Raw genomic sequence first — 56,638 nt, 5'->3', positions numbered from 1 at the left:
TCGATCGCGCCGCCCTCGCCGACGAAGTCCGCCCGGCTGAATCGCAGCGACTCGTACTCCGCGACGTACCCGGCCACCCGGGCGTCGTTGCCGTGGGTCTGCTTCCTGCCCCAACCGTTGAAGTTGAGCCCGACGGCGTCGAGCCCGCCGAAGCCGTCCTGGCGGAACACCGCGCCGATGTCGCGCATCCACAGGTCGTCGGTGGGGATCTCGCTGGTCACGGTGACCCCGCGACCGCACAGGGCCCGGGCGTCCGCGGCGGCGTAGTCGTCGGCCGCGCACATGATCACCGGCTCGTAGGCCGCGATCGTGCTCGCGATCAGGGCAATGTCGTCCTGCACCCCGCGCAGCCGGCGGCCCCAGATGGACTTGCCGGCCGGCCAGGACATCCAGGTGCGCCGGTGCGGAGTGTCGTCCATGCCGACCCGCCAGCGCTGCGGCGCGGCCTGCGCCGCGGCGGCGCCGGCCGACGAGCCGACGGCCAGGGCGGCCGCGCCGAGGCCGGCGGCACCCAGCAGGCCCCTGCGCGAGGGGCGCTCCCCGAAGAGGCGGCTACCGAGCGAAGGACGGGCGTGGGCGGGTTCGGTCATGGGGACCTCCGGATCGAGTGTCGCTCTGCCGGACCGGCAACGACGAACGGGCGGGGAACGGACGGCGGGATCGCGGCGACGAACGGGCGGCCGCAGCACACCGGGACGGGCGCCGTGGAGAACTCCAGGGCCTGAGCGGCCGGCGACGTCCCGACCACTCTCGCACTGACTGAAATTTCAGTCAACCCCTCGCCCTCGACAAAGGGCACCGGCCGGGCTGGCCGGTGCCCTTCGGGCCCGAGGACCGGGAGGCGGCGCCCGTCCGCTACGAGGTGAGCCGACGCGTCAGGCGCAGGCCCTGCGCGGCGGTCAGGTGCGGGAGGTAGGCCTTGCCGATGGCGCGGGTGATGGCGGCGAGCGCCGCCGGGTCGGGATAGACCATGTACAGCGGCCGGTACTCGGGCTGGAACTTGGCCTTGAACGCGAGCAACGACCGGAACCCGTAGACCGGTTCGAGCACCCGGCCCATCCCGTCCAACATCCGTTGGAGCGCCTTGGGCGGCTCGTCCTGCGCCGACCGGGCGAGCGGGGCGCCGGAGAGGCTGAGGAAGCGGGCGCCCTCCTCCTTGAAGCTGAGGGCGGCGGAGGCGATCAGGAACTCCATGACGCCACGGAACCCCTCGGCCCGGCGGCGCATGAAGTCCAGCGTCCAGCCGACCGGTTCGCCGTTCTCGTAGACGGGCATCCAGCTGGTCAGCCCGTGCACGGTACGGTCCGCGTCCACCGCGACCAGCACCCGCACGGCCGGATCGTCCAGTTCGTCCAGCCCGCCGAGCGTGAAGCCCATCTCCGGCATGCCCTTGTCGGCGACCCACTCCTCCGATATCGACCGGATCTGGTCCCGGATGGCGATCGGCGCGTCGCGGTAGCTCCACCACTCGGCGGTGATCCCGTCCCGGTCCGCCTTGTTGAGCGAGGTGCGGATGTCCTGCCACTTCTTGCCGGTGAAGGCGAGGTCGGGCAACGCGACCACGGTGTCCTCGGCGACCTGGAGGGAGCGCCAGCCGAGTTCCTCGGCCGCGGCCAGGGTGTCCGGGGTGACGCTGTAGAAGCAGGGCGTCCACCCCCGGGCGTCGCAGTACCGGGCGAAGCCCGCCACCGCCCGCTGCCGGGCCTGCGGTTCGCCGAACGGGTCACCGGTGGTCAGCGCGACGGTGGCCAGCCCCAGGCCGGACAGCACCCGGTAGGGGACGGCGGCCCGGCCCTCCTCGTCGAACCAGTAGTGGTTGCCGTCCCAGGTGGCGATGAAGGAGAGCGTCGAGCCGCCGTGGGCGGTGAGCAGCGCGCGGGCCCGGGCCGCGTCCGCCGCGCCGACGTGCACCCGCGGGCGTCGGAAGGCCAGCAGCAGGGCGCAGAGCGTGACGGCCCAGAAGAGCAGCCCGCAGCAGATCTCCAGCCACTGCGCGGTGCCGCCGTCCGCGATCGGGCGATCGGGGAGCAGCTCGCCGTAGGCCGGCGGCAGCAGCTCGGCCGGCAGGCCGGCCACCAGCCGCAGCAGCGTGGTGGTGGGTTCGTACTGGTCGCGGACCAGGGTGCCCACCCCGACGTACGCGCCGCAGGCCAGCAGCAGCGACCCGCCGATCGCGGCGGCCAGCCGGCGGGCGTCCCGGCGCCGCAGCCGCTGGCCGAAGCGCGGCCGGGCGGCCAGCAGCAGGGCCAGGATCAGCACGGGCAACAGCAGCGACTCGCCGATCACCTCGTAGAGGTAGCGGGTGTAGCCGCTGCTGACCGAGTCGCCGTAGGTGAGTTCGAGCACCCTGCCCAGGACGCCCATCCAGAGCAGTTCGGTGACGACGGCGAGCCGCCAGGCCACCCGCAGCCCCCGCCGCAGCCCCTCCGCCAGCACCAGCAGCAGCGCGGGGACGAGGGCGGCCATCAGGCGGCCCGGGGAGGCGTAGAAACGCTGCACGGAGTGCGCGCGGGCGCAGGCCCGCAGCGACTCGTCACAGGCGTCGGCGAGGTCCTGGGCGCTCGGCACGTGCGAGAAGTAGAGGTCTCCGAGGCTGTTGAACGGGCCGCCGGCGCCCTGGTAGAGCGAGGCGACCAGCGGGCCCAGCGCGGTCGCCGCCAGGCAGAGCGCGACCAGCACCCGGGCCTCGGTCTGCGAGACCCGGCGCGGCAGGGCCGGCCCGCGCCGGTACATCAACGCGCCGGCGACCAGCCCGACCAGCACCGCGCCAACCCGCTGCACGCCGGGCAGATGGCCGACGTAGAGCATCATCACCAGCGGGACGAGCACGACCAGCAGTCTCAGCCGGCGCCGCCAGAGCACGCTGAGCCGGAAGCTGAGCACCGCGGCCAGGCCCAGGATCCCGGTCAGTGGACCGACCGTGAGCTGGTCCTGGATGTCCAGCATCCAGTCCAGCTCGGCGAGCGTCCCCAACTGGACGGCGCCGATGCCCAGCAGGCTGCCGAGCACCTGGCAGCCGATCAGCACCGCGGCGCTGCGCCCGGTGCCGAGCCGCTTCTCGGCGGCCGGCCCGACCGCCAGCAGGAGCAGGCTGGTGACCACGTACGAGTTGACGCCCGAGCACCAGAGCAGCGAGGTCGCCGGGCTCCACCAGCAGCCGTCGGCGAGCGTCGGCAGACCGGTGCCGACCTCCTCGACCAACCCCTGCGGCACCTGGTGGCCGATGCTGCCGCTGGCCACGCCGACGGCCCAGAGCACCACCAGGAGGGAGACGGTGAGCGGCGCGGCGCGCAGCCGGGCGGCGAACCGGGCCGCCGTCGGCCGCCAACGCCGGTAGCCGGCCCCGGAGTCGGCGGTCACGGGGACGGCGGTCACGGGGACGGTCTCGGTCCGCGGTATCGCGGGGACGGTCTCGGTCACGGGGTCAGTCCTGTCTGCCGGGCCAGCCAGGGGATGTTCTCGCCCAGTCCGGTGCGGAAGGTGTTCCAGTCGTGGCCGCCGGGGACGGTCGCGTACACGGCCTTCATGCCGGCCTGCACTGCGGCGGCGTACGCCTTCTCCTGCTGCGGCCGGAACTCGCCGTCGCCGGCCCCCGCCACGAAGGAGCCGGCGGTGTCGGGGAAGCTGCGGTGCGCCATCACGTGCAGCGGGTCGACGGCGTCGAAGGCCGCCTCGTCGCCGCCGAACGCCTCGTCGACCGTCCTGGCGTGGCTGCCCAGGGTGGGTTCCTGCTGCCCGGAGATGTCCAGGAAGGAGCCGTAGACCTCCGGCGCGTTGACGGCGAGTTGGAGGGAACAGGTACCGCCCAGCGAGAGCCCGCCGATCGCCCGGGCGGTGCGCCCGGGGGCGGTCTGCAGGTGGGAGGTGATCCAGTCGGGGACGTCCTGGGCCAGGTAGGTCTGCGACTTGGCGATCCTGGAGTCCATGCAGAGCGTGTTGCTCCAGATCGAGCCGGTCTGGTCGACGACCACCACGATCGGGGCCAGGCCCTGGTGGGCCTCGGCGAAGGCGTCCATCTGGTCCTGCAGCGCGCCGGCGCCGATCCAGTCCTCCGGAGAGCCCGGCTGGCCGACCATCAGGACCAGGACGGGCAGCAGCGGGCGCGGGCTGGTCCGGTAGGCGGGCGGGAGGTAGACGTAGGCGTCGCGCGCCTTGAAGCCGGACTTGACGCCCGGGATCGACGCGGTGGAGACGGTGCCCGCGTCCGGCAGGTGGCCGGTCGGGTGCCAGACCTCGGAGAGCGCGCGGCCGGGCGGCGCGGCCACGGTGTTGGGGTCCCGGTTGGTGGGCAGCGCGTCGGTCCTGCCGATCCAGGGGGCGAGCAGCACCCGCGCCGTCGGGTACTGGTCGAAGTGCCGGTTGACCTGCGAGGCGGACATCAGCGTCACCAGCGCGGCGCCGAGGGCGATGGCGGCCCGGCCGCGCCAACGCGCGGGAGGTGTCCGCAGGGCGGCCAGGCAGAGCCCGAGGATGCCGGCGCCCAGCCAGAGGGTGACCCGGTGTGGCAGGTGGTCCGGGAACGGCTGCCACCAGTCGTCCACGGTGAACTGCAGCAGCACGCTGAGCACCGCGGTGAGCGCCAGGGCGAGCGGGAGACGGCGGCTCCACCAGTGGCTGCGCCGCGAGACCGCCAGCGCGAGCAGCGCGGCGAGGCCGCCCGCGAGCACCAGGTGCGGGATCAGCCCGTGCGTCAGTGACCAGTTGAGCGGGTGCACCCCGTGGGTCGGCCGACTCATCGTGCTCCCCCTCGCTGGGCGGCCGTGGCCGCAGCCGCGGCCGTGGCCGGCAGCCGATCCGGGACGGCGCGACCGCGCGGGCGGGGAGGAGTTGCTGGCTTCACCATGGCCCGTACCCTGACACTGACTGAAAAGTCAGTCAAATTCGTCTCCGGTGCCCGCAGGGGACGGGCACCGGAGACGGACCGCCCCGGGCGGCCCCGGGTCACCTCGGCATTCTGCTGGGCGGTACATGAGATTTTGATGAGGTTCGCAGACCGGGGCCCCGGACAGCCCGGCCCGTGCGGTCAGCCGGAACGGTGTCAGACGGCCGGCTGCTGCTGGGTGACGCAGTGGATGCCGCCGCCACCCGCGCCGAGGGCGTCGATGTCGAGCTGTTCGACGACCCGGTCCGGGAAGAGGGCGGACAGGCTGTCGTACGCGGCGTTGTCGGCGTTCGTGTCACCGAACTGGGCCGAGATCACCGCGCCGTTGCAGAGGTAGTAGTTGGCGTACGAGCCGACGAAGTCCGGGTTGGTCGAGCGGATCCGGTTGTAGTCGGGCCCCTGGAGCTGGGTGACCTGCATCGGGACGCCCTGGGCGTCGGTGGCGGCGGACAGCGCCTTGTACTGCTGGCGCTCGTCGTTCGACCAGACGTCGGTGTCCGTCGAGAGCGGCATCTGCACCAGGCCACTCCCGTCGCCGAGGAACCGCGAGGTCGCGTCGACGTGGTCGTCGGTGATGTCCTGGCCGCTGATCCCGGTGAACCAGATGACCTTCGAGGCGCCGTAGGCGGCGCACATCGCGGACTCGATCTGCGCCTGCGTCATCCTGGGGTTGCGGTTGGAGTTGATGATGCTGCTCCGGGTGGCCATCAGCGTGCCGTCGCCGTCGGTCTCGATCGCACCGCCCTCGCTCACCAGGCCCGCCGCCGTGAACGGCACGCCGACGTAGGCCGCGATCCGGCCGGCGACCAGGGCGTCGTTGGCGTGCGTCTGCTTGTTGCCCCAGCCGTTGAAGTTGAGGCCGACCGCGTCGAGACCGCCCGCTCCGTCGGTGCGGAATATCGGGCCCGAGTCGCGCATCCAGCAGTCGTCGACGGGGATCGTCCCGATGACCGTCACATTGCGCGCGTTGCACGCCTTGCGGGCGGCCGCGACGCTGGCCGCGTTGGCGCAGACGAAGACCGGCTCGTATTTCGCGATCGTGTTGGCGATCAGCGCGATGTTCTTCTGAACGGCCGCCAGCGCCCCGCGCCCGGTCCAGATCTTGGCGTTGTCGGGCCAGGCCATCCAGGTCCGGGTGTGCGGGAGGCTGTCGGCCGGGACCACGAGGGCCGACCCGGCCGCGGTGCGGGTCCGCGCGCTCAGCTGGGACACCGCCCGGGGCGTCACCCGGGGCGCCGCCTGGGCGGTGCCGCCGCCGGCCACCGTCCACACCGCGCCGGCCGCGGTCAGCCCGGCGGCGGCCAGCAACTTCCTTCTGCCCAGCAGGTACTGGGGCTCAGTGTGCTCGTTCATGTGCACTCTCCCGTCGACCATCCGTGGAGGTTCCACCGATGCCGGGGACGCTATAACTGACCAAGCGCTCGGTCAATAATCTGCGCACACCTTCTCGATCTGACGCATCGTCAGATCTCTTGTCCCGCCGGGCTCCACGACGAACCGGCGGCGGGCTCGGGGCCACCCGCCCGCCGTGATCGGCCGGTTCGTTAGAGTGGCGCCGTGGCTACCCGTGCGAAGGACACCCGACCCCCCGCTCCCCCGGCGGAGTCGGCGCCGGACACTGCCGAAGCGGGCCGCACCGCCCGGGGCGGCCGCTCGCGCAGCTCCGCGAAGGGCGAGCAGACCCGCGCCCGGCTGATCGCCGCCGCGCGCACCCTGCTGACCGAGGACGGACTGGCCCGCTTCACCACGCGGAACGTCGCCGCGCTCGGCGAGGTGTCGCACGGCATGTGCCACTACCACTTCCAGGACCGGACGGACCTCATCGTCGCGGTGATCGAGGACATCCGGCCGGAGTGGATCACACCCCTGGAGGAGGCCGTCCAGGCTCCCGGGGACTTCGCCCGGCGGGCCGATCGCGTGATCGAGTTGCTGACCCGGCCCGAGGGCGTCGACCTGTCCCGCCTGCACTCCTCCCTGCACTGGTTCGCGCTGAACGACGAGCGGGTCCGCAGCAGCCTGGAGGCCGAGTACCGGCGCTGGCGCGGCTGCTTCGTCGACCTCTTCCAGGTGCTGGCCGACGAGCGCGGCGACGGCCTCGACCCGGTCCCGCTGGGCGAGGCGGTGGCGGCGGCCGCCGACGGGCTGGCCGCCGTCCAGTCGCTGGACGCGCAGGTCGACGCCGAGTCGGTGATGCGCACCCTGGTCCACGCGCTGGCGGCGGGCGCCCGGGGACCACGGGCACCCGGCCGCGCCTGAACGAGCGCCCGACCGGGCCCCTACGGAGTCGCGGCGGCGGTCACCGGCTGCTGCTGGGTCGAGCAGTGGATGCCGCCGCCGCCCGCCGCGATCGCGTCGATCGTCAACTGGACGATCTTCCGCCCGGGGTGGAGCTCCCCCAGCGTGGCGGCCGCCTTCTCGTCGGCCGCCTGGTCGCCGAAGCGCGGCATGATCACCGCGCCGTTGACCACGTAGAAGTTGACGTACGTCGCCAGGAAGTTCTTGCCCTGCCCGCTGATCTTCGTGAAGTCCGGCTCGGTGATTTCCACGACCCGCAGGCTCCTGCCGTCGGCGTCGGTGGCCGTCCGCAGCACCTGCTGCGCCTGGTCCGAGGCGGTGGACCAGATGTCGGGCGGGGTGTCCGGACCGGGCCGGTGCAGGACGACCACGCCGGGCTGGACGAATCTGGCCAGCGCGTCGACGTGGCAGTCGGTGATGTCCTGGCCGGCGACACCCTTGAACCAGATGACCTTCCGCACGCCGAACAGGTCCTGCAGATCGGCCTGGATCTGGTCGCGGGTGCGGCCGGGATTGCGGTTGGGATTGACCAACGAGCTCTCGGTGGCCATCAGGGTGCCCATCCCGTCGACCTCGATCGCACCTCCTTCGCCGGTGATCGGCGCCTGCACCCGGGGGATCCGGTAGGTGTCGAGCAGGCGCCCGGCGACCTGGCTGTCGTTGGCGTGGGTCTGCTTGTTGCCCCAGCCGTTGAAGTTGAGGTCCACACCGGACAGCGCGCCCTGCGGACCGGTGACGAAGGTCGGCCCGGTGTCGCGCGCCCAGAGGTCGTCGACCGGCAGGGGGATGACCTCGACCGAGGAGCCGCACAGCTGCCGCGCCGCTGCGACCTGGTCCGGCGAGGCCATCAGGACGACCGGTTCGAACTGCGCGACCGCCTGCGCCAGATGGGCGATGTCCTGCTGCACGTCCGGGAGTTGGTCGCCCCACACCTCGGTCAGGGCCGGCCAGGCCATGAACGTGCGGGTGTGCGGCAGCCACTCGGCGGGCATCAGCCGGACCGGCCCGGTCGCGCTCGCGGTCGGGCTCGGCGGCGTCGAGTCCTCCGGCCCCGGCGGCGAGGAGGTGCAGCCCTCCAGCGCCGCGAGGGCCGCCAACGCCGAGCCGGCTCGCAGCACCGTCCGGCGGGACGGCGGGAGGTTTCGCATGAAGACCCCGGTTTCGTACTGTTCTGTCACCTAGAGGGCGATTCATGACAGTACAGTCCTCAGGCCTGCCGAAGGGCGCGGCGTGCCGCGGCGATCGCGCGCGGGTCCCAGCCCGGTCGCGGCACGGACTCCAACAGCAGCCGGGTGTAAGGGTGCTGGGGATCGGCGAGGACCCGGGCGGTGGGGCCCGACTCGACGATCCGCCCCTGCCGCATGACGATCACCTGTTCGGTGACACAGCGCACCACGCCGAGGTCGTGGGTGATGAACAGGTAGCCGACGCCGGTCTGTTCGCGGATGTCGGCGAGCAGGTTGAGGATCTGCGCCTGCACCGAGACGTCGAGCGCGGCCACCGCCTCGTCCAGCACCAGGACGGCCGGCTCGACGGCCAACGCCCGTGCTATCGCCACCCGTTGACGCTGGCCGCCGGAGAGCTGGCGGGGCAGCGCATCGGCCGACCGCTCGCCCAGGCCCACCTGGTCCAGCAGCTCGGCGACCCTGCTGGTGTGGTCGGCGCCGGGGAAGTGCAGGCGCAGTGCCTCGCGCAGGACGGCCCCGACCGGGGTGCGCGGGTCCAGCGAGAGGTAGGGGTCCTGGAAGACCAGCTGAACCTCCCGCGCCCGCGCCAGCCGGTGGGCCCGCCCCCGGCCGCGCCCGGTCCGTTCCCGGCCGTTCACCGACACCCGCCCGGTGTCGGCCTGTTCGAGGCCGACGATGATCCGGGCGGTGGTCGTCTTGCCCGAACCGGACTCGCCGACGATGCCGAGCGAGCCGCCGGCCGCCAGCGCGAACGAGACGTCGTCGACCGCGCGGACCGCGCCGTACGTCCGGTGCAGTCCGCTCACCTGGAGCACCGGGGTCGCGCTCGTCGCCCCCACCGACTGATCCACCTCATCCATCGAGGGCACTCCCTTCGAGCCGGTCGCTGTGGTGGCAGGCGACCAGGCGCGCCGGATCCCCCGGAAGGGGACGGGCGGCGGGCGCCTGGTCGCGGCAGAGGTCGGTGGCGTAGCCGCACCGCGGCGCGAACGGGCACCCAGCCAACTCGACCTGGAGGCCGGGTGGTTGGCCGTCGATGGCGACGAGCCTGCCGGGCGGCGCGTCCAGTCGCGGGGTGGAGCCGAGCAGCGCGGCCGTGTAGGGGTGGCGGGGACGGCTGAACAGCGCGTCGGCCGGGCCCGTCTCGGCGATCCGTCCGGCGTACATCACGTACACCCGGTCGCTGATGGCGGCGGCGAGGCCGAGGTCGTGGGTGACGAAGAGCAGCCCGGTGCCGAAGCGCTCGCGCAGGTCGCCGAGCAGGGACACCACCTCGGCCTGGGTGGTGACGTCCAGCGCGGTGGTGGGTTCGTCCGCCAGGAGCAGCGCGGGCTCACCCATCAGCGCCGCCGCGATCATGACGCGTTGCAGCATGCCGCCGGACAGCTGGCCCGGGTAGCGGCGCAGCGCGGCGTCGGTGAGGCCGACGGCTTCGAGCAGCGTGCTCGCGCGCCGGGTGGCCTCGGCCGGTGGCGTGGCGGTGTTCAGGCGCAGGCTCTCGGTGAGGAAGTCGCCGATCCGGCGCAGCGGGTTGATGGCGGCTCGCGGGTCCTGGAAGATCATGGCCGCGGTGCCGGTGCGCAGGTGGCGCAGCTGCTCGGGGTCCATGGCCAGGACGTCGTCGCCGGCGACGCGTACCGTCCCCTCGGTGGCGGCGCCGGTCGGCAGCAGGCGCAGCACGCTGCGGGAGGTGAGCGTCTTGCCCGAGCCCGACTCGCCGACCAGCGCCACGGTCTCGCCCGCGCCGACGGTGAGGTCGACGCCGTCCAGGACCGGTCGGGCCGTGCGGGGCAGCCGCAGCCGCAGCCCCCGGATGTCCAGTGGCGGGGCGGGAGGTCTGTCGGGGGTGTTCATCGGTCCCTCCTGGCGACCTGGTCGGCCCAGCGTTCGCCGACGACGTTGAAGGCGACGACCGTCAGCACGATGGCCGCGCACGGCAGGATCGCCGAGAGCGGGTAGCCGGACTGGATCGCGGACTCGCCGTCGAAGACCATCCGCCCCCAGTCGGGAGTCAGGGCCGGGACCCCGAGACCGAGGAAGGACAGGCCCGCCAGGTCGATCAGGGCGTAGCCGAAGTTGATGGTGGACTGGGCGAGGACCACGGGCGCGATGGCGGGGACCACGTGCCGCAGGCAGATCTGCCAGGCCGAGTGCCCCTGCACCTGGTAGGCCGCCACGTACGGGCGTTCGCGTTCGGCCAGCACCAGCGAGCGGGTGAGCCGGCTGACGTACGGCAGGTAGGCGACGGCGAGGGCCAGGACCGGGGCGGTGAGCCCCTCGCCGTAGAGCGAGACGACCAGGATCGCGAGCAGCATGCCGGGGAAGGCGAAGATCAGCTCGGTGCCGCGGGACAGCACCGAGTCCAGCCAGCCGCCCCGCCAGGCCGACACCACGCCGACGGCCACCCCGGCCAGCGTGGAGAAGACCACCACGCCGAGTGGGCCGAGCAGCGAGGTGCGGGCACCGGTGATCAGCCGGGAGAGGGTGTCGCGCCCGGAGGCGTCCACGCCCAGCAGGTGGTCGGCGGAGGGTCCGCCGAGCGCGTTGCCGAGGTCGACGGCGTTGGGGTCGTGCGGGACGAGCCAGGGGGCGAGGACGGCCAACGCGACGACCAGCGCGACGAAGGCCAGGCAGAGCAGGTTGAGCGGAGCGCGGGAGGTGCGGATCCGGGCGAGGACGCGGCGGCGCGGCAGGGCGGCGGTGCTCATCCGGCGGACCTCCCGGAGCCGAGCGCGATCCGGGGGTCGACCAGCGGGTGGAGCAGGTCGACGACCAGGTTCACGGCCATGAAGAGCCCGACGATGATCAGTGAGATCGCCTGGACCACGGGGAAGTCCTTGGTGGTGGTGGAGAGTTCGAGGAGCTGGCCGATCCCGCCCACGCTGAACGCGGACTCCACCAGGACGGTGCAGATCAGCAGCGTGGAGACGATCAGCCCGCCGGTGGTGAGCACGGTGCCCAGCGCGTTGCGGAACACGTGGCGCTGGATCACCCGGCGCTCGGCCAGGCCCCGGCTGCGGGCGACGGTGACGTGTTCCTGGCCGAGGACGTCGAGCATCGCGGCGCGGGTGACCCGGGCCAGCATCCCGATCAGGTAGAGCGCGAGCGCGACGGCCGGCAGCGTCAGGTGCCAGAGCATCGAGACCGGGCCGCTGCCGGTGCCGTTGGTGGGGAACCAGCCCAGCTTCACCGCGAACAGGCCCTGCAACAGGACCGCCGCGACGAACGACGGGGTGGCGACGGCGAAGGTGGTGCTCACCAGGATCGCGGAGTCGGTGGCACCGCCGCGGACCGCGCCGATCCAGCCGAGCGCGAGGCCGAAGGCGAGGACCAGGACCAGCGCCATCGCGACCAGCAGCAGGGTGCTGGGCAGCCGGGCCGCGAGGAGGCTGGAGACGCTGGTGCGGTACTCGATCGAGCGCCCGAAGTCGCCGTGCAGCACCTGGCCGAGCCAGCGCAGGTACTGCACGGCGAAGGGGTCGTTCAGGTGGTACTGGTCGTTGATCGCCTTCAGTGCCGCCGGGGAGGCCGACCGTCCGGAGAGCAGGAAACTCGCCGGGTTGCCCGGTGCGAGGTACATCGCGCCGAAGATCAGGAAGGAGGCGCCGAACAGGGTGGCGGCCATCTCGACCAGCCGGCGCACGGCGAAGCGCAGCAGTCCCGAGCGCGGGAGGGTCGATCGCAGGGGGCTCACCCGGCGGCCCCCACGTCGGCGGCCCACGGGTAGTAGAGGTAGCTGATGGTGGTGGGCGCGCCGGTGATCCGCTTGTTGAGGAACACGCTGGTGGGCCACTCGGCCACCGGGATCCAGAGCACCTGGTCGGCGGCCTTCTGGTTCAACTTCGCCTCGACAGCCAGCCGCTGGGCCGGGTCGTAGCTCGCGGTGGCCTGCTTGACCAGGTCGTCGTAGCCGGGGTCGCTGTAGCCGGCGTAGTTCTGGTAGGACCCGGTCTGGAAGTTGGTCAGCAGGTCCATCGGGTCGGTGATCGAGAGGTAGTAGGTCTCGGGGAACATGTCGATGCCCTGCCGGGCCTGCGGGTCGGTGAACAGCGCGGAGTACGCGTTCGGGGCGACCGTCTTCAGCTGCACGTTCAGCCCGATCCGGGTGCCGGCCGCCTGCACGGCGGTGGCCAGCAGCGAGACGTCCTGGCCGATCGGGCTGGTCGCGACGGTGACCGTCTTCCCGGTCGCGCCGGCCTGCTGGACCAGCGCCTTGGCCTGCGCGATGTCCTGCGCGGTGGGCGGCAGGCCGTTCAGGGCGGCCTGCCGGGTGTCGGCGGGGGCGGCGTCCCAGGCGGCAGCCGCGGTGAGCGAACCGGTGACGGCACCGCCCCCGGCCAGGCCGGTCCGGACGAAGCCGGAGCGGTCCAGCGCCAGCGACAGCGCCCGGCGCACCCGGACGTCGCCGAGCGGGCCCTGCATGTTGGTGACGTTGACGTTGACGGTGCTCAGGCTCTGGCCGAACGAGAGCGTGCCGGCCTTGCTGCCCCGCAGCCGCTCGTAGCTCTCGGTGGGGATCAGGTAGCCGCCGTCCACCTGCCCGCTGAGCATCGCGTTGGTCCGCGCGGAGGGGTCGGTGAGGAAGTCGAAGACCACCTTGTTCGACTTGGCCGCGGTGCCCCAGTAGCCGTCGAAGCGGTCCAGTTCGAGCGACTGCCCCTTGTTCCAGGCCCCGAGCTGGTACGGGCCGGTGCAGTCCACGCCGCCCGCGGTTCCGTAGTCCTTGCCGGCCTTCGTGACGCCGGCCTCGCTGGCCACCACTCCGGCGGTGGTGGCCATGTACTGGGGGAACTGCGAGTCGGGGGTCTTCAGTTTGACGGTGACCTGCAACGGGCCGGTCGCGGTGACGGAGTCCACGTTCTGGAACACGTTGGACCACGCCGAGGCGAGCGCCGGGTCCATCTGCCGCCGGAGGCTGAACACCACGTCGGCGGAGGTCATCACGCCGCCGCCGTGGAAGTGCACTCCGGGGCGCAGGTCGTAGACCCAGGTGGTCGGGTCGGGGTTGGACGCCTTCTCGGCCAGCCCGGGTACCTCGGTGAGCTGCGGCGTCCACCGCATCAGGCTCTCGCAGACGTTGGAGAGGATCATGTTCGACGGGTAGTCGAAGGCGTTGATGTAGTCGAGCGTCAGCGGCTCGGCGTACAACGCCCAGCTGAACGAGGCGAGTTCACCCTTGGCGGCGGGGGTGCCGGGCACCAGGTGGAACCCGGCCGCGGCACTGGCGCCGGAGCCGGAGGCGGTACCCGGCGGGCCGGCGCAGGAGGCGACCAGGGTGACCGCGGACAGCGCCGCGGCGGCGAGAGCGAGGCGGCGGCGCGAGGATCTGTGTCCGGGCGACGGGGGCGGGGGCGGGGAGGTCGGCATCGGCGTGTCCTTGTCCTGCTCTGTGGGGGGCTTCCGTGATGTACGGGGCGAGCGAGCTGCGGACGGTGCCTACGCCTGGGCGCGCGCGGCCGCCGGGACCTGCTGGGTGATGCAGTGCACCCCGCCGCCGCCGAAGGCGATCACCCGGGTGCGCACGCCGACGACCTTGCGGGTGGGGAAGACGGACGCGATGACGGCGAGCGCCGCCTCGTCCCCCGGCAGGTCGGCGACGGGGACCACGACCCCACCGTTGGCGACGTAGAAGTTCAGGTAGCCCACCTCGGTGCTGGTGCCGTCGACCTCGACGAACGCGCTCTGCGGCAGCTCGACGATCTCCAGCGCCCGCCCCCGCGCGTCGGTGGCGGCGGCCAGGACGGCGTGGTTGGCGCGCATCCGCTCGTAGTCGGGGTGCTCAGGATCGCTCGGCAGCTGGACCAGCACCCGGCCGGGGGCGACGAAGGCGCAGACGCCGTCCACGTGTCCGTCGGTCTCGGTGTCCAGCAGTCCGCCGTACGGCAGCCAGATCACCTTCTCGACCCCGAGCCGGGCGATCAGCTCGGCCTCGATCTGCTCCCGGCTCATCCCGGGGTTGCGGTTGGGGTGCAGCAGGCACTGTTCGGTGGTGATCAGGGTGCCCTCACCGTCGACCGTGATCGCGCCGCCCTCCAGGATCATCTCGGAGACGATCCGCCGCAGGCCGAGCCGCTCCAGGAGCAGCGCACTGATCCGGTCGTCGGCGTCGAAGGGGTGGTGCTTGCCGCCCCAGGCGTTGAACCGGAAGTCCACGCCGGCCCGCTCGCCGTCGGCCCCGAGCAGCACGATCGGACCGGAGTCCCGGAACCACGAGTCGTCGATGGGCAGTTCGACCACCTCGACGCCGCTCCCGCAGCGCTCGCGTGCCTCGTCCCCGTGCCCGGGCGGGGCGACCATGGTCACCGGCTCGAACTGCGCGATGGCGCGGGCGACCTCGGCGTACTCCTGCTTGGCCTCGTCCAGCACCGCGCCCCACAACTCGGACCGGGTCGGCCAGGCCATCAGACAGCCGTCGTGCTCGGACCATTCGGCGGGCATGCGCAAGGTCATCGGACCCTCTTCTCGTCTGAATTTTCAGTCAGCCCAGCACCCGCCAAATCGGGAGGAATGCTCCCAAGAGCTGACACTCGGGGTGCTCGGTGCCCCGATCCTCCTCTGAACTGAAAATTCAGTCAATACTTCCGACGGAGTGATCGCCGCGGTTACTGTGTCTGCATGACTACCCGACGTGCGAAGCTCCTCCAGTCCACCTGCCGCGTGATCGCCCTGCGCGGCGTCCGCGGCCTGCGGGTGGAGGACGTCGCCGCCGAGGCCGGGGTCTCCAAGACCCTGATCTACTACCACTTCCGCGACCGCGCCGGCCTGATCGCCGCCGCCATGGAGTACGTCAACGACCGCGCCGAGGACTATGCGCACGCCGCCGACGGCGCCACCGGCCGTGAGGCCCTACTGCGCCAACTGGTCGGGGAGTTCCAGGACGAGAGCGCCGTGCGGGAGAACTCGGCCGTGTGGGGCGAGTTCCGGGCCGCCGCCACCTTCGACGACACGCTGCGCCCGGTTGTGTCGGCGGCCACCGAACGCTGGATCGTCGACCTGGCCGAGCTGATCGAGGACGGCCGGGAGGACGGCAGCATCGTCGGGCGGTCCGATCCGCGGGCCGCGGCCGTCCGGCTGACCGCCCTGGTCGAGGGCCTCAGCGGCCGCTGGCTGTCCGGCCTGCTGAGCACGGCGGAGGCGCGCTCGCATGTGAGTGACGCGCTGGAACGCGAACTGCCGTCCGGCGCCGATGCCTAGGCTACTCCCGCCGCTGCCCCACCAGGGCGATGTCCCGGGCGAGTTCCAGGCCCAGCACGCGGTCCACCAGGACGAAGGTCTCGAACCTGACGCCTTCGGCCAGGCTCCCCGTCCGCTCGACGCGGCGCAGCAGAGCCAGCGCGGCCGGGGTGTCCAGGTCGGTGGCGAACGCGGCGTCGGCCTCGCGTCGGAGCTCGTCCGGGACGGGACCGGAGGGCGACTGCGCCCAACCGGCGACCTGCCTGCGCCAGGCGGCCAACGCGAGCGCCGCCTCGCCCAGCGCGCCGGCGTCGGCGCGGGCCGGTTCACCGTGCGGGCGGGCGAGGAGGGCCAGCCGCACGGTCGTCGCGTCGACCGCGCCGGAGGCCAGGCCCTGCGCCGCACCGCCGTCCAGCTCGCCCACGCCTTCCTCCCCCTCCGCATGCCCCACCGCGATCCACACACCGTCCGCCTCGCCGTCCGCCTCGCCGTCCGGCGCGGCGCCGGCGTCGGCACCCTGCGCGACGACGTGTGCGTGCGCCGGTCCGCCCAGCGCTCCGCGCGCCTGCGCGAGGCCGACGGTGGCCACGGCCGGATGGATACCGAGCGCCGCGGCAGCCCGGTCGAGGACCTTGGCCTGCTCGGAGCCGAGCTCCGGGACGACGAGAACCGGAACCACCTGAAGCCCCACGACCTCCGCCGTGCGCTGAAGGACGTCGCCGACCAGCGCGGCCCGCAGGTCCGTCAGCCCGATCCGCCCGCCGTCGCAGCGCAGGTGGACACAGAGCCGCAACGGCACCCGGCGGTCGGAGCGGATCCCGCCGAGCCGCCCGCTCCGGTCGTCGACGACCCGCAGCACGCCGGACGGACCGCCCGCCCCCTCGCGGGCGACCGCCTGGGGCCGTGACTCCTGCCAGCCGCCGAAAGCCTGCTCGAAGGCTCGGTCGATGCTCACGTCGGACACCCCGTCAGCTGTCGGTACGCACGGCCGGCCGCCGTGTCGGTGGGCCGGCCCGGACCACTCCAGTCTCCTGCCCACGCACAACCGTCACAACCGCCCGAGGCCCCGCACGCCCCGGGCGCGCCAACCCGGCCGCCTACCATGTGCACATGAGCGCAAGCACGCACCTGGCAGGTGCACACGGGTCGCAGGAGCAGGACGACGACGAGCGGCTGGAGGTCGCCGCCTCACTCCTCGCACTGCTGTCGGACCGCACCCGCCTCGCGCTCCTGCACCACCTCGGCGCAGGCGAGGCCGACGTCACCACCCTCACCGAGGCGTGCGGGGCAGCCCGCCCGTCGGTCAGCCAGCACCTCGCCAAGCTCCGCCTGGCCGGCCTGGTGGCCACCCGCAAGGACGGCCGCCGGGTCGTCTACTCGCTGCGCCACGGCCACCTGAAGCGCCTGGTGGACGAGGCCCTCAACGTGGCCGACCACCAGATCGGCGCGCTGCCGCCGCACGACTGACCCCTCCCCGCCCGGGTCGGTGCGCCCGTACCTCCCTCGCCAACAGGTGCACACGTACGCACCTATTGGTTACGATGGCAGGGCCGGATCACTCCGCCGACCGGGACGGGACCGATGCTGTCCGTACTGCGCAACCGCACCTACCGCCACCTGTTCACCGCCCAGGTCATCGCCCTGGTGGGTACGGGCCTCGCCACCGTCGCGCTGAGCCTGCTGGCCTACGACCTCGCCGGGAACAACGCCTCCGCGGTCCTCGGCACCGCCCTGGCGATCAAGATGACCGCCTACGTCGCCATCGCGCCGCTGATCGGCGCCGTCGCCGACCGCATCCCGCGCAGGGCCCTGATGGTGACGATGGACCTCACCCGGGCCGGCGTCGCGCTCACCCTGCCGTTCGTCACCGAGATCTGGCAGATCTACGTCCTGATCTTCCTGCTGCAGGCGGCCTCCGCGGCCTTCACCCCGACCTTCCAGGCCACCATTCCCGAGGTGCTGCCGGCCGAGCGCGACTACACCCAGGCCCTGTCGATGAGCAGGCTCGCCTACGACCTGGAGAGCCTGTTCAGCCCCGCCCTGGCGGCCCTCCTGCTGACCGTGGTCTCCGCCAACTGGCTGTTCGCCGGCACCACGCTCGGCTTCCTCGCCTCCGCCGTCCTGGTCGTCTCCGCCGTGCTGCCCAGGCCGGTCCCCGCACAGCGCACCGGGGGCGTCTACGCCAAGGCCGCCTTCGGCACCCGCCTGTTCTGGGCCACCCCGCGTCTGCGCGCGCTGCTCGCGCTCGACCTGGCGGTGGCCGCCGCCGGGGCGATCGTCTTCGTCAACACCGTCGTCCTGGTCCGCGAGCACTTCCAGCAGCCCGCCGGTGCCGTCTCCCTGGCGCTCGGCGCGTACGGCGCGGGCTCCATGCTCACCGCCCTGCTCCTGCCGAGGATCCTGCGCCGCGCCGGGGACCGCGCGGTGATGCTCACCGCCGCCTTCGCGCTGCCCGCCGTTCTCGCCGTCGTCGCCGCGCTGACCGCCGCCCCGCCGAGCGGCTGGTCCTGGGTCGCGGTGCTGGCGGCCTGGGCCGCGATCGGCGCCGCCTGCTCGGCCGTCCTCACCCCCGCAGGACGCATCGTCCGCCGCTCGGCCACCGACGCCGACCTGCCGGCCGCCTTCGCCGCCCAGTTCTCGCTCTCCCACGGTTGCTGGCTGCTCACCTACCCCCTCGCCGGCTGGCTCGCCGCAGGCGCCGGCCTGCCCGCCACCGCCGCGGTCCTCGGCGCGATCGCCCTGCTCGCCACCGTCACCGCCACCACGATCTGGCCCGCTCACGACCCGGCCCGACTCGACCACCTGCACGCCGACCTGCCCACCGACCACCCCCACCTCACCGACGCGCACCCCACCGCCACCGGCGGCGGCCGGCAGCACGGCCACCACTACGTCATCGACCGCCACCACCCCCGCTGGCCCGCCCCCCAGGCCGGCACCGACGCCGACACCGACGCCGGCACCGACCGGCTCGCCGCCTGAGGCCGGCTACCCGCCGTTCGTGACGTGGGCGATCAGGTCGCGGACCGCTCCCGCCGGCAGCCGGCCGGGGCCGAGCCAGATCGCGCGGAGTTCGCGCCGCAGGTCCAGCCCGTCGACCGGGACGCGGCACAGCCGGTGACCGGCGATGTCGTCGGCCACCGCGAGCTCGCTCAGCACGGCCGGACCTGCCCCGGCCAGCACGGCCGCGCGGACCGCGGTCGTGGTGGACAGGGCCATCACCGGGGGCGTCAGGCCGCTGTCGGGGCCAAGGGCCGCGCGGACGGCGGCGGCGAACGCGTCGCGCGTCCCCGAACCCGGTTCGCGACTGACCAGCGCGGTGTCCGCGAGCTCCGCCGCCGTCACCGGTCGCCGCCGCCGGGCCCAGGGGTGGTCGTGCCGGACCACCAGGGTCAGCGTGTCGCGGCCGACGACCCGGCTGCGCAGGTCGCGCGGGACGTGCGGCCCCTCGATGAACCCCACGTCGGCCCGGTCGTGGCGGACGTGCTCGATCGCCGCATCGCTGTTGGCCGCCGTCAGCACCACCTCCGCGGCCACCTGCCCGCGCTGCCGGGCGGCCGCCTGCAGCGACACCAGCCAGCCGGGCAACAGGTGCTCGGCGATGGTCAGGCTCGCGCTGACCCGCAGGCGCGTGCGGCGGTCCTGGCGCAGCGCGGCCAGACCCGTGTCCAGTTCCGCCGCGACGTCGAGCAGGCGCGCGGCCCATTCCACCACGACCACCCCGGCCGCGGTCAGCGTCGACCCCTGAGCCGAACGGGTGACGAGCTGCACCCCGGTCTGCGCCTCCATCGAGGAGATCCGAGCGGAGACGGCCTGCTGCGTGACGCCGACCTCGCGCGCCGCCGCGTTCAGGCTGCCGCCGCGGGCAACCGCCAGCAGGACCTCCAGCGCGCCCAGTTCGGGCATCCGTGCACTCAACGCCATCCGCCCAGCCTACCCGGCTACAAGGTCACCTTGTAGCCATGCAAGGCGCGCCCGGCTACTGCCAGATCGGCGGCGCGAGGACCGTGGAGGTCATGAACAGCCTCCTGTCGCCCCCCACCGCCCGTGCCACCGCGACCGGCCCCGGACCGGCCCGCACGCCGACCCACGCACTCGCCCGCTGGGGGCTCCTGCGCGACCTGGAGGACCCGCGTCAGGTGATCGCGCACATCACGCCCAACTGGTACGCCTCGGTGATGGGGACGGGCATCGTCGCCGTCGCGGCCGCCTCCCTCCCGCAGCAGTTCCCGGGACTGCGCACCGCCGCGACCGCGGTGTGGGCGCTCGCGGCGTTCCTGCTGGTCGCGCTCAGCGTCGCCACCGCGCTGCACTGGCTGCGTCACCGCACCACCGCCCGCCGCCACGCGCGCAACCCGGTGATAGCCCACTTCTACGGCGCGCCGCCGATGGCGATGCTGACCGTGGGAGCCGGCACCCTGCTGCTGGGACGCGACGTCATCGGCCTGCGCGCGGCGGTCGACCTCGACTGGGCACTCTGGTTCGCCGGCACGGCCGCCGGGCTGGTGTGCGCGGTCGCCGTGCCGTACCTGATGTTCACCCGCCACGACGTGCGCCCCGACAGCGCCTTCGGCGGCTGGCTGATGCCCGTCGTGCCGCCCATGGTCTCCGCCTCCACCGGGGCGCTGCTGGTCCCGTTCGCCCCGGCGGGCCAGGCCCGGCTGACGCTCCTGCTCTGCTGCTACGCCATGTTCGGCCTCAGCCTGCTGGCCTCGATCATCGTGATCACCCTGATCTGGTACCGGCTGGCGATGCACAAGAGCGGCCCCGCCGTCATGGTGCCGACGCTGTGGATCGTCCTCGGCCCGCTGGGGCAGTCGATCGCCGCCGCCAACCTGTTGGGCGGCGTCGCCCACCTGGCGATGCCCGCCCGCTACGCCGGGGCCATGCAGGCCTTCGGGGTCCTGTACGGGGTCCCGGTCTGGGGCTTCGCGCTCCTGTGGGTCGCCCTGGCCGGCGCGATCACGGTGCGCACCGCCCGCTCCGGGCTGCCGTTCTCGCTGACCTGGTGGTCGTTCACCTTCCCGGTCGGCACGGTGGTGCTCGGCACCAGCGGTCTCGCGCTGCACACGGACGCTCAGCTGTTCCGGGTCGCCGCCGCCGTGTTCTACGCCGCCCTGGTGATGGCCTGGCTGCTCGTCGCCGCGCGCACCGCGCACGGCAGCCTGCGCGGACGGCTCTTCCTGCCCGCGCCGCAACCTGCTCAGCCGACGCAACTCGCGCAGCCCGCGCAGCCCGCTGCCGTGTGCTGAGCCCGGCGCGTATGGAACGCGTCAAGAACGGCCCGCGGCGCGTAGCCGACGCGTTAGGGGCGGCCGTTTCCGGCAGCGGCTGGTATCTACTGATCTCAGGGAAAGCGTGGATCTGATCACTAGATCAGATGGGCATGTTGGTCACTGAGCCTGCGAATCGCAGGCATAATGGCAGAAACACCAGATTGAAGGAAGCGAACATCATGGCTGAGGACACCCGGGTCGTCGTCGGAGTCAGCGGATCGCAGGGCAGCGTGGCGGTTCTGCGCAGCGCCCTGGAGGAGGCGGGCCGCCGTGGCGCCGTGCTCGTTCCGGTGATGGCCTGGACGCCCGTCGGTGGCGAGCCCGCCTACCGCGCCCACCCGTGCCCGCCGCTCGCGAAGCTCTGGGCGCAGAGCGCCGGCGACCGGCTCGACGCCGTGCTGGCGGAGGCGCTCGGCGGCCGGTCGACCGATGTGCGGATCGAGCCGATGGTCGTCCGCGGCGAGGCCGGCCCCGTCCTGGCCCAGGTCGCGGACCGGCCGGACGACCTGCTCGTGGTCGGCGCCGGTCGACGCGGCCTGGCGCGGTTCCTGCCCGGCTCGGTGAGCCGCTACAGCCTGGCGCACGCGGCCTGCCCCGTCGTCGCGGTGCCGCCGACGGCCGGGCAGCCGTCCGCGCGGACCGCCGCGCACCGCGAGGAGCGGCGCACGCTGGTCGCGGCCTGACGTCGCGGCCTGACGTCAGGCGTCCTCGGCGCTCACCCGCCCGGACTTGACGGCGTCCAACAGGGCCTGGTGGTCACGCTCGTTCCGGTCGGCGTAGCTCTCCGCGAACGTCGTCAGCGCCCGGTCGAAGACGTCGCTGCGGCCCAGGTAGGCGGCGATGGCGATCCGGTCCCCGGAGCGCGCGTGGGCACGGGCGAGGGTGGAGCCGCACAGTTCGCCGAACAGTCCCATCCCCTCGGGCACCATCAGGGCGGGCTCGACGATGCCCTTCCAGTCGCGCAACTGCCGTACGTAGAAGTCACGCTGCCGACCGTCGATCCCGGTGACCCGCTCCCAGCCGAGGAAGATGTCGCTGGCGGCCTGCATCAGACGCTGGCCGGCCACCACCCGCTCCCCCTGGGTCGCGTGCACGCCTGCGCCGGCGAAGGGTGCGAGCACCGACTCGTCGGCCTCCTTGGCCTGGAGGAAGAGCGGGTCCCCGGCGTCCCGGCCGCGCAGCAGGATGATCCAGCAGCGCGTGCCGACACTGCCGACGCCCACCACCTTGCGCGCCATCTCGACGACGGTGAACTGCTCGAGCAGGTGCTGCCGGTCCGACTGCAGGGTGCTCCGGTAGCGCTCCAGCAGGCCACCGAGCTGCTGTTCCAGCTGAGCGCCCTCGCGGTCCGCCAGCAGCTCGCGGATCGGTATCACCAGGGGTGGGGTGGAGGTGATCCGGCGCTCGCCGTCGACCAGCTCGGTGAGCTTCTCGAACGCCTGCAGGCTGTCCCGGGAGCGGGCCTTGGCAAGCGTCTTCGCCAACCGCTTGCGCCCCCGCTTGTGGAGGTCGCCGGCGGCCAGCGCCTGCAGCGTGTCGGCATCGGCCCGGGCGTACCAGACGTCCAGGTGGTTCATCCCGGCGAACCGGTGCATCGCCTCGCGGTAGGAACGGACCGTGGCGCGGACGATGGCGCTGCGCTCGCGGTCCGAGTAGCCGTTCTCGCGCCCCGCGATGACCAGGCTGGTGGCCAGCCGCTTGACGTCCCACTCCCACGGACCGGGCAGCGTCTCGTCGAAGTCGTTGATGTCGAAGAGCAGGTTGCGCTCCGGCGAACCCAGCAGTCGGAAGTTCAACATGTGCGCGTCGCCGCACAGTTGGGCTCGCAGGCCGGAGGTCGGGGTGGTCGCCAGGTCGCCGGCCATGATCCCGGCGGCGCCCCGGTAGAACCGGAACGGCGACTCCGACATCCGGCCGTACCGGATCGGCACCAACTCCGGCACCCGGCTGGCGGACTGCTTCTCGATGACGTCCACCGGGTCCAGGCGGTGCGGGGGCAGCGCGAGTTCGGCGTGGCTGGACCGGGGCGTGTGTCCCCGGGCCGCCCTTCCGCGCACCACGCGCTCCACCGGGGAGAGCCGTGGCACACCGCGCGTGACGGTTACCGCGTTCCGAGTCATCACCGAGCCTCCTGCCGTGGACGTCTCTGCCGTGCCACCCCTCACCCATGCTGCTCCTCCCCGCCCCGAGGCGCGCGCTCCCGCGCCTGCCCGAGCCCGGCGCGGAGGCCCCGCCGTTCTTTTCAGCGGAGGCCCCGCCGTTCTTTTCAGTCGGCGGGGACGACAGCGACCGGGCAGTGCGCGTGCTGGACGACCGCCTGGCTGACCGAGCCGAGCCTGCCGAACGCGCCGCGCGGCTCCCCGTGGCGGCCGACCACCACGAGCTGCTGCTCCTGGGACAGGTCGACCAGGCGCCTCGCCGGCCCGGAGCGGACGACGTCCTCGGTGACCGGGACCTCCGGGTACTTGGCGCGCCACCCGGCGAGGACCTCCGCGAGCAGCCGGTCCTCCTCCCCCGCGACATGGCTCTCCTCGTACACCGGTGGGAGCGCGTGCCCGGCACCGAGGACCAGCGGGAAGCTCCACGCGTGCACGGCGCGCAGCGGGAGCAGCCGCCGCCGGGCGGTCTCGAAGGCGAAGGAGAGCACTCCGTCGGACGGTTCGCGGCCGTGCACCCCCACCACGACGCCGCCGCGCGGCCCGCCGTCCGCCCCTGGCGCGGGTTGCGCGGCCCGGTAGACGACGACCGGGCAGGCGGCGTGGGCCGTGGCGTGCAGGGCGGTCGATCCGACGAGCAGGCCGCGAAAGCCTCCCGAGCCGCGGGGCCCGAGGACGAGCAACTGGCCTGCGGCGCTGAGCGCGACCAGCGCGTCGCGCGGACTCGCGTCCACGACGCCGCTGGCCACCTCCAGCTCCGGGTGGCGGTCCCGGACGCGCTGCGCGAGCACGTCGAGCGCCTCCTCGCCCGCCCGCCGGGCCGCCTGCGCGTCCAGGGACGCCGGCGCCTGGTGCGGTTCCCACAGCCACGCGTGGACGAGGTGCAGGCGAGCCCCTCTGAGCCCGGCTTCGTCCGCGGCCCAGTCGACGGCGTCGGCGGCGTCGGCGGCGTCGGCGGGATCCTCGACCCCGGCTATCACGGGATGATCCATGGCACACTCCTTCTGCTCCCGAAGCTCCCGAGACATCGACGGGCGGCCGGGCCTCCTCGCATCCTTCCGCCGTCTCCCGCCGTCTCCCGCCGTCTCCCACCCCGGCCATCTCCCACCCTCCCGCCGTCCGCCGCTCCCCGCCACGGGACCGTTGCGTGGACCGTGCACCCGATCACGGCCGACCAGGCGGACAATGGGCGACAGAGGCCGCCGAGTCCGGAACCCGCGGCGCCGCACGGCAGCTCGCCCACGCAGCCTCTCGACCTCCCGGACCCGGGCCGCCGTGACCGCCCTGGTCCGAGCAGTCAGGCCGGGACGCACGGGAGCAACGGCACGGGAGAACGGCACGGCGAACGAACACCGGAGGTGTCCCATGGGCCTTTCCACGCACGACCAACGGGTGCTCGCGCAGATCGAGCAGCAGCTCAGCACCGAGGACCCCCGACTCGCACGACTGCTGGGCCGCCCCGCCGGGTCCACCTCGCCCCGGCACCGGACGGCCACCGGCATGCGCCGCTTCCTGGGACCGCTCTGCCCGTCGTGGTGGCACCGCGCCGCCGATCGATCCGACGATCGATCCGACGGTTGATCCAACCGTCAAGGAGTCGCACTCATTAGCCAGCGTGGATCGAAATCCAGACAAAACGTGAGCCGCATCCACATCAGCTCATGACATGACGCGCCATCAGTGCCTCAATAGAGCCCGTTCGGTTCCACCGGTTCCCCTTCAACGACGAAAGGACCGACCGACCGTGAGGATGCTCTCCCGAGTGCTCGGCACCGCCGCGGCCGCCACCACCATGGTGCTGGCCTTCACGATCCCCGCTTCGGCAACACCGGCCCAGTCCAACTACTACGGCGACGCGATCTCGTCGAGCGCCGCCGGGGCCAAGCAGGCCGCCTACAACCAGGCCTACGCGGAAGCCGCGGCCGCCGGCTTCAGCAGCAGCCAGTGCCTGCCCCTGGGCATAGCCCAGGCCTCCGTGGACCGGAACCTGGCCGTACGAGGTACCGACCGCGCCGGCATAGCCAACCCGCACCTGCTGCCGGGAACCAGCTGGGAGGGCACCGCCCAGGTCCAGTGCGCCACCCAGCCCGCACCGGGCACCGTCAACCTCAACCGCTACAACGGCCCGGAGCACATGAGCACCGTCGGGCCGATGCCGGCCGGGTACTACCTGGAGAGCAGCCTCGGCTGGCTCTACAGCAGCCCGCAGCCCGGCACCGCCGCGCTCTACAGTTGCAAGGTCCTGGGGTCGGTGGACACCTTCACCTCCCTGGCGTCCAACTGCGAGGGCCAGCAGTACCTCGGCCAGCTCGGCTACATCAGCACCGCTCCGCCGGCCGGCCTCGCCAGCCGGGTGGTGCGGCGCTGCCGGGCCGGGGCGGAGCACTTCGACTCCAACGACATCAACTGCGAGGGCCAGATCGCCGAGGGCGTCCTCGGCTACTCGCTGGACTGACCGGACCGGACCGACCGCCGGGCGCCCGCTGATCCGGATCAGCGGGCGCCCGGCCCGGCCTGCCGCACCGTGCGCTCAGCCCCCGCCGAGCGTCACCGTCCAGGAGGCCGGGTTGGCGTCCTGGAGATGGCCGTCCACCGAGGGCGCGCCGGAGGGGCCCACGTCGTCGTACGGGAACGCGTAGCCGACCGTGGCGAACTCGTGGACCAGCCGGGCGTAGTGGTTGGTCGTGCCGTCCTGGTAGTACTGCGCGGGAGCGACCCCGCTCGGCTGGGACTCCCCCGCGGCGAGCAGGAGCGTGCTGCGGTTGAGGGCGGCGGCCAGCCGGGCGGCGACCGCGCCGCGCGCGTCCGGGCCCGAGTTGTAGAGCGGCCCGCTCGCACAGCCGAAGATGTCCGCCGCGCTCGGCTGGGTGAAGGGGACGCCGTTGGTGTTCAGGCCGGCGAAGGTGAGGACGCCACCGCTCACCGTCCCGGTGAAGGATCCGAAGCCGCTCTGGGTGTCGACGGTCAGGCCCTGGGTCCGGTAGCGGTCCCAGACCCGGTTCAGGTAGGCGTTCCAGTAGGAGCCGAAGTCGGCGGGCGTGTGGGTCGGCGACAGGATCCGGATGACGGAGCCGCCGGCGTCGACGCTGACGAGTCGGTCCCAGGGCGCGCCGTCGGCGAGGTGCTGCGAGCGCAGACCGGAGGCGATCGAGCCGAGCGCCCCGGCGGGCAGCGGGCTGACCGACTGGAGGCCCGAACTGCCGGTGCTCTGCATGGAGATGGGCGTGGCGACCATGTCGACGTAGCTGATGTTGGCATACAGGTTGCTGCTGTTGAAGGTGAACTCGCAGAACGTCCAGCTCGTCGCCCAGTTGGGGTCGGAGGGGGTGAGCGCGGGTTGCACCAGTCCCGGCGGGTTGCCCGGGTTGACGAAGAACCGGAGCCGGTCGCCGATCGAGAACCAGACCCGACCGCCGATGACGTGGTCGAGCAGCGTGACCGTGGTGGCCGACCCGCCCGAGGGGCCGAGCGGGATCGCGTAGTCGGGGGTGGGCGTGAGGACGCCGGACGGATCGGGCAGAAGGTTCAACCGCCCGTCAGCGCCCACGAATCCGGGCCGTCCGGTGGCGTCGGAACCGGTGATGTAGGCGTAGACGACATCACTGCCGGAGGTATTGCGCAGGACGAGCGGCAGGGACGGGGAGGCGGCCGACGCGCCGCCCGTGCCGGCGACGGCGGTGGTGCCGGCGACGGCGGTGGCTGCGGCAGCGGCGGTGGCGGCTGCGGCGGTCAGGGCGCTCGCGGCGATGAAGGACCGGCGGGAGATCACAGCGTTCCTCCTGGGACGAGGCGTCAACTTGGCAGCTTCCATTGCTGGTTCGCCGTTCCGGAGCAGTCCCAGATCTGAGCCTGGGTGCCGGGGGTGGTGGACCAGTTGGTGTCGTCGAGGCACCTGTTGGACTGCGGGTTGTAGAGCGACCCGTTGGACTGCGGTATCCAGACCTGGGACCCGGTGTTGTTGCAGGTGTACAGGTCGACCGTGGTGCCGTTGGCCGTGCCACCGCCGTTGACGTCCAGGCACTTGCCCAGCGCGTGCAGGGTGCTGCCCGCCTGGACGACGGTCCACTGCTGGGCGGCGGACCCGTTGCAGGTGTAGACCTGGACGGGGTTGTAGTCGGCGGTGCTCGCGCTGCGGTCGTCCAGGCAGAGCCCGCCGTAGCCGACGACCGGACCGCCCGACCCGCCGGTCGACCCGGTGGTCGTGTAGGCCGCGACGTAGTCCACGCTCATCGTTCCGCCCGAACTGGTGCCCCCGGTCGGCGTGGTGCACCCGCAGGCGCCGTTGGGGAACCCGCCGCCGATGGCCAGGTCGAAGATGATGGACAGGTTGTGGTCGAAGGCCTGCTGCCAGGTGGCGGCACCTACCTGCGCCTCACTCACGCTGAAGTAGGCGGAGCCGTCGAGATACCAGGTGACCGTCTCCGCCGAGGTGTTGGTGCGGTCGAGGATCATCGAATAGGTGTGGAAGCCGCTCTGGCAGCCGGGGCAGGCACGCAACCCGCTGCCGATCCCGTTGCCCTCGTTGCAGACGCCGCCCGGGTACGTACCGCAGTGGATGGTGCCGGCGACCTCGGAGAGCGCATTGACGTCCTCCATGATGTCGATCTCGCCGTTCTCGGGCCACTGGCCGGGTCCCAGCATCCAGAACGCGGGCCAGTAGCCGGCTCCGCCCGCCGGCCCGGGCTGCTGGATGGAGGCGGTGACCTGCAACTTCCCGCCGGCCGGCGCGCCGACCACGGCGCCCGGCGTGTGGATCCGGCCCGAGGTCCAACTGCCGCCGCTGTTCAGTGCGGTGACGTCGAGATGCCCGTTGCCGTCGAGGTGGACGTTGCTGGTCGAACTGGTCATCGTCTCGATCTCGCCGGTGCCGAAGTTGGAACCGGGACCGGTGTCATACGTCCAGTTGGCACCTGACGGCGCGCTTCCCGCAGACCCGGAGAAGTCGTCGCCGAACACCGTCGTCCACCCGGACGGCGCCGGCGGCACCTGCGGCGCCACCACCGCCCCGGCCGGCACGGGGGCGGTGACAAAGGCGAGCGCGGCCAGCAACCCGACGACGGACGAGCCGGCGATCCAACGCCGAAGCGTGCGCTCCCAGCGGCCCAAGCGGCGGCGGAACGCGGCGCGGTGGTGGGTGGTGGTCTCGGAAGGCATGAGCAGCTCCCTGAATCGACTGACGTGGATTCAACTCCTGTACAGAGCAGTGCGTCAAGAACTCAGACACTCCAGCTTCTCTGTTCAATTCATTGACGCATCAGCCCACATGGAGTTGACTCATCAGCAGTTCTTGTGGTCATGTCCATGCGGCCGGCCACCCACCGGCCGAACTGCGCTTCCAAGTGCTCACCGAGCGCGACGAGAAGAACAGCATCGCCATAGCCTCCAACGAGTCCTTCGACACAGCGCACACGTCCCGGCGAACCTGTGTCAGGCAGCGCCGAAAAACTCACCGGTCCCGGCAGGAAGGCGGATGCTGCATGATCGAACGATGCTGGTCGAACTGGTGAAGGCCGCAAGGTTTCCTTGGAGCCCCTGGCTGGCCCAGGTCCGGACGCCGTTCGGCGGGACAGAGGTCCGCTGGTGCGGTGAGCAGGCCGCGAAGCCGGGCGAACGCTGAAGGCATAGGCAACGCCCGCGCGTGGACGCCCGTCACCCGGCACGGCATCGACGTCGTCGTTGCCGGAACCGCTGCCGAGTTCTTCGTGATCCTTCTCGCCCTCGGCGACGAATAGGATCGTTCCGACAGGTCAAGGCGTCATAGGCTCCACGACATGCACAGCACCCTGACGGAGCACGCCCGGTGTCTCTACGGAGACGAGTACCGACCGACGCCTGAGTGCGGCCTCGACCACCGGGAGCACTACTTCGTCGAGGAACTGACATTCGCTGACGCGGATTCGATCCTCGCCATGCTCCGCGAGCTCAGCCCGCACGTGGTCGATGGCCGTCTCCCGGTCTGGGTGCGCAATCTCTCCTACCGGTTGGTGCTCCTGGAGCGACCTGATGAGCCAGCGCTGATGCGCGAGGCTGCCGAGAACTTGTGGTTGCACGGACCGGACTGGGATGACATCGCAGCGGGCCTGGCGAGGCGGGCAGACACCCTTGAGGCCGACTGATTTCGGTTGGCCCTGAGCCTGGCGGCGGACAACTATCCGCCGCTGACGGGGAATCTGGGGCGACATGATGGCTCAGGCGCGCGGCGGCAGGACCTCGATCACGGTGGCCGTTCCAGCAACAGGTCGGGCTTCGTGCATGGTGATCACGTCGCCGCACTTCAAGTGCCTCCACTGCTCGGGGCTCAGGGGAGCCAGCCGAACGTCGGCGCTCTCTCCCGGGCCCAGCTCTTGCGCATACTCCACCCACAACCTGGCGATGTTCAGCTCTCGCTCCCCGCCGGCGTTACGGTTGCCGATGTCCCACATCGGCCGGAGCCGTCCGTCTGCGGCGAAGGCAGTCCGGCGTCGGCCCTCCTCCGCACCCACCAGGCTCAGGGTCGCCCGGAGGGTGCCGTTCCTGACCTCCCAGCCCCGCCACTCGCACCAACGACGGCTGCGGTCGAGCATCATCTGCCGAGCAGCCTCGGCAAGGAGGTCCCAGAAGTCCACGGACACGGGGTGGACATCCCCGATCTCGATGAGAACGCCGAGCACCATCTCCCACTCCTGACGCCCGATGTCCTCGCGCACATCCCCGACTGTCTGCCCGTTCTCTGCCGCTGCCTCCTCCGGCAGCAGATCGGCGGCCTGGCGAAGGAGTGTGAACGCGTCATCCATGTGCTGCATTGTCCCCTGTCCCGGATCGGACAAGCCTGCATCCGCTGCCCGATGCTCCGCCCCGACCCAGGCCGGCGACCTCGCTCGTCGAGATCCGAGACAACGTCCTCGCCCGAATCTCCTGCCAGGCACCCATCGCCACCGTCCCCGGCCAGTTCCTGGCGGTAGCCCCGACCGTCGAGCCGCACCTCAACAACCGTGGACGCTGAGGACCGCGGCCGCCGCTCCGTCGGAAGCTCGGGGCTGTTCCTGCCGACCCGGAAATACATCGCCGGGCGCAACCCCACGTGCTCCTCTCTCACCAACAGAGCCGATGTCGCCGCTCCGCTCGGCGGTAGTGTTCAGCCGTGACGGAGAACAGGTACAGCGCGGCGGACATCAAAGTGCTGGACTTCATCGAGCACATTCGCCGGCGCCCTGGGATGTACTTCAGCGTGGGACCGGATAATCCGGCGCTGGCCACGCACGTGCTGCACCATGTGCTGGGCAGCGCGCTCCATCCCGATGCCCGGCTCGCTCCTGACCACACACTGCGGGTCAGTGCGGAGATCTCCGCGAACCTCGCCTTCGCGGTGACGGATGATCAGGCAGGTCCGACGGACAGCCAGGGCATGCCCGCCTTGGGCTACTACGACTCCCTGCTGGGCCCTGACCGACTGTGGAGCGCGGCCGCGGCGGCCTTGTCCCACCGCGCCGTCGTCGAGGTGTGGCGGGACGGCCGCGGCCTTCGCCAAGTGCTCGCCGCGATGCGGCCCGAGACCGCGCCCAAACAGTTCGAACCCCCACACGGCAGCGGGACCAGGGTGGCCTTCGAACTGGACCCCGACTACTTCAGCCCACTTGCGGCCATCAGCAGTGACCTGGGCTCGCTGGACCTGCACCGGCCTCACTGTGCCGAGGGCGGCGGGTCGGGGCACGTCGTCATCCGGGACCTGCGAACGGGAGCGATCCCGGCCGAGTGGCACTACAGCTAGCCAGGACTGCGAGCGAACGACGCGGAACCGGCCGACCGGCACCAAGACCAGGACCGGGCAGCCCAGGGTGAATCCGGCATCGTCGGCTCCTGCTCCGGCTCCTGCCTCCGCCGGGCCGCCCATACCGCGCCGGGCGCGGTGGGTGACAATGACGCCGTGGACCCAAGCAGCCGGATCATCGTCGCCCTTGATCTCGACAACCGCCGAGCGGCTGACGAGATCGTCGAACGCCTGGGTGAGGAGTGCCGCTTCTACAAGGTCGGGCTGGAAATGCTCACGGCCGCCGGCCCCGACCTCGTCGAGCAGCTCGTCGGCCTGGGCAAGGACGTGTTCCTGGACCTGAAACTCTTCGAGATCCCGAACTCCGTCGCCGGTGCGGTCCGCGCCGCCGGGGCTCTGGGTGCCTCCATGGTGACCGTCCACGGCATGGGTGGCACCGGCATCATGGCCGCCGCCGTCGCCGCAGCCCGCGACTTCCCGCGCCTGCGCGTCCTGGCCCTGACCGTCGTCACCAGCATGACCGGCGCGGATCTCGCCGACATCGGCGTCAGCGCCTCGCCGCAGGAGCAGGTCCTGCGACTGGCTCGACTGGCGCGCGGCGCCGGTTGCCACGGCGTCATCGCATCACCCCAGGAAGCCGCGCTGCTTCGGGGTGCGCTGGGACCCGACGCACTGATCATCACACCGGGAGTCACCCTTCCCGGTGAGTCCCCCACCGAGCACGCCCGGCCGGGAACGCCCCGCGCTGCCGTCACCGCTGGTGCGTCGCATGTCGTCGTCGGCCGGACGATCACCGGCGCCGCCGACCCGGTGGCCGCACTGCGGCTCGTCCGCGCCAACCTGGAGCCGTGAACGGAGGCGACCATCGGGCCGCCAGGCGGTCACACCCCTGCCGGCTCGGTCACTCCGCGCCCGGGCGGAACGCCGGGGCGCGCGATCGGCCGACGTCGGGCGGAGAAGGCAGGATTCGAACCTGCGTGGGCTTGCACCCGACCGGGACCAGAGTCCCGGCCCCCGATCAACCACTCCGGGCACCTCTCCCCGGGACCGACCGCCGTACTCGCTGCGGTCCGTCCCCGTACGCATGACTATCCGGCACAGCCCTGACGGCGACCTGACCTTCCGCTGACCCAGCCCGCCGATGCGCTCGACTGGCTCCATCCGTCGGTCTGGTTCGACTCCGCTTGGCCGTCCCGGGACTGTGTAACGTTCGCCCAATGAGTGATGACTGGCGGTTGGACCGGATCGGAAGCGCACTGCGGGGGGAGAACCCCGCCGTGCTCAGGCGCCTTGAGGCGAGCTTCGCGGTGATCGGGGATGTCCAGTTCCTGCCCGGGTACTCGGTGCTGCTCGCGGATGACGCGGGTGTGCAGCGACTGTCGGACCTGCCCAGGGCAAGGCGGCTGGCCTTCCTGTCCGACATGGACCGGCTGGGCGAAGCGGTCGAGCGTGCGTGCAGGCGTCTCGACCCGGCTTTCCGTCGGGTGAACCTTGAAATCCTCGGCAATACCGACGGCTTCCTGCACGCGCACGTGTGGCCGCGGTTCGAGTGGGAGCCGGCCGATCTCGTGGGTATGCCGGTGTGGCTGTATCCGCGTGAGCGGTGGAGCGACGAGCAGTTCGCGCTCGGCCCGCAGCATGACGTGCTGCGGGCGGCCATCGGCACGGAACTGGACCAGTTGCAGGACGTGCGCTGACGGGTCGACCCCCGGGCGACAGTCAGGCGGGATCGGTCGGAGGCCCTTCAGCAGATCCAGCCGACGGCACGTCATTTCACGAGCGCGCCAGTCTCCACGTCACGCGACACCGCGGATGCGGTGGACCAGGACGGCGGCGAGCAAGGTGACCAGGGCGGTGGCCAGGTAGAGGCCGAAGTAGCCGCCGAGGTCGGCGACGATGGGCGCGGCGAGGGCGGGCGCGAGCACCTGGGGGCCGGAGTTGGCGATGTTGATGACGCCGAGGTCCTTGGCGCGGTCGGCGGCGGCGGGCAGCACCTGGGTGACGAGGGCCTGGTCGACGGCCAGGTAGACGCCGTAGCCCGCACCGAGGACGGCCGCGGCCAGCACGGTTGCGGGCCAGGTGTGGAGCAGGGCCAGCAGCAGCGCGGCGGCGGCCATCACCACGCACGAGACGACCACCAGCGCGCGGCGGCGCCCGGTGCGGTCGGAGACCATGCCGGACGGGATCGCGGTGGCCAGCGCGGCGAGGGTGTAGACGGCGGTGAGGATCAGCACACCGGTGTCGGGTGAGCGGTAGTGGACCGCATCGGTGAGGTAGTAGAGCAGGTAGAGGGTGCCGATCGCGTTTCCGAGGTTGATCAGACACCGGGTCAACCAGGCCCAACCGAAGTCCGGGTACCGGCGCGGACTGACCCAGTAACCGGCCGCCAGGGTACGGAAGTCGAACGGAGCCCGCAGCTCGCGCGGCAGCACCGGGTCGCGGAAGCACAGGACGAACGGCAGCGCCAGGGCCACCGTCATGGCCGCGGTCACCGCGTAGCCGGCGAGGATGCCGCCGACCAGCACCGTCACCAGCACCGCTCCCACCACCAGCCCCAGCGACTGGCTGATCCCGGTCCAGCCGGACACCACGGCCCTTTGCCCGACCGGCACTTGGTCGGCGACCGGCGCGGTCACCCCGGCCAGCATGACGTTCAGCCCGGCTTGCGCGACCACCCATCCGACCGTGATGGCGACCAGCCCGTGCCCGTTCGCGGTGAGCAGCAGTCCGGCGGCGCCGAGCAGGGCCCCCGCCAGGACCCACGGCCGCCGACGCCCGAACCGCGAGGTCGTACGGTCCGAGAGAGCGCCGGCCAGCGGATTGACCAGCATCGCGACGAGCGCCCCCACGCCCGTCACCCAGGAGAGCAGGCCCGCCTTGTGCGCGGCGTCCAGCCGTTCCAGCTGCAAGGGCAACAGGATCTGGATCGGCGTGAAGAACCCCAGAAAGACCCCCAGGTTCGCCAGGCTGAGCGCGGCCGTCCAGCGGCCACTCACCCGCCGCTGCGGCTCGGCCAGCGCGGCCGGCAGCGGCTGTTCGTCGACAACGACCTGAGGGGTACTCATCTCAGCTGCGCAGGACGAGCGATCGCGTCGCAGTGGGTCGCGTCGCGGGAGCAGCCGCACGCGGAGTCCGCCGACGGGTCTCGTCGATCCAGCATGTTCAGCCCCCCGACTAAGATGAGTTGACCTCATGTTAGTGGGCGGCGGGCAGAACACCAGGTGCGTGACAGGATCCATCCGCGCACCCAGGTCAGGTCAGGTCAGGTCCTGGCGATGGTCCTGCCCGGCATCGGCTCCGCGAGTGCCGCCCGCGATTCCGGCGCGCCGAAGGCGTCCGCGAAATACTGCGTCTCGTGCACCACGTGCCCGTGAGCGAACTGCATGATGCTCACCGAGTACGTGGGCACCCCGTCATACGTGATGACACACTCGCTCACCCACAGCTCCCCGCTGCCGACGATCCGGTGGACGGTGAAGTGCCGGCTGGCGGGGTGGCCGCCACGCTGCGCCGAAATCGTCGCGCGCCCCCGGAATCGTTCACCCGACTGGGGGTAGTCCAGGATCGCGTCCGCAGCGTAGATGGCGTGCTCGGCCTCGGTATCACCGCGTTCCGACGCCCGCCAGTGCTCCTCGACTGCGGCCCTCATCCCGATATCGGGGTCCATCGCCTCGTCCCTTCTGCAGGCGGCCGGGGCGATCCGGGGAATCACGGCCAACGAAATCCCAGCGTAGACCGCCCGACAGGGCGACCCAGCGTTACGACACCTGCGGATACGGAAGGCATCGCACCCAACCCGCGGCAGCCCTCCCGAGGGTGACCGTGCAGGTCATACGTCACGGGTCGCAGGTCAAAGGTCCCAGTCACAGGGAGGCCCGCCACTTCACAAGCTCCTCGACCATGTCCGGCGTCAACCCCCGGGACGGATCCGCAGTGATCAAAAGCATCGGCGCCGATCGCGAACGGGCCCAGTCCCGGGCCTCTGACGTGTGAGCGTCGTCCACCCAGGCAGCCGGGCGATCACCGGTGAACGCCGCGATGGCCGGCACTTTCGCCGCGGGCTCGAACGGTACGGGCGGGACGCGAACCACCGGCAGGGTCGACAGGCTCAGGACAGGCGCGTCGAAGACGTTGGCCTGGTCCTCCCACGCCTTGCTTCCGCTGCCGGCCAACCACCCACGCCTCATGGACACATCCAACCAGCCGCGCGGAAGGCTCCGACCGAAAACGACAGATCAGCGAGGCGAATCCGGGCTGCGCAGCTTCCCTCCGTCGCTCACACCAACTACTGGGCATATCGAGCACGTTGGGCGGCGATCAGGTCCCGGTACCAGCCGTATGACGCCTTCGGGGTGCGGCGCTGCGTCTCGAAGTCAACGTGGACCAGGCCGAACTTTTGGCTCAACCCCTCCGCCCATTCGAAGTTGTCGATCAACGACCAGGTGTAGTAGCCGCGGACGTCCACACCTTGTGCGGCCGCCTCGGCCAGCGCATCGAGGTGGCCGGCCAGGTAGTTGATGCGCGGCTGGTCGTGGACGGTGCCGTCGGGGGCGGGCTCGTCGGCGACCGAGCAGCCGTTCTCGGTGATGGTGATCGGCGGGAGCGCGTCGCCGTACCGGTCCCGCAGGCCGACCAGGAGTCCGCGCAGGCCGTCCGGAACGACCGGCCAGCCGAACGCTGTTCGCGGGACGCCCTCGATCTCGGCCTCGGCGAACGGGAGTCCGGCGGGCTCGGTCGGGGCGGCGATCCGGGTCGGGTTGTAGTAGTTGACGCCGAGCCCGTCCAGCCCGGGGGCGGCGATCAGCTTCAGGTCCCCGGGGCGGACGCAGTCGCCGAGGTCCTCGCCGACGCCGTACGCGCTCAGGTCCGGGTAGCGGCCGAGCAACAGCGGGTCGGTGAACAACCGGTTGTGCAGGGCGTCGTACGCTGCGGCGGCCGCCAGGTCGGCCTCCGAGTCGCTCGCGGACCACACGGGGGTGAGGTTGTTCGCGATCATCACCTCATGGCCGCGCTCGCGCAGCGCCGCAGCCGCCAGCCCGTGGCCGAGGAGCTGGTGGTGGGCGGCCGGTAGTGCGTCGAGCATCAACGTACGCCCCGGGGCGTGGATCCCGAGTGCGTAGCCGTACACCATGTGCACGAAGGGCTCGTTGAGGGTGATCCAGGCGGGGACCCGGTCACCGAGCCGGTCCGCGACGATCTCGCTGTACTCGGCGAAGCGGTAGGCGGTGTCGCGGGCCAGCCAGCCGCCGCCGTCCTCCAGGGCCTGCGGCAGGTCCCAGTGGAAGAGCGTGGGCAGCGGGGTGATGCCGGCGGCGAGCAGGGCGTCCACCAGCCGGTCGTAGAAGGCGAGCCCGGCCGGATTGGCCGTCCCTCTGCCGGTGGGCTGGATCCGGGGCCAGGCGATCGAGAACCGGTAGCCGTCCAGGCCGAGTTCGCGCATCAACTCCACGTCCTCGGCGTACCGATGGTAGTGGTCACAGGCCACCCGTCCCGTGGATCCGTCCCGCACGGCGCCGGGCCGCGAGGCGAACACGTCCCAGATCGAAGGCCCACGCCCGTCCTCGTCCACCGCCCCCTCGACCTGATAGGCAGCGGTCGAAACACCCCAGCGGAAGCCCGCCGGAAGATCAAGACGGTTCAGCATGTCCTGGCTCCCTTTCCAAACACGAGGAGTCCTCATCTTAGCGGTACGCTGCTCAACCACCAGAGACAGCACAGCGATTCAGAAACCGGACGGGCAACACAACCCTCGACCGCCACGCCAGACACCGGATCCAGGGGCCACAGGAACGGTAGGCAGCGCGTGCTCGGACTCGACGAGCCGGGGCCACTTCGGCACCTCATCGGCCAACCTCCGCGCGGATACCCACCTCGACGGCTACTCGCTGCCAGCCGGCCCCCTGTCCTTAGTACTCCAGCCGTAGATCGTGGCCGTAGGGTGGCCTGCCGCTGTTCACTCGTCCGAACTTGGCCTCGGTGAGGTCGGCATCGCGGAGATCGGCATCGCGGAGATCACAGCCGAACAGGCGCGTCCCACGAAGTGAGGCTCCGCGCAGGTCGGCGACGCCACCCCGGACGGCCTGCAGCACCTGCTCGGTCGTGCCAGACGGGACGCCGATCAGGTCCGCGACGACCTCCAGACTTCACTACCTGCGGCGCGGCCACCCGTGGGTGGGACATCCACGTCAAAGCCGTCCCACTCACGCCGCAGCCCCGCTGAACTCACCGCCGTTGGCGCTGGGCCACACGTAGGAGTCGACCTGCCGCACGTGGTAGGCCACTTCGTAGCTTGCCAGGGAGGACAGTTCCGCCGCGGAGAGCTGGGACGGCGCGTCACTCGGCAGCACGACACCGTTTTGACCCGGCCCGTGGAGGCCGTGCCACCGGGGTGCTGCCGGGCGATCCGGCGGAGGGCCGCACGAGGGTGCTGGTCCGGCTGGGTTCCTGGTTCTGCTACGCCCGGGACCGCTCGGTGCCGCTTCCCACGCCGCTGGTCCCGCTCGTCGAGCAGGTCCGCGGCGCCGCCGACCGCGCACGGGCGGCCGTACTGCTCGACTGCGAGGTGTCGATCGGCCGGGTCCGCGCGGACCGCCGGGAAATCGCCGACTCCACCCTGCCCCACCGCGTCGGGGCACAGCTGCAGCCCGAACCGAACCGCACCGCACCGCACCGCACCGGGGAGGGACTGCGGATCAGCGACACGGATCCGCACGGCCGCCCCCGCCCGCGCGACTGGCTGCCGACGCGGTCGAGGGCCCGGTCGGGGTGTTGACGGCCGGCTGAAGCGACTCAGTCCCCGGCGCCGCCCGATGTCCAGGGCACGGGCTGGGGTGCGAAGTTGGGATGGATCCGGGTGGCATCGTAGCGGCGCTGCCAGATCGGGGTGGTCGAGCCGCTGGTGGCCGGGACGATGGCTGACCAGTCGGCCGGGCAGCGGCGTCCGCTCTTGTGCTCGCGCTCCTCGTGGCGCACGAACTGCTTGGTGGCGAAGTGGTGGTCGATGATGGACACCCCGGCCTCGTCGTACGAGTGCAGCACGGCCGCGGTGAGCTCCAGCAGCGCGCGGTCGCGCCACAGGGTGCGGTCCCGGCCGGTGTCCAGGCCCATCCCCCGGGCGATCTCGGGGAGTTTGTCGTAGCGATTGGTGTCGGACAGGTTGCGGGCGCCGATCTCGGTGCAGGTGTACCAGGCGCTGAACGGTGCCAACGGGTAGCGCAGGCCGCCCAGTTCGAGAATCTGGTCGGAGATCGTCGGAAACGCGTGCCAGCGCAGGCCCAGCCGTTCGAACCACGGGTAGTCGGGGTGGCTGATCCGCACCTCGGGCACCGCGTCCGGCGGCAGGTCGAACCACCTGGGCTCGCGTCCCGGCCACTGGATCACCAGCGGCAGCACGTCGTACTCGGTGCCCCGAGCGCGCCAACCCAGCTGCCGGACGGCCTCGGTGAGACGCACCGAGTCGGGGTCACCCTGCACCGATCCGTCGGTCCGCCGGTACCCGGCGTAGCGGATGAGCTGGCCGTTCCAGACCCGCGGCCCGGGCCGGCCGGGCTCGCTCGAGGCGAAGACGCTCAGCAGCAGCCGCACCCGGCCGCCATTCCAGGCCAGCCGGAGATGCTCCACCAGCGCCTCGAACAGGGCACCCTCATCGCCACCCGCTCCGCCCACCTCGCGGCAGTCCCGGACCTCCAGCCCCTTCCAGTAGAACTTGCCGATGCACTGCGGGTTGTTCCGCCAGGCGATCCGGCTGCCGAGCAGCAGCTCCTCCGCGCTCTGCCGATACGTTCCCGTGGCCGCAAGCTCGTTCGCCACCTCCCGGTCCCGGCGCTGCGCCGCCTCGGCCGACAGGTGCCCCTCGGCGGCGAGTTGGTTCACCAGGTCGGCGGCTTCGGCGGCCACCGCCCCCGTGGCCACTGGTACGCACAGACGTGAAGTCGACACGATGAGCCCCCTGCTGTCAACGGTGAAGGAAGGCAAAGCAGTTCACGTGCACGAAACCTGCCGGCGGTCGAACGCTACGCCGCGCCTGGCCCGCAGCGGACACCGCCGCCGCTCCTTTGACACAACCCATGCACCCGCTTGTCGACTCCTGTGCGACCGACGCCCTCGACGTCCGCTCGACCGTCGTCCGACCAATCAGCCGCGGGATCCGCGATGCGGCCCGAGCGGGTCGGCACCACCCGGCAGGCTCGGTCACGAGCTAGTGCCGGGTCGGGCTTCACCTGCCGCCGGACAGGGCAGACCTCGTCTCGCAGGTCTGCCGCGATGCCGGGCCTCTGGTCGACGACACGCACCTGCAGCCGCGCGCCCGCCACCCGTGAGCACGAGCGACGCAACCCGCCAGAAACGTGTTAAGGCTTGTCCGAGCCCATCCGCACCGTGTGCGCCGCCTGCTACACCTGAATCCAGGAGGTGCGCCATGCCTCACGTCCTCACCCGAGGCCCGCTCGCGATCCTCGCGGCCCTGGCGGCCCCGCTCGCCGTCTGCGCGATCCTGCTGCCCTTCCGCAACAACATCGCCAACACCAACGTCGCCCTGATCCTGGTCGTCGTGGTCGTCGCGGCGGCCGCCCTCGGACACCGCCTGGCCGGAGCCCTCGCGGCCGTCTCCGCCGCCGTGTGGTTCGACTTCTTCTTCACCCGGCCCTACGAGCACTTCTCTATCACCCGGTCGGCCGACGTCACCACCGCTGTCCTGCTCCTCCTGGTCGGACTGGTGGTCTCTGAGCTGGCCGCCCGCACCCGCCGCCTCCAGGTGATCGCCATCACGGACGCCGACTACCTCGCCCAGATCCACCACACCGCCCGGCTGGCCCAGTCCGCCACCTCACCCACCACGGTGATCGCACAGGTGGAGGCGCAGCTCGTGGGCCTGCTCCAGCTGCGCGCCTGCCGCTTCGAGTACGGCACGCTGCTGGGCCACCCACCGCGCCTGGAACCGGACGGCTCCGTCGTCCTGGGCCGCAGGAGTTGGAACGTCGACCACCTCGGGCTACCGAGCGAGGACGTCGAACTGCGGGTCTTCAGCAACGGCCACTACTACGGCCGCTTCATGCTCCGGCCGACACCTGGCATCGTCCCCTCCCTGGAGGCCAGGCTCGTCGCCGTGACTCTGGCAGACCAGGCCGGCAACGCGCTGGACACTCGGCAGAGCCACGCTCACACAGACTGAGCCGAGCTGTCGGCACGCCGGATGGCACCAGCCGTGGGACTCCGGGTTGCGAACACCAGCGTGGCCGCGGCGGAGCCGAATACCTCGGCGTCCAGCACGCCGGTTCTGGCCCCGGCGATGAATACCGGATCCCGGTAGGCGAGTTGGTTGACGAACGGGGCCACAGTGAAGCCAAGCCCGCAGACCGGGCCGAGCCCCATGACGTGGCGCGCGGTGACGCCGGCTGGCAGGCGGCACCAGCGGCTACGGGCGAGGGCCGCGACGGTACCAGCCACCCTGACCGCGAACCCGCTGGGTCGGCGGCCATCGGAATACCCCGGCCCGGCACCACCGAAGTCCCCCCCCGACAGCAACGAACAACACCTGGCCACGCCGAACACCCCGGGGAGCGCTATGTCATGACGCTCAGTGCCCTCAGGGGTCACAGGTGCCCGGACGGGCAGAAGATCACCGCACTCCGTCAGGGGGTCGTCAAGGACTCCGGGTGGGGCCTGTGAGCGGCCCTAGCATCCGGAGAACCGTCTCTCCTCTGCAGACGAACGTCGTCATCACACCCAATGATCGGGGCACTTCAGCATGCGCACCTCCTCCCGCCGGACGAACACGGCCATCCGACGCGTAGTCGCCGGCACCCTGCTGTCGGCCCTGGCCGCGACGGGGCTGATGGCGGTGCCGCAGCAGGCTTCGGCGGCGACCGACTGCCCGGGCCAGGAGCCGGGGATCGGCGGGGCCGCCAACATCGGCAACGGCAACTGCTACAGCGCGTTGATCAGCTCCATCGGCAACATGATCGGCGGATTCCGCAGTGCGGCCCTCACCGCGCAGGCCGACAACGCCGCGTTCACCCAGGGAATGGCCGGCCAACTGAGCGCTGCGGCACCCGGCTTCAACGTCATGGTGTTCAAGTACGACGGCACCGACCTCTACGACACCATCTGGTTCCGCAACGTCTACGAAGCGGACATGAACGGGGTGCTGGTCGACACCACCGTCAAGCTGGAGCACCACGACTCGGAGGGCGGCCCGGCCGGCTACGACGACTTCCGCATCTGGGTCTTCGCAGGTGACTCGACCTTCACCAACAAGGGCGACGGTGGCTACGGGAACTGGGCCTTCGTCGGCAACGACTCCGACCGGACCGTGAGCACCACCAGGTCCTGCGTGCTGATCCGCTGCACCGACAGCCAGCGGATCATCCACTTCCCCGCCCGCGACATCACGACCCCGGCCGTCAGCTCGGGCGACGCGCCGCCGACCGGCACACCCGTCACCCCCGCCACCCCCGCCACCCCCGGCACGGTCCCGGGCGTCAGCACAGGCGGTACCGCCACCCCCGGCGTCCCCGCCACCCCCGGCACGGTCCCGGGCGTCAGCACAGGCGGTACCGCCACCCCCGGCGTCCCCGCCCACCAGGGCGGCGGTAGCGGTGGCGGCACCATCGCCGGTCTGCTCTACCCCAAGGTGAAGACCGGCCAGGGCCCGGTGGCCTCCGGATCCACCTCGGGCCCCTCAGTCCTCGCCGGCAACAGCGGTGCCAAGAACTCCGGTTGGCAGTTCACCTCAGCGGGCAACGGCCGCTACAAGATCACCAGTGCCGTGTCCGGCCTCGCGCTGACCGAGAACACCAAGACCTACGACGCCGACGCCAAGCCGTGGACCGGCGCCGACGAGCAGAAGTGGCAGCTCGTCAGCCAGGGCGACGGCCAGTACCAGATCCGGATCACCGACCAGGACTGCCTGACCTACGACGAGGACGCCAAGGCCCTGGGCGTCTGGACCTGCACCAACGCCTGGAACCAGCAGTGGAAGCTCCAGTAAGGAGCCGGCTCATCCCGACCCGGTACCCACCCGGGTCGGGGACCCCGTCGGGTGCGGAGCCGGCGCTCGCACACCAACTCCGCCACCCCCTGTCGCGCTGCGGCTAGCGCCCCACCTCGCGGCTCAGGAAGTTCTCCACGGTCTCCCGGCGGATCAACTGCCGGGCCTGGCCGTCGCGGACGGCGACCACCGCCGGGCGGCCGACCAGGTTGTAGCTGGAGGCGGCCCTTCGGGCCGGGGTCATCCGGCGGCGGGCCGGTGGCCCCGGCCTGCCACCGGGTGGGTGACCATGTGGACGTCGATGTCGCCGGACAGCTCGATGGTCGTCTCGCCGGTGCCGGGTCCGCTGAGCGCACGGGCTATGCGACTGCGGCGGCTGGTTCCGAGGACCAGCTGGGTACCGTCCTGGGAGCGGGTGAACTCCAGGAGTGCCGTGGGGACGTCGTCGCCGACCACCCAGTGGAAGGTGCCGCCGAGGCTCTCCACCAGGCGACGCTGTGCGTCGAGTTCCTCGGGTGCGGCGTCGGAGAGGCCGTCGCCGCGCGCGACGTGCACGGCGAGCAGGTCGCCGCCGGCGGAGCGGGCCGCGATCCGGGCGGCGCGCCGGATCAGGGTCTCGTCCTCGGGCCCGCCGGTGAGGGCGACCACCACGCGTTCGCGGGTCTCCCAGACCTCACTGATGCCGTGCTCGGCGCGGTAGCGCTGCAGGCGCTCGTCGACGTGGCCGGCCAGCCAGAGCAGGGCCAGTTGGCGCAGCGCGGTGAGGTTGCCGATCCGGAAGTAGTTGCCGAGCGCGGCGTCGACCTTCTCGGCGGAGTACACGTTGCCGTGCACGAGTCGGCGGCGCAGGCCCTCCGGCGGCATGTCCACCAGTTCGATCTGGTCGGCGCGGCGGACCAGGCGGTCGGGGACGGTCTCGCGTTGCGGGACTCCGGTGATCTCGTGGATGACGTCGTTGAGGGATTCCATGTGCTGGATGTTGACGGTGGTGACGACCTCGATGCCGGCCGCGAGCAGCTCTTCGACGTCCTGCCAGCGCTTGCCGTTGCGCCCACCGGGGACGTTGGTGTGGGCGAGTTCGTCGATCAGCGCCACCTGCGGCCTGCGGGTGAGCACGGCGTCGAGGTCGAGTTCGGTGAACTCGGCTCCCCGGTAGCTGCGGTGGGCCCGCGGCAGTATCTCGAAGCCGCTGAGCACGGCTTCGGTGCGCCGCCGCTCGTGGCATTCGACGAAGGCGACCACCACCTCGGTCCCGCGATCCTTGCGGCGCAGTCCCTCGTCCAGCATCCGGTAGGTCTTGCCCACACCCGGCGCGGCACCGAGGTAGACCTTGAACCGCCCGCGCCGCTGTGTCACCGCGCGCCTCCTTCCCGGCGGGTCTCAGCCGAGGCGGACGAGGGCGAGGTTGAGGGCGAGGACGTCCACCCGGGGGTTGCCGAGGAAGCCAAGGGTACGGCCCGTACGGTGGTCGTCGACGAGTTGGCGGACCACCGCCGGGTCCAGGCCGCGGGCCCTGGCGACCCGCTGGACCTGCTCGTCGGCGTACGCGGGCGAGATGTCCGGGTCCAGCCCGGAGCCGCTGGCGGTGAGCGCGTCGGGCGGCACCTGAGCGGGGGCGACGCCGTCGAAGGCGGCGACCGCCGCACGGCGTTCGCGAACCGTCCGGGTCAGGTCGGCGTCGTTGGGGCCGAGGTTGGACGCACCGGAGGCGGCGGCGTCGTACCCGTCGGCGCCGGCCGCCGAGGGGCGTGGCTGGAACCAGCGCGGGTCGGGCCGGGGCTGCTCGTTCGGGTCGGCGGGGTTCTTCTTCGGCAGCGTGAAGTTCTGGCCCAGCAGGCTGGAGCCGACCACCTGGCCGCCCTGCTTCAGTTGCGACCCGTTGGCCTGGTGGGAGAAGGCCAGTTGGGCGATCCCGGTGATCAGCAGCGGGTAGGCCAGGCCGCAGAGGACGGTGAAGACCAGCAGAACGCGCAGGCCGGTCAGGTACACCCGGAGCAGCGCCGGAAAGGGGTTCGCCATGGTTCTCAACCTTCGCTCAGTGCAGGCCGGGGATGAACTGGACGACCAGGTCGATGATTTTGATCCCGACGAAGGGCAGCGCCAGCCCGCCGGCGCCGTAGACGGTCAGGTTGCGGCGCAGCAGGTCGGAGGCCGAGGACGGCTTGTAGCGCACGCCGCGCAGGGCCAGCGGGATCAGGCCGATGATGATCAGGGCGTTGAAGATGATCGCGGAGGTGATCGCGGACTTGGGGCTGTGCAGCGCCATGATGTTGAGGTGGCGCAGGCCCGGGTAGACCGAGGCGAACATCGCGGGGATGATCGCGAAGTACTTGGCGACGTCGTTGGCGATCGAGAAGGTGGTCAACGCCCCTCGGGTGATCAGCAGTTGCTTGCCGATCTCGACGATCTCGATCAGCTTGGTGGGGTTGGAGTCCAGGTCCACCATGTTCCCGGCCTCCTTGGCGGCCGAGGTGCCGGTGTTCATCGCCACGCCGACGTCGGCCTGGGCGAGCGCCGGGGCGTCGTTGGTGCCGTCGCCGGTCATCGCGACCAGCTTGCCGCCGCCCTGCTCCTGGCGGATCAGCGCCATCTTGTCCTCGGGGGTGGCCTCGGCGAGGAAGTCGTCCACGCCCGCCTCGTCCGCGATCGCGCGGGCCGTCAGCGGGTTGTCGCCGGTGATCATGACGGTCCGGATGCCCATCGTGCGCAGGTCCTCGAAGCGCTCCCGGATGCCGTGCTTGACCACGTCCTTGAGGTGGATGACGCCCAGCACCCGGGCGGGTTCACCGCTCTGGTGGACGGCCACCACCAACGGGGTGCCGCCGGCCGAGGAGATCCCCTCGACGACGGTGCCGACCTCGGGCCCGGCCTGTCCGCCGTTCTCCTCCACCCAGCCGACCACCGACCCGGCCGCCCCCTTGCGGATCCGCCTGCTGCCCGAGTCCTCGCTGAGGTCGGCGCCGCTCATCCGGGTCTGCGCGGTGAACTCGATCCAGTGCGCGTGGCCGATCTCCTGCTGGGCACGGGCGCGCAGCCCGTACTTCTCCTTGGCCAGCACCACGATGGAGCGGCCCTCCGGCGTCTCGTCGGCCAGGCTGGACAGCTGCGCCGCGTCCGCCAGCAGGTTGACGTCCGTGCCGCCGACCGGGGTGAACTCGGCGGCCTGGCGGTTGCCGAAGGTGATGGTGCCGGTCTTGTCGAGCAGCAGGGTGGAGACGTCGCCCGCCGCCTCGACGGCGCGCCCCGACATCGCCAGCACGTTGCGCTGCACGAGGCGGTCCATCCCGGCGATGCCGATCGCCGAGAGCAGCGCGCCGATGGTGGTCGGGATCAGCGCCACCAGCAGGGCGACCAGGACCACCAGGCTCTGTTCGGCGCCCGCGTAGGCGGCCATCGGCTGCAGGGTGACGACGGCGAGCAGGAAGACGATGGTCAGCGCGGCGAGCAGGATGTTCAGCGCGATCTCGTTGGGGGTCTTCTGCCGGGCCGCGCCCTCGACCAGGGCGATCATCCGGTCGATGAAGGTCTCGCCGGGCCTAGAGGTGATCTTGACGACGATCCGGTCGGAGAGCACCTTGGTGCCGCCGGTGACCGCGCTGCGGTCGCCGCCCGACTCGCGGATCACCGGCGCGGACTCACCGGTGATCGCCGACTCGTCCACCGACGCGGCGCCCTCGACCACGTCGCCGTCGCCCGGGATCAGCTCGCCGGCCTCCACCACCACGTGGTCACCGAGCCTCAGTGCGGCAGCGGGCACCTCCTCCTCGGGCGGCCGTACGGCGCCGGGGCGCCAGTCGCCGACGACCCGCCGGGCCACCGCCTCGGTCCTGGTCCGGCGCAAGGTCTCGGCCTGGGCCTTTCCGCGGCCCTCCGCCACCGCCTCCGCGAGGTTGGCGAACACCACCGTCAGCCAGAGCCAGACGGTGATCACCCAGGCGAAGGCGCTGGAGTGCCGGATCGCCGAGTAGGTGGTGAGCAGCGAGCCGACCTCGACCACGAACATCACCGGGTGCCTGACCATCACCCGCGGGTCCAGCTTGCGGATCGCGTCGGGGAAGGCCGCCAGCAGCTGCCGGGGGTCAAGCAGTCCCCCGGAGACCCGGTGCGCCTCGTGCGGCTCGTCCGCCTGGTGGGTGGACATCAGTGCAGGCCTTCCGCGAGCGGCCCGAGCGCCAGCGCCGGGAAGTAGGTGAGGCCGACGACGATCAGCACCACGCCGGAGAGCATCCCGACGAAAAGCGGCCGATGGGTGGGCAGCGTGCCCGCGGTCACCGGGACGGGGTGCTGGCGGGCGAGCGAGCCCGCCAGCGCGAGCACGAACACCATCGGCAGCAGCCGGCCGAAGAGCATCGCCAGGCCGAGCGCGGTGTTCCACCGGGTGCTGGTGACGGTGAGGCCGGCGAAGGCGGAGCCGTTGTTGTTGGCCGCCGAGGTGAACGCGTACAGCACCTCGGAGAAGCCGTGCGGGCCGCTGTTGAGCATGTCGGCGCGCTCGGCGGGGTAGGTCATCGCAACGCCGGTGCCGATCAGCACGATCGCCGGGGTGGTGAGGATGTAGAGCGAGGCGAACTTGATCTCCCGGCCGCCGAGCTTCTTGCCCAGGTACTCGGGCGTGCGGCCTACCATCAGCCCGGCGACGAAGACCGCGACCACGGCCAGCACGAGCATCCCGTACAGGCCGGACCCGGTACCGCCGGGTGCGATCTCGCCGAGCATCATGTCGAAGATCGCCACACCGCCGCCGAGCGGTGTCAGCGAGTCGTGCGCCGTGTTCACCGCACCCGTCGAGGTCAGCGTCGTCGAAGAGGCGAAGAGCGCGGATCCGGCGATGCCGAACCGCACCTCCTTGCCCTCCATCGCACCCCCGGCCGCCTGCAACGCGCTTCCGCTGTGCTGCCACTCGAAGAAAGTCAGCAACGAGGCGGAGGCGACCCAGAACAGCACCATCACGGCGACGATCGCGTAGCCCTGGCGCCGGTCGCCCACCATGGTGGCGAAGGTGCGCGGCAGCGCGAAGGAGATCACCAGCAGCAGGTAGACCTCCAGCCAGTTGGTCAGCGGGTTGGGGTTCTCGAACGGGTGCGCCGAGTTGGCGTTGTAGAAGCCGCCGCCGTTGGTGCCCAGCTCCTTGATGACCTCCTGCGAGGCCACCGGCCCGCCGGGGATGCTCTGCCCGCCGCCGCTCAGCGTGGTGACCTGGGTGGCCGCGTGCAGGTTCTCCACCATGCCGGCCGCCACGAAGACGATCGCCAGCACGACCGAGACCGGCAGCAGCAACCGCCAGGTCACCCGGACCAGGTCCACCCAGAAGTTGCCGACCCGGTCCGTCAGGGTGCGGCGAAACCCCCGGATCAGTGCCGCCAGCACCGCGATGCCCACCGCCGCAGACAGGAAGTTCTGCACCGCCAGACCGGCCATCTGCACCAGGTGGCCCAGCGTCGACTCGCCCGCGTAGGACTGCCAGTTGGTGTTGGTAACGAACGAGGCGGCGGTGTTCCACGCCGTCGCAGGCTTCACCGCGGGGAAGCCGAGCGACAGCCACAGGTGGTTCTGCAACCGCAGGAACGCGTAGAGGAAGACCACCGAGACCGCGGAGAACGCGAGCACGCTGCGCAGGTAGGAACTCCAGGTCTGCTCGGAGTCCCCGTCGACGCCGATCAGCCGGTAGACGACGCGCTCGACCCGCAGGTGCTTCGCGCTGGTCAGCGTGTGCGCGAGGTAGTCGCCCAGGGGGCGGTGCGAGAGCGCGAGCGCGGCCACCAGCGCCAGCGCCTGCAGGAGCCCGGCGAGCGTGGCGTTCACCTCAGAACCTCTCGGGACGGACCAGCGCCAGGACCAGGTAGCCGACCAGCAGCACCGCGACGATCAGGCCCACGATGTTGTCGGCGGTCAAAGCTTCTCCACACCCTTGGCGATCAGCGCGAGGACGGCGAACACGAGAACCGTGACGCCGAGGAAGGCCAGATCGGTCACAGCACGCTCCACCCGGTGGTCGGCGAGGACCGGTCACCGCACCGGTCAACCCGATTCTGCGACGCGCCGTCAGGTGAGGACGGGTTTTCCTGCGCCGTTCGGGCGGCCGGCAGCGCGGCCCGCCGCGATGCCGGTGGCTGCCTCCCCCACGCAGTAGCAGACCTCCGCCCGGACCGGACGGAATCCGGCCGCCCGGGCGAGAGCCTGGCTCGCCTCGTTGCTCCGGGGAGCCGACCAGGTGGGGATCCGGCCCCGGGCCCGGATTCCGAGACCGAGTCCCGCGACACAGGCCCGGCCCAGACCCGGCCACTCGATGCCTGGCCACGGCCGCCGCCCCACGTCTCGGTGATCCATCTCAGCGCCGGATCCAGCGCGTCCAGCTCTGCGGCATCGGCTGGGCGCAGCGGGCGCACGTCGACGCCCTGTGGGGCACGCGGCCGCTGCGGCCGGCACTGCTGGACGGAGACGGTGCGCTCCCACGGGCTCACCCGGGTGAACGCGCGTCCCGGCAGCGGGAGGAAGCGGTCGTGGGCGGTGAACTGGCCGAACTCCAGAGGTGCCAGCCAAAACGGGTCGAGGCGGCGGGGATCGCCGCGCAGGAGCCCTGACGATTCCTTCGCGCCCGAGGCCTTCCGGGCCTCGCGCCGGGACTGGCGGCGCGCGCACACTGGGATCGGGAACACCTGGACAAGGGGGACAGCGATGAGCCTCTCCGTCGTCGTGGTACCTGCCGTGTGGGCAGCCGTCGGTGGCGCCGTCGCCTACCTCGCCGGGGTGACCGGGCTCGCCGAGACCAGACGGCTGCGCCGGGACGGCATACCGGTCCAGGCGCTGGTCAGGCAGCGCCCGACCGACCGCTCGGAGAGCACCGGCGCATCCCGGCCGCTGCTGCAGTTCGCCACCCGGGACGGCCTGGTAATGGAGGTCTTCTCACCCGTCTGCTCCAGCCGCGCCCACCCGCTGGTGGACGGACGGCACGTGCTGGTCCGCTACGACCCCGCCGACCCCCGGCAGGTGCTGGTGCAGGGGCGCGAGCGCCGCGGCGTCGAGTACGCCTTCATCGCGCTGGGCGCGGGCGTGGTGCTGACCGCGCTGGTCCTGGTCCTGCTGGCCGCAGGCTAGGCGCCGGTCAGCGGTACTCGCGTAGCCGGGGCCGGACGGCGAGGACGGTCAGCGCCAACGCGGCGGCCAGCGCCAGCGCGCCACCGACCGCCGGGCCGGCGCCGAGGTCGCCGTCCGCGTCGGCCACCGCCTGGTCCATCGCCCGCTGGTTGATCGTCAGGACGTCGCCCAGGGCGCTGCTGAAGAGCTCGAAATCGGCGTCGGACTGCCCGGGCGCGTTGCCGGTGTCGAGGGTGACGGCGTCCTTGAGGCGCCCCTGGTTGCGCAGGTCGCGGATCTTCCGGTCGTCCACCTGGTAGGTCTGGAACGCGTTCAGCGTGCGGTCGGCGGCCTGCTGCTCGCCACCGAAGGTGATGTTGCGCAGCTCGGTGCCGAGGAAGCCCGCGAAGGGCACGTCGGCGCGGTTCGCCGCGTGCGCCCGCACGGCGGCGGCCAGCGCGGCGTTGTAGCCGGCGAGGTCCGTGCCGTCCAGGTGGACGATGGACTGGCTCTTGTCGAAGAAGCTCTGCTGGTAGGCGGCCGCGCGGTCCGGGTCGATCAGGTAGCGGCTCTCGTCCGCGTTCATGTCGTAGGCGGTGGCGCGGGCCCGGCTCAGTGCGATCACCGAGTCGTAGGCGTTGCTCTTGGCGACCAGCAGGTGCTGCGCGGCGCGCGAGGTCAGCGTCAGCGTGGCGGCCAGCGCGAGCGCCGTGAGCAGCGTGACGGCTGCCAGTGGCAGGTTCACCAGCCGCCGGAAGCTCACCGCGAGCATGCGCTGGAGGGCGGCGAGCGCGAGCAGCGCGAGGAGGCCGGTGGCCAGCACCCACCACCAGCCTGCCGCGAGGTCGCCGCGCTGCGCCTGGTAGACCTGGTCGACGCTGCCGGCGTTGGCGGCGGTGACCTGGTCGGCGGCGGGCAGCAGTTGCTGGCGCAGCAGGTCGGTGGCCTGGCGGTAGGTGTCCAGGGCGGCCGCCGGGGGCTTGGCGGCCGGCGCGTGGGCCTGGTCCTCCAGGAGCTGGGCGCGGGCCACCAGTGCCTCGTACTGGCCCAGTTCGCCGAAGACCCTCTGCACGGCGCGCTGCCCGGCCGGGTCGTGCGCCGAGGCCTCGGCGGCGCCCTGGAGGTCGGCGTCGGCTTGGGCGCGGCGCTGCTCGTAGGTGTCCTGGGTCTGCTTGCGCAGCACCGCGTAGTCGGGGTCGGCGCCGATCAGCAGGAGGTTGGCCGCCTGGGCGTCCATGTCGCTGAGCGCGAAGGAGAGATCGGCGGCCCGGACGGCCTGCGGCGCGGCCTGGTGGCCGACGGTGTCGATGCCGTCCCGGGCGCCGGTCAGCACGCAGGCCGCGACGGCCCCGGCGGTCAGCAGGGCGGCCAGGCAGAGCGCGGTGAGCGCGCGGACCCGGCGCGGGGTGTTCCAGTAGCGGCGGGTCAGCACGGTGGGCCGGGGGCGGGGACCGCGCGGCGCGGGTTTCGAGCCGGCCGCCCGGGAGTCCGCCTCCGCCGGCGAACTCTCCCCCGGTGCGATGACCGTGCCCGAAATACCCGCTGTCATGCCGCGCGTCCCCTCCCTCTTACCGGCCGCCGACGGGTGTCCCCTTGCAGGGCTTCATCGGCGTGGAGCCGGCCCCGCGCCCCCACGGAGCGGAACCGTTTCCTCGCCGCCGACGCTAGGGCCGAAAAGATCGACTTCCGGTTTTCCTGACGCCTTCCTGTCGCCACGGGCACCCGCCTTGACGCACCCTTGGCGCCCGCCCGCGCGGTCAGGGCTGGTAGCGGTAGCCGATCCCGGGTTCGGTGATCAGATGCCGGGGGCGGGTCGGGTCGCGCTCCAGTTTGCGGCGCAGGCCGGCGAGATAGACGCGCAGGTAGTTGCCGTGCTCCTCCTGGCCGGGACCCCAGATGTCGAGCAGGAGCTGCTGCCCAGGGACCAGCCGGCCCGGGCTGGCCAGCAGCAGCGTGATGATCTTCCACTCCGTGGGGGTGAGCCGGACCGGGCCGGTGGGGCCGGTGACCGTGGTCGCCACGATGTCGATCACGTGGTCGCCGATCACCGTGAGCGACGCCGGGGCCGCCTCCAGGACCGGGCGGCGCAGGATGGCGCGGAGCCGGGCGAAGAGCTCGTCCATCAGGAAGGGCTTCGTCAGGTAGTCGTCCGCGCCGGCGTCGAGGGCGCGGACCTTCTCCTGCGCGTCGCTGCGTCCGGAGAGCACGATGATCGGTGCGGTGATCGCCGTCCGCAGGCCGTGGATGATGTCCACCCCGTCGAAGTCGGGCAGGCCGAGGTCGAGCACGACGGCGTCGGGGACGTCGCGGACGGCCGAGTCGAGCGCCTCCTGGCCGGTGGCCGCGGTGAGCACCGAGTAGTGCCGGGCCTGGAAGTTGATCCGGAGCACCCGCAGCAGTTGGGGCTCGTCGTCGACGATCAGGATGTGGCTCACTGCTCCTCGCCACCTGGCTCGGGTACGGGCGCGGCGGGCAGGGTGAGCAGCATGGTGGTGCCGCCGCCCGGGGTGTCCTCGACCTCCAGGGTTCCGCCCATCGCCTCGGCGAGGCCGCGGGAGAGCGCGAGGCCGAGGCCGACGCCGGTGGTGTTGTCGCTGTCGCCCAAGCGCTGGAAGGGCAGGAACACCGCGTCCTGGTTCTCCCGTGCGATGCCGGGGCCGCGGTCGATGACCCGGATCTCCACCAGATCAAGGTGAGCACCGGCGGTGACCAGGACGGGCGCGCCGGGGGCGTTGAACCGCACGGCGTTGGAGATGACGTTGGCCAGCACCCGCTCCAGCAAGGGCGGGTCGGCGATGACCGGCGGGGCGGCGTCGAGGCCGACGGACTGGACAGGCGCCTCGGGATCGTCGAGGGAGTCCAGGGCGCGCGGCAGCAGGTCGTGTAGGTGGACCGGTGTCAGGTTGAGGGTGAGCGCGCCGGCCTGCAGCCGGCTCATGTCGAGGAGGTTCTCGACCAGTCCGGTCAGCCGGATCAGGGATTCGTCGAGGGTGGCGAGTAGTTCGGACTGGTCCTCCGGGGAGAACTCGACGTCCGGGCTGCGCAGCGAGCCGACCGAGGCGCGGGCGATGGCCAGCGGGGTGCGCAGGTCGTGGCTGACGGCGGCCAGTAGCGCGGTGCGCATCCGGTCGGCGGCCTTGATCGGCTCGATCTCGGCGGCGACGGTGGCCAGCCGGTCGCGCTCCAGCGCGGCCGCGACGTGGGCGGCGAACGCGGTCAGCACGCGGTGCTCGGCAGCGGGCAGCCGACGGCCGGACAGCACGAGCAACGCGCCCGGGCCGACCGGGATTTCGGTGGTACCGTCCTCGGTCGTGGTCGTGGTGCCCGAGTCGCTGCGCGCCAGCACCTCCCCGCTGGTGCGGTCCAGCAGCGCGACGCAGTCCATCGCGAACGCAGTCCGGGACCTCTCCAGCAGGGCCGGTACGGCATCCGCGCCGCGCAGCACGCTGCCCGCCAGGGTGCTGAGCGTCTCGGCCTCGGCGGTGGCGCGGGCGGCGCGGCCGGTCTGCCGGGTGGCCCGGTCGACCACGGTGGAGACGGTGAGCGCGACGGCGGCGAAGACCGCCAGCGCGATCACGTTGTTCGGGTGGTCGATGCTGAAGGTGTGGATCGGCGGCATGAAGTAGTAGTTGAGCAGCAGCGAGGCGACCAGCGAGGCCATCAGGGCGGAGGCCGCGCCGCCGAGCAACGCGACCGCCACCACGCCGAGTTGGAAGAGCAGTGCGACGGTGGTCAGATTGAGCGTCTCGCGCGTCTGGGAGAGGACCGCGGTGAGCCCGCAGGGCAGTAGCAGGCCGGAGGTGAAACCCGCCACGGTCCGGCGCCGGGAGTGCCGGCGGCCCAGCGAGGGCAGTCGGCCGCGCCCGGTGAACTCGTGGGTGACCATGTGGACGTCGATGTCCTCGGAGGCGTCGACGGTGGTCTCGCCGATGCCGGGACCGGTCAGGAAGCGGGTGATCCGGCCGCGCCGGCTGGTGCCCAGCACCAGCTGGGTGGCATGGTTGGCGCGGGCGAAACTCAGCAGCGCGGTGGGGATGTCGTCGCCGACCACCACGTGGTAGCTGCCGCCCAGGCTCTCCACCAGCTGGCGCTGGGTGGCGAGCGCGCCCGGCGAGGCGCCGGCCAGGCCGTCGCTGCGGGTGACGTGGACGGCCAGCAGCTCGCCGCCGGCCGTCCGGTCCGAGATCCGCGCCGCGCGACGGACCAGCGTCTCCCCCTCCGGCCCGCCGGTGAGCGCGACCACCACGCGTTCGCGGGTCTCCCAGACCCGGTCGATGTTGTGCTGCACCCGGTAGTCGCGCAGGCCCTCGTCGACCCGCCCGGCCACCCAGAGCAGGGCCAGTTCGCGCAGGGCGGTCAGGTTGCCGACCCGGAAGTAGTTGGAGAGCGCGGCGTCCACCTTCTCGGCCTTGTAGACGTTGCCATGGGCCATCCGCCGGCGCAGCGCCTGCGGTGCCATGTCGACGAGTTCGATCTGATCGGCCCGCCGCACGACCTCGTCGGGGACGGTCTCGCGCTGCGGGATGCCGGTGATCTTCTGGACGACGTCGTTGAGGCTTTCCAGGTGCTGGATGTTCACCGTGGTGATGACGTCGATGCCGGCCGCGAGCAGCTCCTCGATGTCCTGCCAGCGCTTGGCGTTGCGGCCGCCGGGGATGTTGCTGTGCGCCAGCTCGTCCACCAGCGCCACCGTGGGGCGCCGGGCGAGCACCGCGTCCACGTCCATCTCGCGGAACTCGGAGTCCCGGTAGGTGCGGGTGAGCCGGGGGACGACGTCCAGGCCCTCCAGCATGCCCTCGGTGTGCCGGCGGCCGTGGCACTCGATGTAGCCGACCACCACGTCCGCCCCGCGTTCCTGTCTGCGCCGCGCCTCGTCCAGCATCCGGTAGGTCTTTCCCACACCGGGGGCCGAGCCGAGGTACACCCGTAGCCGGCCGCGCCGGGGCAGGGTGTCGGAGCCAAGATCGCGGGCCAAGGAAGTCAGCTTTCTGCGGGGCTGCCAGGGATATACGACAGTGAATCAGCATCGACCCGGGCGAGGGGGTCTACTCCCCGCGCCCGGGTCGGTTCAACTAGTCGGTCGGACGATGAACCGTCACTTCGTCTCGCTGAGTGCCTTGTTGAGCAGGACGACGTTGACGCCGGGGTCGCCGAGGAAGCCGAGCGAGCGGGCCTCGGTGTACTTGGCGACGAGCGCGGAGACCGTGTCGGTGGACAGGCCACGGGCCTTGGCGACCCGGGCCACCTGCTCCTTGGCGTAGGCCGGGGAGATGTGCGGGTCCAGGCCCGAACCGGAGGCGGTCAGCGCGTCCGGCGGCACGCTGGCCGCATCGACGCCGTCGAACGCGGCGGCCGCGGCACGGCGGTCGTTGACCGCCTTCAGCAGGTCGTCACTGTTCGGACCCAGGTTGGAGGCCGAGGACCCGTGCGGGTCGTAGCCGGTACCGGCGGCCGAGGGGCGCGGCTGGAACCACTGCGGGTCCGGCTGGGCCTGCTCGTTCGGGTCGTTGGGGTTCTTCTTCGGCAGGTTGTAGTTCTGGCCCAGCAGGCTGGAGCCGATCTCCTTGCCGTCGGCGGACTTCACGACCGAGCCGTTGGCCTTCTGGCTGAAGGCGACCTGGCTGACGCCCGTCACCAGCAGCGGGTACAGCACCCCCAGGATCACGGTCATCACCAACAGGGCGCGCAGCGCGGTGAGATGGGTACGGACGGAGGTGGGCAGAGGCTTGGACATGGTGGGGTCTCCTTCCGTTTCTAGCGCAGGCCGGGGATGAACTGGACGATCAGGTCGATCGCCTTGATGCCGATGAACGGCACCACCAGGCCGCCGAACCCGTAGATCAGGATGTTCCGGCGCAGCAGTGAACTGGCGTCGGAGGGGCGGTACTTGACGCCGCGCAGGGCCAGCGGGATCAGGCCGATGATGACCAGGGCGTTGAAGATGATCGCGGAGGTGATCGCGGACTTGGGGCTGTGCAGGGCCATGATGTTGAGGTGGCTCAGGCCCGGGTAGACGCTGACGAACATCGCCGGGATGATCGCGAAGTACTTGGCGACGTCGTTGGCGATGGAGAAGGTGGTCAGCGCGCCGCGGGTGATCAGGAGCTGCTTGCCGATCTCGACGATCTCGATCAGCTTGGTGGGGTTGGAGTCCAGGTCCACCATGTTGCCGGCCTCCTTGGCCGCCATGGTGCCGGTGTTCATCGCCACGCCGACGTCGGCCTGGGCGAGCGCCGGGGCGTCGTTGGTGCCGTCGCCGGTCATCGCGACGAGCTTGCCGCCCTCCTGCTCCTTCTTGATCAGGGCCATCTTGTCCTCGGGGGTGGCCTCGGCGAGGAAGTCGTCCACGCCGGCCTCGTCCGCGATCGCCTTGGCGGTCAGCGGGTTGTCGCCCGTGATCATGATGGTCTTGATGCCCATCCGGCGCAGTTCGTCGAAGCGCTCCTTCATCCCCTCCTTGACGACGTCCTTGAGGTAGATGACGCCGAGCGCGCGCGGTGCGGCCGAGCCGATCCGCGAGGCGACCAGCAGCGGGGTGCCGCCGGCGGCGGAGATGCCGTCGACCAGTTCGGCGACGTCCTTGCCGACCGTGCCGCCGTTCTCGGTGACCCAGTTGGTCACCGATCCGGCCGCGCCCCTTGCGCACCGAGTGCACGCCGTCGGCCTCGTCGAGGTCGACGCCGGACATCCGGGTCTGGGCGGTGAACGGGACCCAGGTGGCGTGCGTCAACTCGCCCTGGGCGCGGGCCCGCAGGCCGTAGTCGGTCTTGGCGAGGACGACGATGGAGCGGCCCTCCGGGGGTCTCGTCGGCGAGGCTGGAGAGCTGGGCGGCGTTGGCGAGCTCGTCGACGCTGACCCCGGCGGCGGGCTGGAACTCGGCGGCCTGGCGGTTGCCGAGGTGATGGTGCCGGTCTTGTCGAGCAGCAGGGTGTTGACGTCGCCGGCGGCCTCGACCGCGCGGCCGGACATCGCCAGCACGTTGCGCTGCACCAGGCGGTCCATACCGGCGATGCCGATCGCGGAGAGCAGTGCGCCGATGGTGGTCGGGATCAGGGCCACGACGAGGGCGACCAGGACGATCAGGGTCTGCGGCGCCCCGGCGAAGCCGGCCATCGGCTGCAGGGCCGAGACGGTGACCAGGAAGACGATGGTCAGCGAGGCCAGCAGGATGTTGAGGGCGATCTCGTTGGGCGTCTTCTGCCGGGCGGCGCCCTCGACCAGGGCGATCATCCGGTCGATGAAGGACTTGCCGGGCTCCGAGGCGATCTTGACGACGATCCGGTCCGAGAGCACCTTGGTGCCGCCGGTGACCGCGCTGCGGTCACCGCCCGACTCGCGGATGACCGGGGCCGACTCGCCGGTGATGGCCGACTCGTCGACCGAGGCGACGCCCTCGACGACGTCGCCGTCGCCGGGAATGATCTCGCCGGCCTCGGCGACCCACGTGGTCGCCGAGCCTGCAGCTCGGTGGCCGCGACCTGCTCCTCCGGCCTGCGAGGCGGGCCAGTCGAGCAGGCGGCGGGCCATCGTGTCGGTCTTGGTGCGGCGCAGCGTCTCGGCCTGGGCCTTGCCGCGGCCCTCGGCGACGGCCTCCGCCAGGTTGGCGAAGATCGTGGTGAGCCAGAGCCAGACGGTGATCGCCCAGGCGAAGACGCTCGGGTCGGCGATCGCCGAGACGGTGGTGACCACCGAGCCGACCTCGACCACGAACATGACCGGGTTCTTGATCATGACGCGCGGGTCGAGCTTCTTCACCGCGTCGGGGACCGCCGCGAGAAGGACCTTGGGGGTCGAGCAGGTTGCTGGAGACCCGGTGGACCGCCGCCTCCCTGCTGGGCAGGGGTGGTGAGAGTGGGGGTG

General features: G+C 71.8%; 52 protein-coding genes, 1 tRNA gene and 2 pseudogenes (1 of these 55 cut by a window edge). 17 read left to right on the top strand and 38 right to left on the bottom strand.

Annotated features, from left to right (window positions below; all coding sequences use genetic code 11):
* The 4 genes from BS80_RS26515 to BS80_RS26500 all read right to left on the bottom strand — a co-directional run.
* On the bottom strand, positions 1–590 hold the 5' portion of the coding sequence (locus BS80_RS26515; protein ID WP_035802933.1) for an agmatine deiminase family protein. Its footprint begins 568 nt before the window's first position; 590 of the gene's 1,158 nt are visible here — the first part of the coding sequence; it begins with the start codon at positions 588–590; the stop codon falls past the left edge of the window.
* A gap of 265 nt (positions 591–855) precedes the next feature.
* Positions 856–3,420 carry a bifunctional lysylphosphatidylglycerol flippase/synthetase MprF gene (locus BS80_RS26510; protein ID WP_051967221.1) on the bottom strand — a complete coding sequence of 855 codons (2,565 nt, stop codon included), beginning with the start codon at positions 3,418–3,420 and terminating at the stop codon, positions 856–858.
* Positions 3,417–4,736, bottom strand: coding sequence for an alpha/beta hydrolase (locus tag BS80_RS26505; RefSeq protein ID WP_063772086.1), 1,320 nt, complete (start codon positions 4,734–4,736; stop codon positions 3,417–3,419). The genes BS80_RS26510 and BS80_RS26505 overlap by 4 nt, the downstream gene beginning before the upstream one ends.
* Before the next feature lie 302 nt (positions 4,737–5,038).
* Positions 5,039–6,235, bottom strand: coding sequence for an agmatine deiminase family protein (locus BS80_RS26500; protein ID WP_035802931.1), 1,197 nt, complete (start codon positions 6,233–6,235; stop codon positions 5,039–5,041).
* 204 nt (positions 6,236–6,439) lie between these two features.
* Between BS80_RS26500 and BS80_RS38075 the strand changes: the two genes are divergently transcribed.
* Positions 6,440–7,138 (top strand): TetR/AcrR family transcriptional regulator, encoded by a 699-nt coding sequence (locus BS80_RS38075; protein WP_051967220.1) that lies wholly within the window; start codon positions 6,440–6,442, stop codon positions 7,136–7,138.
* A 20-nt stretch (positions 7,139–7,158) separates the two neighbouring features.
* On the opposite strand, the gene BS80_RS26490 is transcribed toward BS80_RS38075, so the two are convergent.
* From BS80_RS26490 to BS80_RS26460, 7 genes are all read right to left on the bottom strand, one after another.
* Positions 7,159–8,325, bottom strand: coding sequence for an agmatine deiminase family protein (locus tag BS80_RS26490; protein WP_035804003.1), 1,167 nt, complete (start codon positions 8,323–8,325; stop codon positions 7,159–7,161).
* Between the two features lie 59 nt (positions 8,326–8,384).
* Positions 8,385–9,224, bottom strand: coding sequence for an ABC transporter ATP-binding protein (locus tag BS80_RS26485; protein WP_051967219.1), 840 nt, complete (start codon positions 9,222–9,224; stop codon positions 8,385–8,387).
* Positions 9,217–10,218, bottom strand: a complete 1,002-nt coding sequence (locus BS80_RS26480; RefSeq protein ID WP_035802929.1) for an ABC transporter ATP-binding protein — start codon at positions 10,216–10,218, stop codon at positions 9,217–9,219. The genes BS80_RS26485 and BS80_RS26480 overlap by 8 nt, the downstream gene beginning before the upstream one ends.
* A complete protein-coding gene (locus tag BS80_RS26475) occupies positions 10,215–11,072 on the bottom strand; it encodes an ABC transporter permease (protein WP_035802928.1) in 858 nt (285 codons plus the stop codon). Before BS80_RS26475 ends, BS80_RS26480 begins: the two co-directional genes overlap by 4 nt.
* Positions 11,069–12,058, bottom strand: a complete 990-nt coding sequence (locus BS80_RS26470) for an ABC transporter permease (RefSeq protein ID WP_269676124.1) — start codon at positions 12,056–12,058, stop codon at positions 11,069–11,071. Before BS80_RS26470 ends, BS80_RS26475 begins: the two co-directional genes overlap by 4 nt.
* Complete coding sequence (locus BS80_RS26465) at positions 12,055–13,731, bottom strand: ABC transporter substrate-binding protein (RefSeq protein ID WP_035802926.1); 1,677 nt, start codon at positions 13,729–13,731, stop codon at positions 12,055–12,057. The genes BS80_RS26470 and BS80_RS26465 overlap by 4 nt, the downstream gene beginning before the upstream one ends.
* Positions 13,732–13,800: 69 nt before the next feature.
* Entirely contained in the window at positions 13,801–14,814 is a 1,014-nt protein-coding gene (locus tag BS80_RS26460) for an agmatine deiminase family protein (protein ID WP_035802925.1), read from the bottom strand.
* Positions 14,815–14,979: 165 nt separating this feature from the next.
* On the opposite strand from BS80_RS26460, the gene BS80_RS26455 reads away from it, so the two are divergent.
* Positions 14,980–15,558 carry a TetR/AcrR family transcriptional regulator gene (locus tag BS80_RS26455; protein WP_035802924.1) on the top strand — a complete coding sequence of 193 codons (579 nt, stop codon included), beginning with the start codon at positions 14,980–14,982 and terminating at the stop codon, positions 15,556–15,558.
* 1 nt (position 15,559) lies between these two features.
* On the opposite strand, the gene BS80_RS26450 is transcribed toward BS80_RS26455, so the two are convergent.
* A complete protein-coding gene (locus BS80_RS26450) occupies positions 15,560–16,492 on the bottom strand; it encodes a hypothetical protein (RefSeq protein WP_157536620.1) in 933 nt (310 codons plus the stop codon).
* Between the two features lie 155 nt (positions 16,493–16,647).
* On the opposite strand from BS80_RS26450, the gene BS80_RS26445 reads away from it, so the two are divergent.
* Positions 16,648–17,004, top strand: a complete 357-nt coding sequence (locus tag BS80_RS26445; RefSeq protein WP_035802923.1) for an ArsR/SmtB family transcription factor — start codon at positions 16,648–16,650, stop codon at positions 17,002–17,004.
* A gap of 114 nt (positions 17,005–17,118) precedes the next feature.
* The gene (locus tag BS80_RS26440; RefSeq protein ID WP_051967217.1) at positions 17,119–18,519 is read left to right on the top strand and encodes an MFS transporter; all 1,401 of its coding nucleotides are present in this window, start codon (positions 17,119–17,121) and stop codon (positions 18,517–18,519) included.
* A gap of 6 nt (positions 18,520–18,525) precedes the next feature.
* Here BS80_RS26440 and BS80_RS26435 read toward each other — a convergent pair whose 3' ends face one another.
* Positions 18,526–19,461, bottom strand: coding sequence for a LysR family transcriptional regulator (locus BS80_RS26435; RefSeq protein WP_035802922.1), 936 nt, complete (start codon positions 19,459–19,461; stop codon positions 18,526–18,528).
* Between the two features lie 92 nt (positions 19,462–19,553).
* Here BS80_RS26435 and BS80_RS26430 point away from each other — a divergent pair, with 92 nt between their 5' ends.
* Entirely contained in the window at positions 19,554–20,789 is a 1,236-nt protein-coding gene (locus tag BS80_RS26430; RefSeq protein ID WP_083975553.1) for a TDT family transporter, read from the top strand.
* A 203-nt stretch (positions 20,790–20,992) separates the two neighbouring features.
* Complete coding sequence (locus tag BS80_RS26425; RefSeq protein ID WP_035802921.1) at positions 20,993–21,496, top strand: universal stress protein; 504 nt, start codon at positions 20,993–20,995, stop codon at positions 21,494–21,496.
* A gap of 15 nt (positions 21,497–21,511) precedes the next feature.
* Here BS80_RS26425 and BS80_RS26420 read toward each other — a convergent pair whose 3' ends face one another.
* Together BS80_RS26420 and BS80_RS26415 are read right to left on the bottom strand one after the other, a co-directional pair.
* Entirely contained in the window at positions 21,512–22,933 is a 1,422-nt protein-coding gene (locus BS80_RS26420) for a DUF2252 domain-containing protein (protein ID WP_035802920.1), read from the bottom strand.
* 146 nt (positions 22,934–23,079) lie between these two features.
* On the bottom strand, positions 23,080–23,961 hold the full coding sequence (locus tag BS80_RS26415) for a universal stress protein (RefSeq protein WP_035802917.1): 882 nt from the start codon (positions 23,959–23,961) through the stop codon (positions 23,080–23,082).
* 373 nt (positions 23,962–24,334) lie between these two features.
* On the opposite strand from BS80_RS26415, the gene BS80_RS42045 reads away from it, so the two are divergent.
* Together BS80_RS42045 and BS80_RS26405 are read left to right on the top strand one after the other, a co-directional pair.
* Positions 24,335–24,550: a DUF3040 domain-containing protein gene (locus BS80_RS42045; protein WP_035802916.1), complete on the top strand. Its 216-nt coding sequence runs from the start codon at positions 24,335–24,337 to the stop codon at positions 24,548–24,550.
* A 163-nt stretch (positions 24,551–24,713) separates the two neighbouring features.
* A complete protein-coding gene (locus tag BS80_RS26405; protein WP_157536619.1) occupies positions 24,714–25,424 on the top strand; it encodes a hypothetical protein in 711 nt (236 codons plus the stop codon).
* A gap of 75 nt (positions 25,425–25,499) precedes the next feature.
* Here BS80_RS26405 and BS80_RS26400 read toward each other — a convergent pair whose 3' ends face one another.
* The gene (locus tag BS80_RS26400; RefSeq protein ID WP_035802913.1) at positions 25,500–26,738 is read right to left on the bottom strand and encodes a beta-1,3-glucanase family protein; all 1,239 of its coding nucleotides are present in this window, start codon (positions 26,736–26,738) and stop codon (positions 25,500–25,502) included.
* Between the two features lie 23 nt (positions 26,739–26,761).
* Complete coding sequence (locus BS80_RS26395) at positions 26,762–28,123, bottom strand: ricin-type beta-trefoil lectin domain protein (protein WP_083975397.1); 1,362 nt, start codon at positions 28,121–28,123, stop codon at positions 26,762–26,764.
* 431 nt (positions 28,124–28,554) lie between these two features.
* On the opposite strand from BS80_RS26395, the gene BS80_RS42040 reads away from it, so the two are divergent.
* Both BS80_RS42040 and BS80_RS26390 read left to right on the top strand, forming a co-directional pair.
* Positions 28,555–28,701: a hypothetical protein gene (locus tag BS80_RS42040; protein WP_198045632.1), complete on the top strand. Its 147-nt coding sequence runs from the start codon at positions 28,555–28,557 to the stop codon at positions 28,699–28,701.
* A gap of 39 nt (positions 28,702–28,740) precedes the next feature.
* A complete protein-coding gene (locus tag BS80_RS26390) occupies positions 28,741–29,085 on the top strand; it encodes a hypothetical protein (RefSeq protein WP_035802912.1) in 345 nt (114 codons plus the stop codon).
* A 72-nt stretch (positions 29,086–29,157) separates the two neighbouring features.
* Here BS80_RS26390 and BS80_RS26385 read toward each other — a convergent pair whose 3' ends face one another.
* Positions 29,158–29,742: a hypothetical protein gene (locus tag BS80_RS26385; RefSeq protein ID WP_408607433.1), complete on the bottom strand. Its 585-nt coding sequence runs from the start codon at positions 29,740–29,742 to the stop codon at positions 29,158–29,160.
* A 347-nt stretch (positions 29,743–30,089) separates the two neighbouring features.
* On the opposite strand from BS80_RS26385, the gene BS80_RS26380 reads away from it, so the two are divergent.
* Both BS80_RS26380 and pyrF read left to right on the top strand, forming a co-directional pair.
* The gene (locus tag BS80_RS26380) at positions 30,090–30,716 is read left to right on the top strand and encodes a DNA topoisomerase IV subunit B family protein (RefSeq protein WP_035802908.1); all 627 of its coding nucleotides are present in this window, start codon (positions 30,090–30,092) and stop codon (positions 30,714–30,716) included.
* Positions 30,717–30,872: 156 nt separating this feature from the next.
* Positions 30,873–31,568 (top strand): orotidine-5'-phosphate decarboxylase, encoded by a 696-nt coding sequence (gene pyrF / locus BS80_RS26375; protein WP_035802906.1) that lies wholly within the window; start codon positions 30,873–30,875, stop codon positions 31,566–31,568.
* A 100-nt stretch (positions 31,569–31,668) separates the two neighbouring features.
* Here the strand turns inward: pyrF and BS80_RS41120 are convergent.
* Positions 31,669–31,757, bottom strand: a tRNA-Gln gene (locus tag BS80_RS41120).
* Positions 31,758–31,933: 176 nt separating this feature from the next.
* Between BS80_RS41120 and BS80_RS26370 the strand changes: the two genes are divergently transcribed.
* Positions 31,934–32,413 (top strand): HIT family protein, encoded by a 480-nt coding sequence (locus tag BS80_RS26370; protein ID WP_035802904.1) that lies wholly within the window; start codon positions 31,934–31,936, stop codon positions 32,411–32,413.
* Positions 32,414–32,512: 99 nt separating this feature from the next.
* Here BS80_RS26370 and BS80_RS26365 read toward each other — a convergent pair whose 3' ends face one another.
* The 6 genes from BS80_RS26365 to BS80_RS41115 all read right to left on the bottom strand — a co-directional run bounded on the left by BS80_RS26365 (position 32,513) and on the right by BS80_RS41115 (position 37,063).
* Positions 32,513–33,781, bottom strand: coding sequence for an MFS transporter (locus tag BS80_RS26365; protein WP_035802903.1), 1,269 nt, complete (start codon positions 33,779–33,781; stop codon positions 32,513–32,515).
* 197 nt (positions 33,782–33,978) lie between these two features.
* Positions 33,979–34,428, bottom strand: coding sequence for a nuclear transport factor 2 family protein (locus tag BS80_RS26360; RefSeq protein ID WP_232246659.1), 450 nt, complete (start codon positions 34,426–34,428; stop codon positions 33,979–33,981).
* A 151-nt stretch (positions 34,429–34,579) separates the two neighbouring features.
* Positions 34,580–34,888, bottom strand: a complete 309-nt coding sequence (locus BS80_RS26355; RefSeq protein ID WP_232246658.1) for a hypothetical protein — start codon at positions 34,886–34,888, stop codon at positions 34,580–34,582.
* A 113-nt stretch (positions 34,889–35,001) separates the two neighbouring features.
* On the bottom strand, positions 35,002–36,360 hold the full coding sequence (locus BS80_RS26350) for a GH1 family beta-glucosidase (protein ID WP_035802902.1): 1,359 nt from the start codon (positions 36,358–36,360) through the stop codon (positions 35,002–35,004).
* Positions 36,361–36,622: 262 nt separating this feature from the next.
* Positions 36,623–36,805 (bottom strand): pentapeptide repeat-containing protein, encoded by a 183-nt coding sequence (locus BS80_RS39715; protein ID WP_332262196.1) that lies wholly within the window; start codon positions 36,803–36,805, stop codon positions 36,623–36,625.
* A gap of 111 nt (positions 36,806–36,916) precedes the next feature.
* Positions 36,917–37,063 (bottom strand): hypothetical protein, encoded by a 147-nt coding sequence (locus BS80_RS41115; RefSeq protein WP_157536618.1) that lies wholly within the window; start codon positions 37,061–37,063, stop codon positions 36,917–36,919.
* A 41-nt stretch (positions 37,064–37,104) separates the two neighbouring features.
* Here BS80_RS41115 and BS80_RS26345 point away from each other — a divergent pair, with 41 nt between their 5' ends.
* Complete coding sequence (locus BS80_RS26345) at positions 37,105–37,488, top strand: hypothetical protein (RefSeq protein ID WP_035802900.1); 384 nt, start codon at positions 37,105–37,107, stop codon at positions 37,486–37,488.
* Between the two features lie 17 nt (positions 37,489–37,505).
* Here the strand turns inward: BS80_RS26345 and BS80_RS26340 are convergent, their stop codons facing one another.
* Positions 37,506–38,654 carry a nitric oxide synthase oxygenase gene (locus BS80_RS26340; RefSeq protein ID WP_198045631.1) on the bottom strand — a complete coding sequence of 383 codons (1,149 nt, stop codon included), beginning with the start codon at positions 38,652–38,654 and terminating at the stop codon, positions 37,506–37,508.
* Positions 38,655–39,132: 478 nt separating this feature from the next.
* On the opposite strand from BS80_RS26340, the gene BS80_RS26335 reads away from it, so the two are divergent.
* Positions 39,133–39,885 carry a DUF4118 domain-containing protein gene (locus BS80_RS26335; protein ID WP_035802899.1) on the top strand — a complete coding sequence of 251 codons (753 nt, stop codon included), beginning with the start codon at positions 39,133–39,135 and terminating at the stop codon, positions 39,883–39,885.
* On the opposite strand, the gene BS80_RS42035 is transcribed toward BS80_RS26335, so the two are convergent.
* Positions 39,873–40,160, bottom strand: a complete 288-nt coding sequence (locus BS80_RS42035; protein ID WP_198045630.1) for a Na+/H+ antiporter NhaA — start codon at positions 40,158–40,160, stop codon at positions 39,873–39,875. The two genes, BS80_RS26335 and BS80_RS42035, sit on opposite strands and share 13 nt — an antisense overlap.
* Positions 40,161–40,461: 301 nt before the next feature.
* On the opposite strand from BS80_RS42035, the gene BS80_RS43620 reads away from it, so the two are divergent.
* Positions 40,462–41,703 (top strand): RICIN domain-containing protein, encoded by a 1,242-nt coding sequence (locus BS80_RS43620; RefSeq protein WP_035802896.1) that lies wholly within the window; start codon positions 40,462–40,464, stop codon positions 41,701–41,703.
* A 103-nt stretch (positions 41,704–41,806) separates the two neighbouring features.
* Here BS80_RS43620 and BS80_RS42030 read toward each other — a convergent pair whose 3' ends face one another.
* From BS80_RS42030 to kdpF, 6 genes and pseudogenes are all read right to left on the bottom strand, one after another.
* Positions 41,807–41,947 (bottom strand): hypothetical protein, encoded by a 141-nt coding sequence (locus BS80_RS42030; RefSeq protein WP_198045669.1) that lies wholly within the window; start codon positions 41,945–41,947, stop codon positions 41,807–41,809.
* Positions 41,948–41,964: 17 nt separating this feature from the next.
* Positions 41,965–43,059, bottom strand: a pseudogene (locus BS80_RS26320) (universal stress protein); the annotation flags it as partial.
* 24 nt (positions 43,060–43,083) lie between these two features.
* On the bottom strand, positions 43,084–43,722 hold the full coding sequence (gene kdpC / locus BS80_RS26315) for a potassium-transporting ATPase subunit KdpC (protein WP_051967215.1): 639 nt from the start codon (positions 43,720–43,722) through the stop codon (positions 43,084–43,086).
* A gap of 16 nt (positions 43,723–43,738) precedes the next feature.
* Positions 43,739–45,844 carry a potassium-transporting ATPase subunit KdpB gene (kdpB, locus tag BS80_RS26310; RefSeq protein WP_035802894.1) on the bottom strand — a complete coding sequence of 702 codons (2,106 nt, stop codon included), beginning with the start codon at positions 45,842–45,844 and terminating at the stop codon, positions 43,739–43,741.
* The gene (gene kdpA, locus BS80_RS26305; RefSeq protein WP_035802893.1) at positions 45,844–47,505 is read right to left on the bottom strand and encodes a potassium-transporting ATPase subunit KdpA; all 1,662 of its coding nucleotides are present in this window, start codon (positions 47,503–47,505) and stop codon (positions 45,844–45,846) included. The genes kdpB (BS80_RS26310) and kdpA overlap by 1 nt, the downstream gene beginning before the upstream one ends.
* A 1-nt stretch (position 47,506) precedes the next feature.
* Positions 47,507–47,596 (bottom strand): K(+)-transporting ATPase subunit F, encoded by a 90-nt coding sequence (kdpF, locus tag BS80_RS41110; RefSeq protein WP_035802891.1) that lies wholly within the window; start codon positions 47,594–47,596, stop codon positions 47,507–47,509.
* Between the two features lie 782 nt (positions 47,597–48,378).
* Between kdpF and BS80_RS26295 the strand changes: the two genes are divergently transcribed.
* Entirely contained in the window at positions 48,379–48,798 is a 420-nt protein-coding gene (locus BS80_RS26295) for a DUF3592 domain-containing protein (RefSeq protein ID WP_035802890.1), read from the top strand.
* A gap of 7 nt (positions 48,799–48,805) precedes the next feature.
* Here BS80_RS26295 and BS80_RS26290 read toward each other — a convergent pair whose 3' ends face one another.
* The 5 genes and pseudogenes from BS80_RS26290 to kdpB (BS80_RS26270) all read right to left on the bottom strand — a co-directional run.
* Positions 48,806–50,326 carry a hypothetical protein gene (locus BS80_RS26290; RefSeq protein ID WP_157536616.1) on the bottom strand — a complete coding sequence of 507 codons (1,521 nt, stop codon included), beginning with the start codon at positions 50,324–50,326 and terminating at the stop codon, positions 48,806–48,808.
* Positions 50,327–50,534: 208 nt separating this feature from the next.
* Entirely contained in the window at positions 50,535–51,212 is a 678-nt protein-coding gene (locus tag BS80_RS26285; RefSeq protein WP_035802888.1) for a response regulator, read from the bottom strand.
* Positions 51,209–53,752, bottom strand: a complete 2,544-nt coding sequence (locus BS80_RS26280) for a sensor histidine kinase (RefSeq protein ID WP_035802887.1) — start codon at positions 53,750–53,752, stop codon at positions 51,209–51,211. The genes BS80_RS26285 and BS80_RS26280 overlap by 4 nt, the downstream gene beginning before the upstream one ends.
* Before the next feature lie 120 nt (positions 53,753–53,872).
* Positions 53,873–54,511, bottom strand: coding sequence for a K(+)-transporting ATPase subunit C (gene kdpC / locus BS80_RS26275; protein ID WP_035794950.1), 639 nt, complete (start codon positions 54,509–54,511; stop codon positions 53,873–53,875).
* Positions 54,512–54,531: 20 nt separating this feature from the next.
* Positions 54,532–56,638: pseudogene (kdpB, locus tag BS80_RS26270) on the bottom strand (potassium-transporting ATPase subunit KdpB); the annotation flags it as partial.

The organism is Kitasatospora mediocidica KCTC 9733 (genome assembly GCF_000744225.1).
Classification (GTDB): Bacteria; Actinomycetota; Actinomycetes; order Streptomycetales; family Streptomycetaceae; genus Kitasatospora; species Kitasatospora mediocidica.
This window is presented reverse-complemented; position numbering and strand designations above follow the sequence as displayed.

Bases quoted from the DNA above. Each gene is read 5' to 3' on its own strand.
- BS80_RS26505 (WP_063772086.1), bottom strand. From the start codon at position 4,736: ATGAGTCGGCCGACCCACGGGGTGCACCCGCTCAACTGGTCACTGACG.
- BS80_RS26500 (WP_035802931.1), bottom strand. From the start codon at position 6,235: ATGAACGAGCACACTGAGCCCCAGTACCTGCTGGGCAGAAGGAAGTTG.
- BS80_RS26490 (WP_035804003.1), bottom strand. From the start codon at position 8,325: ATGCGAAACCTCCCGCCGTCCCGCCGGACGGTGCTGCGAGCCGGCTCG.
- BS80_RS26485 (WP_051967219.1), bottom strand. From the start codon at position 9,224: ATGGATGAGGTGGATCAGTCGGTGGGGGCGACGAGCGCGACCCCGGTG.
- BS80_RS26480 (WP_035802929.1), bottom strand. From the start codon at position 10,218: ATGAACACCCCCGACAGACCTCCCGCCCCGCCACTGGACATCCGGGGG.
- BS80_RS26475 (WP_035802928.1), bottom strand. From the start codon at position 11,072: ATGAGCACCGCCGCCCTGCCGCGCCGCCGCGTCCTCGCCCGGATCCGC.
- BS80_RS26465 (WP_035802926.1), bottom strand. From the start codon at position 13,731: ATGCCGACCTCCCCGCCCCCGCCCCCGTCGCCCGGACACAGATCCTCG.
- BS80_RS26460 (WP_035802925.1), bottom strand. From the start codon at position 14,814: ATGACCTTGCGCATGCCCGCCGAATGGTCCGAGCACGACGGCTGTCTG.
- BS80_RS26455 (WP_035802924.1), top strand. From the start codon at position 14,980: ATGACTACCCGACGTGCGAAGCTCCTCCAGTCCACCTGCCGCGTGATC.
- BS80_RS26445 (WP_035802923.1), top strand. From the start codon at position 16,648: ATGAGCGCAAGCACGCACCTGGCAGGTGCACACGGGTCGCAGGAGCAG.
- BS80_RS26440 (WP_051967217.1), top strand. From the start codon at position 17,119: ATGCTGTCCGTACTGCGCAACCGCACCTACCGCCACCTGTTCACCGCC.
- BS80_RS26435 (WP_035802922.1), bottom strand. From the start codon at position 19,461: ATGGCGTTGAGTGCACGGATGCCCGAACTGGGCGCGCTGGAGGTCCTG.
- BS80_RS26430 (WP_083975553.1), top strand. From the start codon at position 19,554: ATGAACAGCCTCCTGTCGCCCCCCACCGCCCGTGCCACCGCGACCGGC.
- BS80_RS26425 (WP_035802921.1), top strand. From the start codon at position 20,993: ATGGCTGAGGACACCCGGGTCGTCGTCGGAGTCAGCGGATCGCAGGGC.
- BS80_RS26420 (WP_035802920.1), bottom strand. From the start codon at position 22,933: ATGACTCGGAACGCGGTAACCGTCACGCGCGGTGTGCCACGGCTCTCC.
- BS80_RS26415 (WP_035802917.1), bottom strand. From the start codon at position 23,961: ATGGATCATCCCGTGATAGCCGGGGTCGAGGATCCCGCCGACGCCGCC.
- BS80_RS42045 (WP_035802916.1), top strand. From the start codon at position 24,335: ATGGGCCTTTCCACGCACGACCAACGGGTGCTCGCGCAGATCGAGCAG.
- BS80_RS26395 (WP_083975397.1), bottom strand. From the start codon at position 28,123: ATGCCTTCCGAGACCACCACCCACCACCGCGCCGCGTTCCGCCGCCGC.
- BS80_RS26390 (WP_035802912.1), top strand. From the start codon at position 28,741: ATGCACAGCACCCTGACGGAGCACGCCCGGTGTCTCTACGGAGACGAG.
- BS80_RS26385 (WP_408607433.1), bottom strand. From the start codon at position 29,742: ATGGATGACGCGTTCACACTCCTTCGCCAGGCCGCCGATCTGCTGCCG.
- BS80_RS26370 (WP_035802904.1), top strand. From the start codon at position 31,934: ATGAGTGATGACTGGCGGTTGGACCGGATCGGAAGCGCACTGCGGGGG.
- BS80_RS26365 (WP_035802903.1), bottom strand. From the start codon at position 33,781: ATGAGTACCCCTCAGGTCGTTGTCGACGAACAGCCGCTGCCGGCCGCG.
- BS80_RS26350 (WP_035802902.1), bottom strand. From the start codon at position 36,360: ATGCTGAACCGTCTTGATCTTCCGGCGGGCTTCCGCTGGGGTGTTTCG.
- BS80_RS26335 (WP_035802899.1), top strand. From the start codon at position 39,133: ATGCCTCACGTCCTCACCCGAGGCCCGCTCGCGATCCTCGCGGCCCTG.
- BS80_RS43620 (WP_035802896.1), top strand. From the start codon at position 40,462: ATGCGCACCTCCTCCCGCCGGACGAACACGGCCATCCGACGCGTAGTC.
- BS80_RS42030 (WP_198045669.1), bottom strand. From the start codon at position 41,947: ATGACCCCGGCCCGAAGGGCCGCCTCCAGCTACAACCTGGTCGGCCGC.
- kdpC (WP_051967215.1), bottom strand. From the start codon at position 43,722: ATGGCGAACCCCTTTCCGGCGCTGCTCCGGGTGTACCTGACCGGCCTG.
- kdpB (WP_035802894.1), bottom strand. From the start codon at position 45,844: ATGTCCACCCACCAGGCGGACGAGCCGCACGAGGCGCACCGGGTCTCC.
- BS80_RS26295 (WP_035802890.1), top strand. From the start codon at position 48,379: ATGAGCCTCTCCGTCGTCGTGGTACCTGCCGTGTGGGCAGCCGTCGGT.
- BS80_RS26290 (WP_157536616.1), bottom strand. From the start codon at position 50,326: ATGACAGCGGGTATTTCGGGCACGGTCATCGCACCGGGGGAGAGTTCG.
- kdpC (WP_035794950.1), bottom strand. From the start codon at position 54,511: ATGTCCAAGCCTCTGCCCACCTCCGTCCGTACCCATCTCACCGCGCTG.